Here is a 47925-nt window from a genome sequence, read left to right on the forward strand (position 1 = left end):
TGCCTAGAAAATTTTCAGTGGTGGAAGGGTGGAGAGAGGGAAATGATTTATTCCATGGCAAATATCTCTTTGACTTTGGTCATTCCCACATCAGTAAAATCTCAATATTGTTGAATTTTTCGGATAATTTATAGAGTTGCCTAGAAAATTTTCAGTGGTGGAAGGGTGGAGAGAGGGAAATGATTTATTCCATGGCAAATATCTCTTTGACTTTGGTCATTCCCACATCAGTAAAATCTCAATATTGTTGAATTTTTCGGATAATTTATAGAGTTGCCTAGAAAATTTTCAGTGGTGGAAGGGTGGAGAGATATAAATGATTTATTCCATGGCAAGTATCTCTTTGACTTTTGTTACTTCAATCAGAAAAACTAATTTCTTCATTATCGAGTTTAATTTGAAGTTTAGCTTTTACATTATCGCTAAACTTAAGATCCGATACCAGATGATTTAAGTCTTTGTAAGGATTACTTTTTCTATTATTTAGCAGCTTTTGAATAGTTTTGTTCTTAACACTTGTTCTTTTAAAAGCAATTATTAATTTTGCTTCGTTCGCTGTATTGATATTAACAGCAGTTGAGCTTGTCGAATGTGAGGATGAAGTTGATTTTGTTTCAATAATTTTCTCTATAGTTGAACTTGTTGAATTTGGTAATTTACTTGATTTTTTATCAATAACCTTATCTACTTGAATAAATTCAATATTTTGTAACTCTAGCTTTCTTTTAAGACGTTCTGGACATGAAGGAGCAATCATAAAAGCTAAGTCCGGAGGAGTATTTTCTGAAGGGTATGGATTAAATCCTAAATCATCTAACCATTGACTAAAATCATCCAAGTGTTCAATAATCAATTTATAATTTTTAGCTTCACCAAAAGTTCTAGCTATTACTCTATTATTATCAAGCAATTCTACATAACAATCTAAGGCATGCTTTTGTCCTGTTTTTTTGCCTTGAAGTTCTTTTGTAGTTTCAACTACTGATAATGTATATGCTTTTTGCTTTAAATATTTCTCCCACCTTTTTTGACATTCTGCTTTTACTAATTCACGAGCATCACCTTCAAATTTTTGCTCTTCTGCTTCGGAAAAATATCTTTCATGTATTTCTAGAACTTTTCCTGAATAATATTGACAAAATTCTCGGAAATTTGTAGCGGGTTTCCAGGGTATATTTTGAATTTCTTGCCAAGCACTATTAAAATTTTTATATCCTTTGTATGCTCCTTTAATTCTTTCATCTATCTCTTGTTTAATCATCATAAATTCTTGATTAGAACCTGAACTCAGATTGATAACCGATTCTTTGACCAAGCTTTTTAATACAGGATCTCCTTCAATTAAAGAACTTACATTATCTGATGTACCCACCAAATAAATTAGTAGAGGAATACTTCTTCCAAATTTCTGAACAGCTTGCTTTAGTAATGCTCTAAAAATCACTCTAGTTTCTTCTATATCTTGTGGAAATTTTTCTAATGAATCTAACTCATCTGTTAGATAGACAAAAGTAAATCTGGAGTCTACTTTTGTGACTTGGGATATCACATCAAAAAATAATTCGACAAAATTTACTTCACTTGTAGCGAAAAATTTACTAAATTTTGAACGGAAAGGATTTAATTTTATCTCTTCTCTAGTTCCTGTATTTAATAATGACCCGGCATCAAATTCTTCAAGAATATTTTTCGCAACTTCTTTCACCTCTGGCAATAATTTTTGATTATGTATTAACTGCCAAAAAGTATCTCCTAAAATATAACAATAAAGTTTAATACTGAAATTATGACTACTACCAACTGTCCGTAAATCAGAAAGAGGAAACTGAATAACTACAGAATGTTTTTCATAATTTGACTGAGTTGTTGTTAATTCATGCAAATAAGTTAATAGAGAAGTTTTACCACTACCAAGAAGTGCCGCTACAAATCTAAATGTAAAAAACTTGTCGTCAAAAGTATGTTTAAGATCGTCTAAAAGCAGTTCTGTTATATTTGATATTGAAGAGTTGCCAGATAAACTTTTAGCTGTAGTATAACCTTCACCTTCTTTTCCCGGTAATCTTACATCACGTTCAACCCAAATATTTTCCACATAACCTTCTCCTGGTTGAATTTGCTGTAAAAACTTTCTAATATATCTTTTTTTTCCTGCATCTTCCGGCATAATTTAGTTCACCCATTGAATTAATTCTTTATTGTTTTCTTGTACCGCAAATACTAAACCATCAGATTTCAATTGCTCAAAATATTTTTCTAGTAGCAATTCAGAAATATGATGATTTTGCCTAAACTTTTGGCAAATTTCTTTACTACGAATAGCCACAACACCTTCCAATTCTTGACGCCTCCTTTCTTCAAGGTAAAGCTTTTTAAACTTATCTACAAAAGTCTCAAAATCCATATCCTCATTTTGATAATTTATCTGATTATATTTTGCTGTTAATTTTAAACAAGCCATTAAAGCATTTAAAATTTTAGGTCCTTTGTTAGACCTAAATTTATACTCCGTTGTTTGAAGATTAAGAACTAGAGCTTTCATTCCCATCTCAGTAACTTTAATTCTCCCTCGTTTAGGAGACTCCAATAACTTCAGCTCACATAAACTCTCACAAACCTGTTTTGCATTGGGGCGGCGTTTTTTAGATAAATGATTCCTAACTGTACTTCTAGTAACAGTTCCTTCTGTTGAATAAGCAAATGTGTAAAGCAAATAAAGCAATTGTTCAGTGGAAAGCTCTGTCATTAGTTCCTCTTATAAAATTTATGGCGTTGGTGAATTAGTGTATGATATTAATCTTAATTATTTAGGAGTCAGGAGTCAGGAGGAAAGAAAGAAGAAGAAAAATTAGTAGAGGGAGCAGGAGGCTAACTGATAACTTAAATAACAACTTAGAATAGAGTATCTCTACAAAATTTAAACTACCAATATACCTAAATTTTTAATGGGAGTAGAGGCTGTTTATTACTTATTTATTAATTTTCGGATAAGTTAAATTTTGATTCAAGTATGACACAATTTATTTCACTCAAAATACCCCCGTTAAAAGTAATCCCAATAGCTATTTTATGAGGAGCATTTACTCAGAATAAAAACTCCTATTTTCATTGATTCAATAATTTACTTATTCCATAGAGTTCAGGACTACTTTTAACATTAATAATATCCTCAAAAACAACCTTTTATTTTTTCATAATTAAATTACCTTGAAGGATAAAAAAAATTAAACTCTTAATTTATGCTGTTAACCCTGACATTGATAGATTAGGTAATCTGGTAATAACTAAAGACTAATTTTTTTTCATATCTGAATCTGAATGAAATACAGTTAATTCTTGACTAAAAGACTCTCCAATTAGTTTGTAAATCTCTCTTAAATCTTCACCTTTAAACGACTTAATCAATTTTTCTGCAGCCTTTTGAGGATTTTTAGGAACTACTACCCAAAGTTCTTGATTCAACTTACCTTCTGGCTGTTGCTCTAACCAATTTTTAACCGCATTTTTTCCTGATTCAGTAATTTGATAAAAACCTCTCCCACTACTTTTTGATTGTTCTAACCATCCTAAATGTTCCCATCGTTTTCTCCATAATTGAGCAGTGCTATGAGCATAATCCAAAATCTCTCCTATTTTCGGTGCATTTAAAGCTTGATTATCCGGGCAAGCTTCCACAAGTTTAGAGAATTTATGAAAATAATTTGATGGATTTCCTAAATCTTTGACCGTGTCTTCCGGTGTCTCAACTGTTTTTATTCCAGTTGATTCTAACCTGCTAATTAATTCTTCAATTTCTTTAGCTTCACAACCTAATCCATAAGGTGGTTGAGCACGACATAATTCTTCATAGCTATTAAATGGTTTTCCTTGCTCATCAAGTAATTGTTGATAAGCAGCTGGCTGTTTCATTAATTCACGCCATGCCTTTAATTGTTCCCCATTAACAACTACATCTTTTTTCAGAACAGATTGTAGTTTTAACTTAATAGCAAGTGCCCATTGTGGTGTGCCAGGAGTTGTGCTAATTCCTCCTGCTTTTCCTAAAGTTTCATAATCCATTTTTCCCTGGATAGTAAAGGATATAGTTTTCAAAGGTTTCTTAAATAAATTTTGATTTTTTTACCATTTTATTGGTAAGCATTCAGCAGTCAGCCATCAGCTATCAGCTATCAGCTATTTGTTATTAACTCATTATCATAACTAGAAAGGAATTATCCACCAATGAGAATTAAAATTCATTAATGAAATTGGCTATAACCTAACCTCAGTTATTACTTGCATAAGTTTAAAAGCTGATTACTGTTTGCGGAGCATTCCGTAGGAAATGCTAATAACTGAATGCTTACTTTTATTGTTTATAAATTCATACCTTAATAGGCTTATTTTGGGGTAAGAATTTTTTATTATCGCCCCTGAGAGCTAAATAAAATGATATTAGTAGGTATATTTGCTTGACAATCAAATTTGTCAGCTTTTTTGTACCTCCTATTTGTATATTTTAGATTGTAGATTCACTTAGTCAACTATTGCAGAAACAATTCTATGAATAACTTCTTTGTAATATCAATTCTTTAGCCAACTTTATTGCTGCTTTCATACTCGTCGCATCAGCAATACCCTGACCCGCAATATCAAAAGCTGTACCATGGTCAGGAGAGGTACGAACAAATGGTAAACCAATGGTAGTATTCACTGCTAAATCAAAAGCCATTAGTTTAACTGGAATTAAGCCTTGGTCATGATATAACGCCAAATAAGCATCATAAGTTTTAGCTGGTAAACCTAGCCAAGCTTGACCTGGTTTTACCCACATAGTATCCGGTGGCATTGGCCCATCTAACTCTATGTCCGGTCGGCGATCGTGTTGTTTGTCCAACCAAGGGATAAGCCAATCTTGCTCTTCTGTTCCTAATTGTCCATTTTCTCCACTGTGAGGGTTTAAACCAGCAACAGCAATTTTTGGCCGAGAAATCCCAAAATCTTTTTGTAAACTTTCTATTAGTAACTCTAATTTCCAACTCAGCAACTCTGGCGTTAAAGCTTTTGGGACTTGACATAATGGTATATGTGTGGTTGCTAAAAGAGAGCGGAGTACAAAATTACTGTGGGGCGATCGCGCAAAAAATAACATCCCAAATTTTTTAACACCTGCTTTTTCTGCTAAAAGTTCAGTTTGACCAGGGTATTTATGACCAGCCATCTGCCAGCAAGTTTTGGAAATAGGAGCAGTGACAATACCTTGAAATTTTCCAGCTAAAGTCTTAGCAATGGCTGTTTCCATGAAACAAAAGCTAGCTTCCCCACTCACAGCATTACCTTTGCCGGGAAATATATTTTCTAATTTTCCATTAAACTCTACATCTAAAATTTTTAAATTTTCCCATTTGACAAGTAATTGTTGCGATTCAGTTTTTTGCGAGAGTTGAGATAGTTTTTGATAGGTTTGTTGCAAAATGCGATGACTGCCTATAATTGTCAAGTCACAATTTTCTGTAACAGTAGGGTCTGCTAAAGCCTTAAGAATTATTTCTGGTCCTATGCCCCCAGGATCTCCAATTGTCAATGCTAGACGAGGATTTGTATTTTCTATTTCTGTTCCTGGTATTTTCATATTTATTGCATTGAAGAATACTTACCGAATAATGAATAATTAATAATTAATAATTGGGGTTTGCTGAAAAAGTCTTTTAGTAGGGGCAATTCGCGTAATTACGAGCATTCCGTAGGAAATCGCCCGTACAGGAGAAATGGGAATTTAGAAGAGGTAGGAGTAAGAATTGTCCCAATATTGTTCTACCCCACATTCCGCACTTCAATTTGTAGTATCAAAATTAACATGAAAAACAGTCTACTCCCTCAAGCGGTGAAGATATGTAGCTCATAACGCGCGGAAACTACTGTATTACCAAGCGTGATAAATGTTTGTTACAAATGGTAGGGACGCCCTTATGCAACGTCCGTACGAAAGAAGGAAGAGGGAAGACCGAAGTTGGGGTAAATATTGAAAAAAAGGGAAAAAAGATAGGGATAACTATCTTAAATGAACTGGAGCAGCTATTTTTAAGCATATCCGATGAATATCTACCTTTTTGTAGCATTCTTTTTTCACGCTTGGTATATGACTTTAGTTTGGGAAGAAGTCAAAATGTCTTAAAATATATATCACAAATTACTAGGAGTATTTTAAGAATATGAGTGGCGAGATTTTCAATGCAGCTATTTTGTCTTTTTCTGTAATTCTGATTGGTTTAGCAGGAGGTTTCCTATTACTTAAATTACAAGGAGGCGAATAATTTAACTAGCTGTCAGCTATCAGCTACTAGCAGTCAGCGCAAATAGTCCACATAAAAAAGACATATAGAACCCATTTGGGGTCTATTTATCTGTTTATTTAATTTAAAAGTATAGGGGGAGTGTGCTCTGTGTGGGGAGTACAGGGTCTGGTCTGACCCTACGCTGCAAACTTCACGCCAGAGCTGCACCCTCCTTTGGGACTACAAAAGCGCCCCATACCGTCGATGATGAAAAACCGTAAGAATTTACTTTTTATAAATTTTATGGTAGATTTAACAGATTAAAAATATAAACTCAAATATATTTAACTCAAAATATTAAGTTTTGTAAAAAAATGAGAGAAGTTTGATAGAGTGATAAAGAATCTTTAATATAATTAAAAAACTGTTTATGAAACTATTAATCGTCGGGGCTACTGGTACTCTTGGTAGACAAATAGTGCGTTGTGCCCTAAACGAAGGTTATGAAGTAAGCTGCTTAATCAGAAGCTACAGTAGAGCATCTTTTTTAAAAGAGTGGGGGGCTGAACTAATAGGAGGAAATCTCTGCAAGCCTAAAACTCTACTACCAGCTTTGGAAGGAGTTGATGCAGTGATTGATGCTGCAACTGCGAGACCAACAGACTCTCTGAGTATTAAACAGGTAGACTGGGAAGGAAAAGTATCACTGATTCAAGCTCTAGTGGCTAAAGGTATAGAACGTTTCATATTTTTCTCCTTTTTAAATGCAGAGAAATATCCCCAAGTCCCTCTCCTAGAAATTAAGCGATGTACAGAACTGTTTATTGCTGAATCTGGCTTAAAATACACCATCTTAAAACCTTGTGGTTTTTTACAGGGATTGATTGGCCAGTATGCAGTGCCAATTTTAGATAAGCAAGCAGTTTGGGTTCCCGGTCAAGGAACAGCCATTGCATATATGGATACTCAAGATATTGCTAAGTTTGCTGTCCGTAGTATTTCAGTTCCCGAAACAGAAAATCAAAGCTTTCCCATAGTAGGTCCCCGTGCTTGGGATGCTAGTGAAATTATTCGGATGTGTGAAAGACTGTCTGGAGAAAAAGCAAAAGTAACTCGTACAAATATTAACCTATTGCGTATATTTCGTCAGCTTACTAGGTCATTTCAATGGGGTTGGAATGTCTCGGATAGACTAGCTTTTGCAGAAGTATTAGCCAACAGTCAACCTTTAACAGCTTCAATGGATGATGTTTATCCTGTATTTGGCATTAATCCTGAAGAAATAACCACACTAGAATCTTATTTGCAAGAATACTATAGTCGGATTATGAAAAAGTTGAAGGAAATAGAGTACGAGCAAGCAAAATTAGGAAAATCAACTTCCAAGAATAAACCTTTCTTTTTCTAAAGTTTCTAACCACCCTGAACTAGATTTTTTCGAGTGTCAAAAATAGGAATCATTTATAACGATGCCAAACCAATAGCTTGTCGCATAACTAATGAGTTAAAAGACAAGCTGACAGCTTATGGCTATGATATTCACATCAATAATGGATCGGGAGGAATCTTAGGTTATCCCAGCCTAGAACGTCCTTTATGTCATACTTCTATAGACCAATTAGTGCCCTCTGGCTTTACCAAAGACATGACTTTTGCTGTGGTCCTAGGAGGGGATGGTACAGTCTTATCTGCATTTCGTCAAGTAGCACCTTGCCATATTCCACTATTGACCGTCAATACAGGTCACATGGGTTTCTTGACTGAGACTTTTGTCAATCAGTTATATCCAGCTATTGAACAGGTATTAGCAGGAGACTATGAAGTAGAAGAAAGGACAATGCTAGAAGTACGTCTGTTCCGAGATAATGAGTTATTATGGGAAGCCCTTTGTTTAAATGAAATGGTTTTACATCGGGAACCTATGACCTGTATGTGCCATTTTGAAATCCAAATTGGTCGGCACGCTCCTATAGATATTGCGGCAGACGGTATTATTATTTCTACTCCTACTGGTTCTACTGCTTATTCTTTATCGGCAGGTGGCCCTGTTGTGACTCCGGGAGTTCCCGTTTTGGAGCTTTCACCTATTTGTCCCCATTCTCTAGCATCCCGTGCTTTGGTTTTTGCTGATACTGAACCAGTAACTGTTTTTCCTGCTAGTCCAAATCGTATGATGATGATTGTAGATGGTAATGGAGGATGTTATGTCTTGCCAGAGGACCGAGTACGAGTGAAACAATCACATTATAAAGCACGTTTCATTCGACTTAAGCCACCAGAGTTTTTCCATGTTCTGCGCGAGAAATTGGGATGGGGACTACCGCACATTGCCAAGCCAACTTCTGTTGAATTACCTTAAATTATTCTGGTGGTTATTTTTCACAATTTTCACTGCTAGTGCCGCTACGCGGAAGTTAAAAGTCATGCATTTAAAAGTCAATCATTTTTGATTTGTAATTGTTCGCGCGATTTTGTAACTGGTCAGTTATTTCCGCCATCCTGCACTAGATTAACTTCAATATGCCGGGATTATATGAGAGGGTGTTAGTATCATAAATTTTGTACAGAAATATAGCAATCACCGAATCAGATGTGAGAATTGAGGTGTTCGTTTAAAGTATAGAATATAGCAGTTATTTTATTCATATATATTCGTTTCTTCCCTCCATACCTATTCCCTATTCCCTCCATACCTAAAACAAAAGTCTCCAATATCTCACAATTAAAATCATATTGCTATGACTACCTTAACTATAGATCGAGATCGTTCAGTCTTACTAATAGAGACTGATGAAATTCTCGCCCAATATGTGAGTTTGGATCTAGAAGAGTCAGGCTATCATCCAATTGTAGCTACTAATTCTACCGCGGGTCTTCACAGGGCAATAGAAATTAAACCTGCTCTGATTGTAATTGACCGAATGTTAGCTGGTGAATCTGGACTATCATTGTGCAGTCATCTGAGAAAAATGGGTAATAATATGCCCATATTATTGTTGATGGGTCGCGACCAAATTGACGACCGAGTTGCTTGTCTGGAGTCTGGAGCTGATGACTATTTTCTCAAACCTTATCGCAGTGATGAATTCTTAAAATTAGTCCGTTTTTATTTACAACCTACTATAGCAGAAAAGGACCAATTGAGATTTGGGAGTTTAATTTTAGAGTTGGCTACTCGACGGGTCTTATGTCATGGTCGTAGTATTGAGTTGACTATGAAGGAATTTGAGTTATTAAGGTTTTTAATGGAGCATCCTCGCGAAGTATTGAGTCGCGAACAGATTTTAGAAAATGTTTGGGGTTATGATTTTTTGGGTGAGTCTAATGTAATTGAGGTATATATTAGATATCTACGTCTGAAAATTGAACGAGAAGGCGAGAAGAGATTAATTCAGACAGTCCGTGGTATTGGATATGTTTTGAGGGAAACTTAGAGTCTTTAATTCTTGGTAAGCAAGGTCTTGTTAGAAAACAATCAAAGGATTAATGAAATATTGGCTGATATTTGCAGGAATTGAGGTAAGTATTTTGCTAAAGTTGATAAAAATTATATTTCTCAAGAATGTCTTATATCATGTCTGTTTGAATAACCACTTCGGAAAAATTTAGGGAGTAGGGAGTAGGGAGTAGGGGAAATTTGTTTGCTCCGCATTCCGCACCGAAAAAATATTCTCTATCAAAAGAAGAACATTTTTATTATGGCTAATTAATGAGACTTGATATTAAATTTGGGCATATTAATCAGAAAAAACTTTCTGTTTACGCAATATTCCGCAGGAATAGAAAACATAATTGCAGTAGTTGTGGAAATCAAATAAATCGTGATATAGCTGCTGCAAAAGTAACTATAAACAGATATTTAATCGTCGTGGAGCGTAACTTAATATCATGTCCGGTTGAACAGTTATAAATAAACGACTCAGGAGTCAACCCACCCCTAACCCCTCCCAGGAAGGGGAATATCGAGTCAGGAGGAAAGAAAGAAGAAGAAAGAGAAAGTTTTTTGATCACTAATTATCCGGACATAATATAAGTTGTTTGATTTTTCGCCTAACCCTAGAATCGCAGAAGCAAGAATTTTCCATTATAATCTTTGATCTAACGGCAGGAATGTCACAATAAGTGAAATCTCAAAAAAATTACTATAAAATTATTATTTATCTTTTTCTTTTGGGTTTAATACCCCGCCGTCACTTGGGGTGTTTACAAGCTTTTTGGGGTTTGAGTCCCCATCCACTTTTTCCTTCTTGTTTCTTGTTTCTTCAAGAATAAAACATACATAGAATATCTGAGAAATAATTAATTATGGGTCGTAAAATTGGTTTACTTAAGTCTGGAATCATCTTATTTCTGTTGCTTTGCTGTTTGCTACAAATAATATTTGTTCAAGTTTTTCATACTCCAGCACAAGCTCAAAATATATCAGATTCTCAGATATCTCCACAAGGCCAAATTTTACCAATTACGGCAAAAGCTCATATATCTAATCAGATAATTAATTTAGAGGTGGCGAAAACCCCTCAAGAGAAAGCAATAGGTTTAATGTACAGGACTAAACTTGCTGATGACCGAGGAATGTTATTCTCTTTTAACCCGCCTCGGAAAGTTAGCTTTTGGATGAAAAATTGCCAAATATCTCTTGATATTATATTCATAAATTCTGGCATAGTTAAGGCGATCGCTGATAATGTCCCTCCTTGTTTAGCTGACCCTTGCCCTACTTATGGACCTGATGTGTTAGTCGATCAAGTAATTGAACTTCGGGGAAGACGTGCAAAGGAATTAGGTTTGAAAGTAGGAGACCGGATAATGATTACAAAAATTTAGGTATTTGACAGAACTGAGATTGGAGGAAATTATCATTCATGGAAGAAGGTGGTAGGTTTTAGGTTTTAGGTTGAATTGAGAAGAAGGTAGTATGTCAACAAAAATTATAGCAGTTGCCATTCCTTTATTTGAATTATGAAATAGCTGTCTACATAGTACTTCGCAGTAAAAATAACGGAATATCAATAATCAAAGTTTTTTCCTTTTCCTTCTGGTACAAAACAAACAAATTAAATCCAAAAATTGGATGATTTATTTTTTGCTATTCCCCAGACCTATAGTTTTTGTACAACAAGCTAAAATGTCGCAAAACTCTGAATTATTTTGACAAAACCTAATAAAACTTTTTATTATTTTACTTACTATATATTTACACTAAAGTTTTAATTTGCTATATTGGTAAGCTAGACATTATTTAGATGGATTCAAAGTATTGTTCACCTAAAGTTCAGAATATGTATTCTTAAGCTTTTCATGGTTTGTAATACTGCTATTCTATTCATCGGAAATAAATAAAGATAAATTAAGTTTCGCAAGCTGTAAGAGAAATATTTTGACAATATCGATAGTGCTTAACTTTTGATGAGTATTACTTTTACCAAGAAGGTGTAGAAGATATAGAAAAACTTGTCTTGCTAAGAGTCTATTTTTGCTTTGCTTAATTTAATTCTGTTGATTGGTGTGAGGATAATGAGATTTTGTGCTAAGAGTGAAAATCTAGTTGTATATTTTTGCGCATTTATGCATATAGAGATGGTTCGTATTGTGAATTAAAATACATACAAATATTCAAACCAAAGTAGTTATTTTGTCGTAGTTATTTTGCCAAAATTTGACTTGACCAAGTTTAGCCTCGTAAGTAGTAATAGTTTGAAAAAAGGCAACTACCTACTTGGAACCTCTGTCTGCGCTGTTTATATCTTTTGACTAGAGAGAGAATTCAATAGAAAGTCTTCTGTAATGTTGAGACAGATAGTGAATTTTTTTTCAACCTGAATGTATATACATTTTGAGTAACGATAATTTCACTAAATTTTTCTAGAAATTAATAGCTAGCTTTTGCGGAATAGCATAGGCAACTTATGTAGATTCAAACCAAGCTATTCTCAAAACTTAGTATAGTCCAGGAGTACTATATCTAGTTTAGTTTCACTCTCAAGTTTCTGAAAAAATGCAGAGTTTAGTAAACAGATAAAAAACTGGCATATCCTAGCAATATCCAAGAAAAATTATTGCTTGATGATAGTAAATAACTATCGATAATATCCAAAAAAAATATTAATTTTATTGACATGATAATTCTCTTAAATATGTGACTCTATATATTCTATTGTCAACAAGAGTTACAAAGAGAATGGTGTCTGAAAAATAGGAGGTAAAGAAAAATGACACCAAATAATTATGCTCGCTTTATTCATTTCTTGAAAGATGATTTATCTATTTCTTCAGCTTCTATAGCAGTTGCAGAAAGAGCTAGTATTAGTTCAACATTAGTAGATCGTAAACCAGACTTTAGTGCTTTTCCAATGATTTTATGGCAATATGGTTTAGTTACTCTAGAGCAGTTGGATAAAATATTTGATTGGCTAGAAACTACTTATGATTTTAACTAAATGCCAGAATAATTACTAGAAATATCAATTTAACTCTAGTTCACAACTAAACTTAAAATCTCTAATTAAACGTTGAAAATAACGGTTCTTCAATATGTAGCTAGTGCGTTAGATTATTGGGGTGGAGGCGGGTTCATCTAAATTGGTTAAGACTCATTAATTTAACGTAGAACCCGCCCCTACTATTGCAACATTTTAGATGCTAAATTATGACTCAGCTAAAACTCTAGAAGCAGTAGCTACACCTGCTCCTGGAGTAAAAGCTTCATATCCCAACTCTCGCAAAGCAACTTCTAATGCAGAGATAGCGGTGAGAATATTCCGTTCGCTGACAAAACCCAAATGTCCAATACGGAAAATTTTCCCTTTCAGGTGGTTTTGTCCACCAGCTAAAGCAATATCAAAACGCTTATTTACAATAGTCCGTATTTTTTCTGCGTCTACTTCTGGTGGAGGAGCAACTGCCGTAATAGCAGGACTAGCTACTGCATCTGGCCCAAATAGGGGCAATCCTAAAGCTTTGACTGCTGCACGAGTCGTACTCATTAAACGTTGATGGCGAGCAAATATATTTTCTAATCCTTCATCCTGCATCATTCTAAGTGTAGCTTGCAAGGCAAAGAATAAATTTACTGGTGGGGTAAAAGGTGTAGTATTTTTAGCTGCATCTTTACGATACTTACCCAAGTCAAGATAGTAACGTGGTAATTTGGCCGTTTCATATGCACTCCAAGCTTTAGCACCTACTGATACAAAAGCTAAACCAGGGGGTATCATATAACCTTTCTGAGAACCTGAAGCAACAACATCAAGACCCAACTCATCTATTGGTATATTGACTGCCCCAATACTGGTGACGGCATCTACTATAATTAATGCTTCGCCATGAGCTTTAACATAACTATTAATAGTTTCTAGGTCATTGAGAACACCTGTAGAAGTTTCACTATGGGTAATAATAACCGCCTTGATTTTTTTATCTTTATCTGCTTCTAGTTGTTCACGAAATTTTTCTGAGTCCAGAGATTGGCCCCATTCTGCTGTAATTTTTTCAACTTGGAGGCCATAGGCCGTAGCTACTTCTGCCCAGCGATCGCCAAATTTACCATTACATCCACATAATACGCGATCGCCTGGACTGAGAAAGTTAATGATACCTGCTTCCATGGCCCCAGTTCCACTAGATGCTAAAATTAGCACATCATTTTTTGTTTGATGTAGCCATTTGAGGTTTTCTGTCACCTCTGCCATAATTTTGGAAAAGTCACTACTTCTATGGCCGATTGGATGTTTGGCCATAGCCAGTAAGGCTGTTTCTGGTACTGGAGTAGGTCCGGGAATCATTAACATTAGTTTGTCATTCATTCTTTCTATTTCTTTATTTTGTGTTACTTGAGTTAGTTTATATGTTTATTGATTGAGAAGCATTTCATTGAAAAAAACTTATTTTTTCTTTAAGATTCCCACCTAAGAAAGTTTTAGTTATTTTGGGAGTTATTTAATTTTAATTATTTTTTTTGAAGAATTTTTTGATTTTTCTTTCTATAGAATTTACATTTAAGATATTAACGGATAATTCAATGATTAAAGCAACTATTTATTTGGTTATTTGGTAAAATTTAGAACTTAAAACTAATCACAAAGTTTTGGTTATTAAAGTAATAATTTTGAATAATTTCACAAATTATTGCCGAAATACTAACTTTATTAACTTCCCTTAATCATTACTAATGCAAGAGTTTTAATAAAAAAAGGTAAAAATAATAGACATACAGCAGATTTCAGGTAAATGAGGTACACATAAGAATGGTAAAGTGTTTGTAGTGCGGGCATCTTGCCCGCGACTTGTGTACCTTGGTAATATGAAATACGCTGTAACTATCTAAAATAAATTAGAGAAGTTCTTTTTAAGTATCTCCGATCAAAATGCACCAAATTAAGTGCATTATTCTTTCTTATTCTCTACTCCCTAATCCCTACCCCCTTCTCCCTTCTCCTGAGAGTGCTTCATAAACCACCTAATACGCTGCAATATTTATTTTTCTTCATTGAGAGACCATTGATGTTCAATTGGTAAATTTGCTTGCTTGCAACTTTCTTCAAATTGTTTTTGTAGTGCTAAAGCTTTTCTCACAGTTACAATAAGTTCCCGTGCTTTTTCGTGCTGTTTTGTATTATACTCTACTGCTAAAATTGTCTTTTTTTCTAATAACTGAAGTAGCAATTCATAATGAATACGGGAGGGAACTGGTATTGCTTCCATAGTTTTATTTCTAACGGTTTACAGATTGATTGATTATGCTATGTGGGAACTTGAACAACAAATAGAAATCAGAGAAATACTGCATTAGTAATTATTCTTGAAGAAGGAACAAAAAAAGTTATGGGAATTAAAACCCCAAATAATTGTAGACACCGTGGGTAAAGCTAGGATATTAAACCCATAAGTTAAAAGATAATTAATATGAACATAAATCACTATAGCTATCCTAGTGCTGCTACGCGGAAGTCAAAATTCAAAAGTCAATCATTTTTGATTGGTAAGGCTTTTAGGATTTTGTAACTGGTTAGTTATTTCTGCCATTCTGCACTAGATAGAATATGAACATTAGCTACATATCAAGAGAAGTAACCATCAGTATTTCGATAACTAACATTTGTTTAAAACCTATTTAGTAAAGCTATATAAATTACTTGCTGTTTGCGGAGCATTCCTTTTGGAAAATGCTGAGTGCTGAATTGCTGTTTGTGGAGGATTCCGTCAGGAAACCCTTTTTAAAACAAGAGCACTGAATAAAATATTTTTTTCTCCTTTCGAGTTTCAAGGAGAGGGTTGAAAATTTAATTATTCAGTAATTTTTTTGATAATTCTATCGTCTACAGCTTTTATCTGAAAAATTGTCAATATCTAATCTAAATCTAAAAGCCTATATTTTTAAAAGTTTGAGTTAACCTGTTATAGCAGAAGGAAGAAAGAAGGAAGAGTAAAAGAAGGAAGAGTAAAAATTTTGTGTTGTCTAAGTTTTAAGTTTTTGATATGTCCTAACTTTTGCTTCGACTACTATACTCTTTCAACAATTAACAATTAATAATGAACAATAACTTCTCCTTAAAATTATAGAATTGACTAAAATATTTTTTTTCTTTTCTCTCCTTGTAGACCGACAAACTTTTGTACAGTAAAGGAAAACTTTACCCCTTAATTATTAGGTAAATAACTGTAGCAATGCTGCACCTGGGTCTGCTTTTTTCATCAGAGACTCACCTATTAAAACAGCATCCACACCAGCATTTTTAACAATATTTACATCTTGATATCCATGTATTCCTGATTCACTTACTACCAAAATTCCAAGTTTTTCTAACTCCTTCTTCCTAGCTTCCATTAATTTACAAACAACTTGTAAATCTACTGAAAAATCTGCTAAGTTGCGATTATTTATACCGACCAACTTAACTCCTTCTATTGTCAATACCCGGTCTAACTCTGTTAAACTATGAACTTCAACTAAAGCAGTCATTCCTAAAGCATTAACTATCTTGATAAAATATTTTAAATCTTGGTCTGATAAAATTGCCGCAATTAGTAGTACAGCATCAGCTCCATATAAACGAGCAAGATATATTTGATATGGATAAATTAGAAAGTCTTTACACAGTAGTGGTAAGTCAACATTTTTCCTAATATTTGACAAATATTCAAAGCTACCTTGAAAGAATTTTTTATCCGTCAAAACTGAAATACAAGTTGCACCATTTTGTTGATACGCTTTAGCTATAGTAACTGGTTCAAAATCTTCTCTAATTATCCCTTTACTAGGAGAGGCTTTTTTAACTTCAGCAATTACAGCAGGTCGAGTTTTTCCTGTTGATAGAGTAGCTAAAAAATCCAGAGGAGCAGACATTGAGTTAATTTTCTTTTTTAACTCAATTAATGGTTGTTTATCCCGCAGAGAATCTACCTCTTTTTCTTTATACCAAACAATTTCTTCCAGAATATTTTGAGGTTTTGAATTTGGCAAAGCAACTTCATAGCGTAAACTACCCATTTCTACTGCTGAAGTTGGCGGTCGGCGACGAATTTGCATTTTTTTTTCTTGATAATTTCCTATTTTTGGTAGTGTTAAATAAGTATTGAAGAAGGCAGAAGGTCTAATTGCTTATGGATAGTCAACTACTTGCCACTTCCTGTCTGATCACCTCAAACAATTTTAAGCACCCCCATTGACGGTGTAGGGCTAATTCTTTGTCATCATAGAATACTTACAACTCTATATTTTTGGTTAGGAGCCATGTAAAAATAAGTTGTACAAATTTTATCTAGGATAAATCGTCAAATATAGCTTCCATCAAAAAAACCGTTCGGGTTATTTTTACACGAGTCCTTAACTAATTCTAGCAAAATGTACGAGATTTCAAAGGATACAATTTTTCTAAGCGTGACAATAAATTGACCCTTCGTTGACGGTGGGGTATTAAACCCGCAAAATCAAAGATAAATTTTGAAGCTTAATTCCTGAAAATTCAAGAAATATACTAACCGATATCCTTACATCTTTAGGACTACCCTATCTTTAATAATGATTCTTTTTGTAGTCTTCAGATTTTCAAGATTCGGTAGTATAGCACTTCTTAATTTGCTGAAGTTACAGTTAGTAATTTTCAAAGCAAAATTAAATTCTGAGAAACCAAAAAATGATGACTGAATACTAAATTGCTATATCAGTTATGGAGACTAAATATAACAATTTTCTTGAAATTAATAACCATAGCAAAGAACGAGTTGGTTAGGATTTATGCTGATGATAAACCGTAAGACAGGGAAATATTTTTCCTACTGTTCCCTCACAGGAGTGCCCATTCCCTCACAGGAGTCAGCATTCCCTTGGGTCTGATGCCCACGCGGGGTCTGACCGCTTGCGACTGACGCCGACGCGGGGTCGCACCACTATTTCCTGTTCCCTGTTCCCTGATCTAACTAACAGTTGCTCGTTTAAATGCCTCATCCAAAACCTCTGACAAAGTAGGATGAGTATGTACATTAAAAGATAACTGATTAACAGATTGCTTTTGAGCCATAGCATTTGCTGCTTCTTGAATTAAATCGGATGCATGAAGGCCAATAATATGTACTCCTAATAATTCTCCTGTATCTTGACGATAAATGACTTTAGCAATACCATCTGTTTCTCCTTCAGCAATTGCTTTTGAATTACCCTTAAAATAAGTTTTTACACTGCCTACTTCAAATCCTTGATCTTTACCTAAATCCTTAGCTGCTGTTTCAGTCATACCAACATAGCTAATTTCTGGATGAGTAAAAGCAGCCGCCGGAATACTAAGATAATCTACATCCCTATTACGCCCACAAATATTTTCTACCACTGTTATACCTTGAGCTGAAGCTGTATGAGCTAACATCATTTTTCCAGTAGCATCACCGATCGCCCATAAATTAGGTACTGGTTCACCACTTGACAAAACAGCCATTTTATTATCCACCGGAATAAAACCTCGGCGGTCAGTCTCTACACCGACATAATCTAGTCCCAAATTTTTTGTGTAGGGAATGCGACCTGTAGCAACTAAACAAGCATCTACTTCCAGAACCTCTTCTACTTCCTTAGTTTTAGCATCAGCTAGTTCAATAATTACCGGAGATCCAGGAGTTACCTTAATCGCCAACTTACCCACTTTAGTTTCAATATCTCTGGATTGAATTAGAACTCTTTGTGCAATTTTTGCTATATCTTCGTCGAAAGTAGGCATTAATCTATCTAATGCCTCAATCATTGTAATTTCAGAACCAAGGGCAGTATAGATATCAGAAAACTCCAGTCCAATATAACCACTACCAACAATTGCTACCCAGGGTGGTAACCAATCTAGTTTCAAAGCATCATCACTGGTAAAAACTGTTTTACCATCTAATTCTATTCCAGGAGGAACAAATGGAATAGAGCCAGGGGCAAGTATAATATCTTTAGCAGTAAAGTATTCTTCTCCCTTATCTGTCTTGACCATAACTTTTTGTTGACCTGCCATTTGCCCCCAGCCTTTAATCAAATCTATACCTAGACGTTTCAGACTGTTGGTCATGTCACCTCTAATTTTGTCAACAATGTTACTAGCATGAGAAGCTATAACTTGTCGGTCGTAAGCTACATTATCTAATTGAATACCCAGAGTTTTTAAATGGTGAGTATCCCGTAACTCTCGAACTTTACCAGATGCTGCCAGAAGCGCCTTGGATGGTATACAACCTCGGTTAACACAAGTCCCACCCATTTCCGCTGCTTCTACAATAGCTGTTTTTAGGCCACAACTTGTGGCGTGTAATGCCGCACCATGTCCACCAACACCTGCGCCGATAATTATTAAGTCGTAATCAAATTCTTGAGTCATCTGTTGTTTTTAAAACCTGTTTGTATGTTTGCAAAAACTATCATATTTGAGATTTTAGGGACGTAGCTAAATATTTGATTTGAGATTTGTTTTAACTTAATTTGCTCTAGATTACAGATTAACTTAATTCTTGACCAAAATAAACTGCAATAATTAAGTTGAAAGCACAAGGAGCGAGAAAATTAAGTACATAATCCATATTGGGAAACTATTCATTCGTGTCTGTATGAGCTAGCCTTGCATACAGACATTACTTCGCTTAGTCTTTTTTTTTGCTGCGACAAACAAAACTTTTATAGCAGGGAACAGGGAACAGTTGGAAAAACATTTTCTAGTCTAAGATTCGTTATTAGTCTACGTCCTAACCAATTCTTTCTTAGTTATATGTTTATGATATAATAAGACTAAAAAAACAAATATCATTATTGCAGATAAAATACTGAAATCTATAAGTATTCAGTTTATATTACTATTTAGATAATGATTTTATTTGATTAAAAAGAGTTTATATAAACTTACTTTAGATACATTTTGAATGATAAATGGCTAAAAATAGCTTAAAATATTCATTGATTGTAGAGCAAATTTAAAAGCTCAACAAAGGTAGTCAAAATTAATAATCTGATCGCTCTATAAAAAAAATAAAAAGCCCCAAATCATCAAAATATTAGCTATTAATTAATAATATAGAGCAGATTTAACTTTTGCTCCGGGAAGATATCTAGAAATAAAATATCTAGTGCAGGATGGTGGAAATAACTGACCAGTTACAAAATCCTAAAAGCCTTACTAAGCAATACTTTTGACTTTTAACTTTTGACTTTTAACTTCCGCGTAGCGGCACTAGACTCCTGCTGTTTGTATGCCTATAATTTATATAAAAATAAATTGAACTGTTAACAAGAAGATAACAAGGACAGAAATTAATATGGATCAAAAAGATATTCGTAGTCAGGCTGCAAAAACATTTGTTGAGAGCTTTGAGAAACAATTGGATAACTCTCTTCAGGAACCCAACCATGAAAAGTCTAATTCCCCTCTTCAAGATACTGAAGAGTCCAATCAAAAATTTAGTTTATCAGAGTTAGAGGAAGCGATCGCTGATATAGACAAATATATGGAGACAAATCATCAAAGCCAACCATTATCGGAACCTGATTCAGAGTAATACAATAACTTATCCCACTATTTTTATTTTCACAAGCTTATTTTTTCAAGTTAAATGTGTTTGAAAAGCTTAATTTTTCGTTTTTAACTATCAAAATATTTAGGGTTTTTAGCAAAAATTTTATTATTGGGATAGGTGCATAATTTAATTAATTTGATTGAGATTGACGTTGACGTTGAACTTCATACAAAATTATAGCTGTACAGACAGCAACGTTCAAAGATTCCACTTCATTATCCAAAGGAATCTTGACAGAATAATCAGCCAACTCAAGTAAATCTTGTGAAATACCAGACCCCTCATTTCCTAAGATTATTAGTGTAGGTTTTCGTAAGTCAATTTGCCAATAATTTATAGTTGAGTTTGGTACTGTTGCTACAATTTGCAAACCTTGATTTTGTAACTTTAATACCTCGGCCTTTAAATTTTCAGAAATTGCCATAGGTAACTTAAACCATACCCCTGCTGAAGCTCTAACTACTTTAGGATGATATAAGTCTACACTATCTGCACTTAACCACAAACCATCTACATTTGTTGCTGTAGCTGTCCTGATGATAGTACCAAAGTTACCAGGGTCTTGCAATTTTTCCAAAGCAATTCCCAAGCTAGCAATCTTGACAGAATTTGTTGACTTTTGCGGTGCTATAGCTATTACCCCATCAGGATTAACTGTAGTAGTAAGAGACTTCAAAACTCTTTCACTTACTAATTCTATCCTTTGAGCTTTTTGAGATAATAATTCCCACAAAAATTGATGTCTTTCTTGCCATTCAGGCGTACAACATACAGTTAAAAGAGGATAACTTTTGTAGCAAGCTTCTTCTAAGATATGAGTTCCTTCTAATAAAAATAATTGCTTCTCCTTTCTTCCTTTAGATTGATGAAGCTTACGGATTTCCTTTACTAAAGGATTTTGTACACTGGTCAGCACTACTTATAATTTATTTTTTATCTAGTATTACTTATTTTATTTGAAGGGTGAAACGTAAGCATTTCCTGCGGAATGCTGCGCAAACAGCTATTAGAGGTCAGCTCTTTCTAGGTCATACTGCGCAAACAATTTTTTAATGAATTAACCAAGTATTTGCTTAACTTCTACTACAATTTTAAACAAAGAATTGAAGCACAAGAACAACGAGCTTAAATTGTTCACTAAAGGTAATAAAGCTGATAGCTGTTAACATAGTTCCGACCATAGGAGGCTAGCTGACTACTGAATGCTTACGGTGAAACACGAGCAGGATATTGTGATTTTCCTAACCATGAGATTTTGATAACTAATCAACAAATGCTGCATATACCTAGTGCAGGATGGCAGAAATAACTAGCCACTTACAAAATTCTAAAAGCCTTACCAATCAATACTTTTGACTTTTGAATTTTGACTTTTAACTTCCCCGTAGCGACACTAGATAATGCGGAACCCGGGACTTGAACCCGGAAGTCCTTGCGAACACTAGAACCTGAATCTAGCGCGTCTACCAATTCCGCCAGTTCCGCTAAATCACAATTTTTTATTTTTGCCGATCTACTCCAATTTGTCAATCACTTTAAATGAAGTTTTTTTACTACCATACTTTTCATAACTCAAACTTATGATTTTTAAAAATTATCTTTGTAATTTTTAATCTTTTCAATTGTTACAAAAATTAATCAAATGATGATTATTGAGAATATTCTCATTTATTTTTACCTATTTACGTTGTTTGGTGAATTTGGTATAATATAAACATTAGTCTAAAATCTTGCAGAGCATTTTAACTGCACACAAATTAGGCGTGTGTAAGTCTTATTTCACCGTTAACTTTAACTGTATAAATGGTTATTTCAGTGGCAGTAAATGGTTTTTTTAGTTTATAAAGCTTAACACTTTTTCCTACACTATTTGAATAAATAAATTTTTGATGATAAGCGACATCAAATTCCATCATAAATGTTGAAAGAGGACTCCCATTATAATCGCGAGATTTAACGCTCAGAGTGTCAATTTGAATTACAGTTAGGCAACATCAAACACTTAGAGATGAAACAATCGATTATGGAACCAAAAGATAACACTACTGAAAAAGATAGCGCAATGATGGAGTCAGCCCTTTCTGAATTAGGCCATGTCAGTGAGGGAGATGCCTCCCCAGTCGAGAACCCCGCCCGCCGATTTTTTTTCCAGCAAGTCGGACTGGTAAGCTGTGGCTTCGCAGCCGAAGCGATAATGAGTAAGGTTTTTGGTGTAGCACACGCTTCTGACTTGGTGCCGACCTATTCTACTGTGCGAGGCACGCCCGAGATTAAGGATTACTCGAATATACCCCAGCGAACGCATAAATACCCCGCCTCTAACCGGGCCAAGGAGATTGTGCACTCATCCATGACCATGGAAACCCTGTTCTCCGGCATCTGGCCCGATCAATGGTCTAGTCCGGAAGCCCCTGAATTCCATGATGAGATGGACCGCTTAATAGTCGCCGGTATCAAGGTGATCGCGGCGTGCCCATCGGCGGATTCATTGGATTCATCTGTTGCAGGGATCATGAGGTCGCTGATGTTCTACCTCAACAAGATATATGAACGTCCCGACAAATACAAAATCGTGCGCACGACAAAGGACATCGACGAGGCGATCGAGGAGAAGAAGCTAGGGATCTTTTTCACTCACCAGGGCACCGCTCTTTTCAACGGTGACATTGATATGGTTGGTGTCTGGCGGCAGATGGGCTATGGTTACTGCCTGCTGGCCTACAACCAGCGCAATGCTGTAGGTGATGGTTGCTTCGAGGAGGCCAACGGTCCTCTCACCGCCTATGGTAAAAAGTTAATCGACAGCTACAATCGCTACGGAATGATCGTGGATGTCAGCCATACTGGTGAGCGCACCTCTCTTGATGCTATCGAGCGCAGCCGTCAACCTGTGGTATCTTCCCATTCAGTGGCTAAAGCCATCGCCGACTACCAACGCAGCCATTCGGACGCGGTAATCAAGGCGATCGCCCAGAGTGGCGGAGTTTGCTCCATCAACGCGGTTGGTGCCTTTGTGGACTTGTCCAATCCGGATATCGTGACCACTGATATACTATTCCGCCATATCGACTATATAGTAAACCTGGTAGGAATTGACCATGTCGGCTTCGGAACGGACTACGTTCCAAACACCAATATTTCAGCTACACTCATTCAGACCCCAGAAGGTCAGGAGATATTCCCCGATGGTGGCTACAGCGCGGCCATGGGGGCAAAGGGAGTGCCCACACCAGCACCGTATCAGATCGTAGCTGCGCTAGTAGACAAGATGCTAGAGAACGGCTACTCAGAGGTCGATTGCGGTAAGTTCCTGGGAGGCAACATGTACCGGGTGATGCAGGAAGTCTGGACATGATCCGTCTAGATAGGGTTTGCTGAATAAGTCTTTTTGCTAAGGCAGGGAGTAGGGAGTAGCTAAAACTCAAGATTTGGAGGGAGTTGTAGAGGAGGTACTCGGAAAAATTATCCCTTGCCAACTCTGCCCAACTATATGCCAAAATACTCACTTTTTGAGTCTTCTTAGGCGAAAATCAGGTACTTTTTCACGATCTAAAGCACTTACCTTTATCTATAAAGACTTTGATATTTAATCAGCAAACCATAGATAGCTCCTTCAAACGTCTCTTCTGGAAAGAGATAATTGGACATAATCCGAAGTTATCGAAACTAGACCCTATTTTGATGGGCTACCTTGCTCCTGCAAACAAAGTTGAAGGTTTTTGAAACTTGTCCGCAATGATTCTATTGTTAATAGACATCTCCTTCAAAAGAGGGAACAGCGAACAGGGAACAGGGAGAAATAATTGATAATTTATGGATAATAATTGATTTTATTTTTGATTTTTGGAGATGTCTAATGTTCAAGATGTGTGATTTTAAAACTTAATTATTACTTAGATCGGGAAATACTTCTCGGACAGCAGGATGAACCAAAAAATGGTCTTTAACATTCAAACCCTTAGCCAAGGCCGGATTTTTTTCTAAAGCTTCACTCCCATAATTAGCTAACTGTAATACATAAGGCAAAGTACTATTATTCAGAGCTTGAGTAGCTGTCCAGGGAACTGCTCCAGGCATATTAGGCACTCCATAATGCAAAACTCCCGATTCTACGTATGTAGGATTTGTATGAGAAGTTGGACGTAGAGTTTCCACACAACCACCTTGATCCACAGCTACATCAATAATCACAGAACCAGGACGCATCTGCGCTACCAAATTTTTAGTTACTAAAACTGGAGAACGACGACCAGGAACTAGAACTGCCCCTATAAGTAGATCGGAATCCACAATAGCTGCTTCTATAGCAGAAGAACTACTGTATAACAAATCAACTCTAGAACCAAATAGAGTCTCCAGATAAGCTAATCTTTCCACATTTATATCAAAAATTTGAACCCTTGCCCCCAAACCAACAGCAATTTTAGCTGCTTCTGTACCAACAACCCCACCCCCTAGAATCATCACCTTACCAGGCATAACACCAGGAACTCCCCCTAATAGTAAACCTCTACCACCCTGTTGCCTTTCCAAAAATCTCGCCCCAAACTGCACAGAAAGACGTCCAGCTATTATACTCATGGGAGTTAACAAAGGTAACTTATGGTCAGGTAGCTCCACTGTTTCGTAGGCGATCGCCACCGCCCCACTTTCAATCAACCTTTCAGTTAGCTTCCGGTCAGCAGCCAAATGTAGATAAGTAAAAAGGATTTGTCCTGATTTGAGAAATTGGTATTCTGATGATAGAGGTTCTTTTACCTTCACTATCATTTCGCAATTCCAAACATCTCCAGCATTTTGTAAAATTTTGGCCTTTGCTTGGATATAATCTTTATCAGTAAAGCCTGCACCCAACCCTGCTCCTGTTTCGATGAAAACCTGGTGACCAGCTTCAGTACATACCCTAACACTTGCAGGAGTTAGTCCTACACGAAACTCTTGATCCTTAATTTCCTTGGGAATACCTATCTCCATTCACCACCTCTATAATTCTGTAGTTGAAAATATCATCTTATTCTGACTAATTTAAATCTAACTCAAAATTGATTAGGGTTTGCTGAAAAAATCTTATGAGTCAACCCACCCCTAACCCTTCTGAGGAGGGGAAGTCAGTCGGACCGAGTCAGGATAAATGGGAATTGTAGAGGAAGTAGTTGGAAAAATTATCCCTGGATTGTTCTGCCATAATCATCCCAAAATACTTACTTTTTGTAGCTCTGAGGTACCAAAAACCAGGCACTGCAATTCGACCCTAAAAAGATTAAAACCAATATCAGTCAATGCTTTGAGATTTAATCAGCAAACCCTAATTAATCAAGAATTAATCAAGAGATTTAAAAGTGCAAGTAGAAGCATTGAAAAACTGCATGGGTTATTATTCATAATTCAGTTCATGTCACTCAAATTTACCGAAAAAGAGAAAACCTAAAACTTTGTCAAGAGAGAGGAATTCGCATAAGTGTTCCTCAATCAGGAAGATCGCCAGCAAATCTGAATAAAAACATCAATAAAAAACAAATTTTAAGTAAGTTGGTTTAATTATTCGTAAAATGGTGATGGAGATTCAAGCTACTGATTTTTTTTTATAGTGCCTTATACCAATTTGATAAATGTTTGTTACAAATGGTAGGGACGTTGCATGCAACGTCCCTACGAAAGAAGGAAGAGGGAAGAAGGAAGAAGGGGTAAATTTTAAAAAAAAGGGAAAAAAGATAGATATAACTATCTCAAATGAACTGGAGCAGCGATTTTTAAGTATATCCGATCAATATCTACCTTTTTGTAGAATTCTTTTTTCAAATTGGTATTATAGTTTCATTTCCAGATTCCTATTTTTAACATTTATTCATATAGTATTTTTATTTGAGATGTCAATCTAGATTTAGTTTTTTTCTTAAAAAAAGTGCATAACTCAAGCGCCTTATATCCCTCTTTTTGCTACTTACTATTTAATGCCGTTTTGCTTTTTTTACTATTCCCTAAAACCTCCATAAATTTTCATAGCACTTGGTTTCCACATCTCAGATAAACACACTATATCTACTCTAATTTATATGAAAAAAATTATAGCAATGTGCGCTGGCATATTTACAAATTACAAAAACTGTCCAATACCTAAAATCTTATATTATCTGTTTTTTATTCCCCTCCTGGGAGGGGTTAGGGGTGGGTTGCCTGTTGCCAGATGAGCTGTTGCCAGATGAGCTGCGCACAGCGCTATACAACTAAATTGATGGCAGATTTGGATTTAAAAAAAGAAAGTTTAGTCTCAATATAATTATGATTAATGCCAGTTTTATATGAGGTTTTATAGAATGATGAAATTCATTAAATCGCTCTATATTTATCTACGCTTATCTGCAGTCAATTATACTTGAAATATTATTCTATGCAGCTTCATTTTAACTTGATATCAACTTAATAATATTTCAGAAATTGCAATGAAAATTGCTTTTTTGAGAATGAGTCTTTCCAGCCTTTTAAAAGAGGCTTTTTCTCTCTTAATTTTACTTTTTTAACCGAAAACTCCTAGTCTAAAGCCTCCTCTTTTAACTATGCTTTATAAACATCTTTACTTAACATTAAACTTGATAAAATAGACAAGTTATGTATTAGTGTTTCAGAGGCTTTTTCCTCAAAAATAATGTATTGAAAAGTAGATTTTTTTGAGAACTTAATATAGTTTTGCCTAGCTAAATTGACTCTTTCTCCCTTCTCCCCTACTCCCTACTCCCCTTGTCTCCACAAGGTCTTCAGAAGTTCCTTATCAGGGATAGCCCTTTTAAGGGGATAAAAAAATAGAATTCCGTATTTTCTTGCCTCTAACTTCAGCTAGAGGTACTGATAACTGAAATGACCCCTAAATCTTTTTCCTGTTGTTTTTTATCAGCAAAATTTATACTTGAGTCACTAACAAGCATCAAAAAATTATCAAAATAATTGGGTCGCGCAACCCCGCCTTGTTAAGGCGAAACATTTTTGGAGCTTTGCTCAAATCACCGTTACAAAAATAACTTCCGACTACTGACTTCTAACTTCTGACTTCCTTAACATCCGCTTTGCTTGAATAATTTTGCAATACTATTCCGATTTTTTCAGCAAACCCCAATTATTCCGGAGACATCTAATTTTTTTTCGCAACCTATATTAAAACATAGGATTTGTCAACCCCTAGACATCTGCTAACTTTCCAGTAAAATCAGAAGCAAAAATTAAAATTAATAAATTAGGTAATTGAAGGAGGACAGAGCCATCAATCAACCATCAAACTCAAAAGAGAACCCAAAATCATCCCCGATCAACCAATCAATACTGAAAATTTGTGGTCCATCTAACCTTCAAGGAAACATAAATATTAGTGGTGCAAAAAATTCCGCTTTAGCTGCAATGGCAGGCACATTACTTTGTTCAGGCACTTGTCGGTTAAACCAAGTTCCCTCTCTCGCAGATATTAATAGAATGGGACAGGTTTTATCTGCATTCGGAGCAAAGTTAGAACAGAATGGTAATACTTTAGATGTAGATGCGAGTAATTTAGATACTACTGAAGCTCCTTATGAATTAGTTAGACAGTTACGTGCTAGCTTTTTTGTTATAGGTCCTATTCTGGCCAGATTAGGAGTAGCCCGCGTACCATTACCAGGTGGATGCGCTATTGGTGCTAGACCTGTGGATCTTCATGTTCGAGGTTTACAAGCTTTAGGAGCAGAAGTTCATATTGAGCATGGTATAGTCAACGCCTATATTACTGGTAGTAAAAAAAAGTTACAAGGTGCAAAAATATATCTTGACTATCCTAGTGTTGGAGCTACTGAAACATTAATGATGGCAGCAACCTTGGCTGAGGGAGAAACCATCATTGAAAATGCAGCTCAAGAACCAGAGGTAGTAGACCTAGCTAACTTGTGCATAGCTATGGGGGCTAATATTATTGGTGCTGGCACAAAGAACATAGTCATATCAGGAGTCCCAAAGCTACATTCTGTAGATTACACTATTATACCTGACAGAATAGAAGCTGGGACATTTTTAATCGCTGGTGCAATTACTAATTCAGACATAACTATTTCACCAGTTGTTCCTAAACATTTAAGTGCAGTTATTTCTAAACTTGAGTCAGTAGGAGTGAACATCAGGCAAGAAGTACCTGGAAGCTTACGCGTTATACCTAGTAAAAACCTTGTCGCTACTGACATTGAGACTCAGCCATATCCTGGTTTTCCCACAGATATGCAGGCTCCTTTTATGGCCTTGCTAAGTGTGTGTTCTGGTAGTAGTTCTGTTACAGAGACAGTATTTGAGAATCGTATGCGTCATGTTTCAGAGCTAAATAGAATGGGTGCTAATATTAGGGTCAAAGGAAATCATGCCATTGTAGAAGGTGTGTCCAAGCTTTCAGCAGCTCCAGTAATTGGTACAGATCTTAGAGCTTCTGCTGCTTTGGTATTAGCAGCATTGGCCGCAGAAGGAGAAACTACTTTTCAAGGTCTACAACACTTAGACCGAGGTTACGAAAAACTAGAAGTTAAACTTCAAAAGTTAGGAGCACAGTTGCAAAGAATAGATATAGCTACAGAACATGAAATATTGCAGACTTCTGTCTAAGTGGATTTAATTTTTCATAAATAAAAGGAATACTTTTGTACTAATAGTCTGTTTAATTAATTTTGATAGGTTAAGTAAATTATCAAATTATGAAAAATAAGTGATTGTGACAATTTATAATCTTATTGAAAGTGACAAAATGGACTATTAGATAGTTTATTTATTTTGGTCGTCCTCAAAAAATAAGGATGTTTGTAGTTGTAAATGCAGAACTAGATAGATCTAATGTTATTCTCCATTTTTAGAGTATAATTGAGTATTTTTAACAGAGCAAGATATTTTTGTATCAAGGTACATACAATAAATAGCTCTATTAAGTCTGGGTCTCACTGCGCTAGATGAAATGCAGTATCATTGCTTCAAGAAATAACCAATTTCAACTACTTTATACCAATTTAATATGAAGCGGCATAGAATAATATTTCAAACATAATTGACCGCAGTTCAATAATGAATAATTAATAATGAATAATTAATAATTACCTCTTCTTTTCAAGGAGAGGATTGACTCAAAAGAAAATTTTTATTTATTATCCCCTTAAAAGGGGAGGCTTTAAACCACAATTTTTCGGTAAGCGTAGATAAAGATAGATCTATGTTAATGAATTTTATCATTAGACTTCTTGCAGAAGTCAGGCAATAGGCAATAGGAAAATAAAATAGTTTATTTCAGATATTGAATTGATTTAATAAAAACTTTTGCAAGAGCTCTATTCTATGCAACCTTATCTCAAACTGATATGAGGACTATCAATTTTTGTTAGAAATGTAAAAATCTGTATAATTTTTTCAATAGTTACCGAGTACTGGCAAACTTCATCACTCAATATTAATACTTCTGATAACTTAACTTATTCTAGATATAATCATCTGCTCGAGTTTATCTTTTGATAAAGTACATTATAATTACTGTTTTAATAGATATCTACAAGAATCAAAAAAAAATTAATTATCGCACAGAAATTATCAATTATTTCTCCCTACTCCTTACTACCTTTGTTTTGGAGATGTCTAATGGTGTTGCACAGTGAGGAATTATTTGAGATTTTTGATGAACAAGATTTTGAATTTTAAAATTGTTGTAATGATTAATCTTAGTTTTTTTTAGTCAAAGTATCAACTAATTTTTGGCAATATAATTCCATAATTTACCACCCCTTTTTAATAGTGCCTCATACTAATTTGAAAAAATAATGTTAAAAATAATAAGGTTAGTAAGGACGAATAGTCATTCATTTTATAGGAGATGTTCCTTTGACTAATAAGATAAGTTATGGCCTCATAAATGGTATCAAAGCTATTCATTATGACTCCTAAAAAATACCCTAGCTATTTGTCGCAAACATTTATCAAGTTGGTATAACTCTAGAATATCTAGTGATTTGCTTTACCTTTCTGTTGATGAAATTTACTTACTAAAAAAACAAGCGTTTTTAAATGATTTGCCGTAGCGATGAATACATATATTTAATAATGTAGACATTTTTTTCTCTAGATTTTAATCATCAAGTTATTAACTTCTATGAACATTAAATTTATCTACTTGATAGTGAAAGTAGTTAATTTTAATAGACATAGGCGTGGTCATCAAAAATAAAATCAATTATCGCATATAAATTATCAATTATTTTCCCCTACTCCCTACTCCCTACTCCCTCTTTTCCGGAGATAACTAATATGCATACAGAATATTAGGTGGTATATGATGTACAAAGATTAACGATAAAGTACGGGTATATTTCCCGCCACAGATGTACCTCATTGATTATGAAAGATGCTGTATATATTTAAGTTTTCAAAGTTTTTAATATCCTGTTTGAATAAATGAACTACACCAAATTATTTGAAGTAGAACATGGTAAATTTTGGGCGCTATGTATCAAATTATAAATTAGCTTAAAAGTTGATATTCATTGCCTTGAGTATTTTTTTTGATGAAAAATGTAACCTCTTTTTTTAGCTTGCTCTACTTAATATTAAACTTAAACTAAATTTAGTTGATTTTTTGGGCTACATAACAATAACTAACTAAAAAATCAAACTTTCCTTAACATTGAAACAGAAATTATTTTTCTCAAATTGTGCTAAAATCACAGTAACTATAGTTACTATTAACAAAATATGTCTTTGGCAACAATACCCTTAATTGGCTTGAAAGCAGATAATTTTCGGCATCCATTAGACTTAGAAGCAACGAATACTATCAAACAACTGCCTGGCATAGATTTATTAGTTAGGCAATTATTAGGACCATTAGGAGAGCAATTTTTCTACATGGAAAATATTGCATCTAGTGTATTAGTAGGTAAGGATCAATTACCACATTTATACAAAATACTTTTAGATGCTTGTCAGACACTTGATTTAGAACCACCACAATTATATGTTCGTCAACATCCTGTTCCCAATGCTTATACATTTGCCATGCGAGGTAAGCAACCTTTCATTGTTGTTCATACATCTTTGATAGAATTACTGAACTTAGAAGAAATTCAAGCAGTATTAGGTCACGAACTAGGACATCTTAAATGCGAACATGGAGTATACCTTACTTTAGGTAATTTAATTGTACTGGCTGCTGGACAAATTTCGACATGGGGTGCTATTATAGCTCAAAGTATACAAAATCAAATACTAGAATGGGTCAGGTGTGCAGAATTTACTTGCGACCGCGCAGCTCTATTAGCAACACAAAACCCAAAAGTAGTAGCATCAGTTCTGATGAAGTTGGCAGGTGGTTCTCCGAGTATATCTGCTCAACTTAATGTTGATGCTTTTTTAGCCCAGGCAAGAGCTTACAAAGAATTTAGTCATACGGAACTGGGTGAAGTTTTAAGGCAACTTCAAACAGCTCAACTAACTCATCCATTACCTGTATTGCGTGCTAGAGAAATTGATAAATGGTCAAGTAGTCAAAAATATCAGGATCTCTTGCAAAATTTGACAAGAAGTGATTATAATAGTCAAAGTAAGGGCGGGTGGCGAAATTGGTAGACGCACCACACTCAAAATGTGGCGACTTCGGTCGTGAGAGTTCGAGTCTCTCTCTGCCCAGTTATACTAAAATGAGTTGATATTTGAAGATATGGTACAAAGGTTGAAAAGATGGGAGTCTCCTCGTTACCAGGGAAGAAATATTAAAGGCAGAGGAGGAAATGCTAGGTTAAGGCAAGTCAAAAAGCAACAACAGCAACTAAGAAAAAATCTCAAAAATCAAGAAAGTGGGAACCAAGGTTCCCATTTTTTATTTTTTTATAAAACTTTGATCGAACTTGATACATGATTAGTACTTATAATCATTCCAGAGACTAAAACTTTTTTCTCAACTTCTAACTATCCTTACTTCTTCTTGAATTGTAGAAAAATGTCTTACCTCATGCTGTAGCTTTAGACTGTCCACATATATTTTTTAGGATTAATGGCTTAATATAAAATCCGGTTATAGAGTATATGTTTATCATTATATCTACGCTTCAATCTTCCCATCTCTAATTAAGGGATAGCCCCAATCAAGAAAGCTGCTTAATATATTAGGAACTTGACTAATTTTTATCAGAGCTTGGGGGTATGGCTGATTATTTAATTTAAGGAAGATGCTTTTTATTTCTACTTAGAATTGGTAGTTGTGGACGAGAAGAATTAGGAGGCAAATAATATTCTGGAACAGGAGTAGCTCGATCTATCTGAGAACGCTTTAATAACCAGAAACGTAATATAATTGCCACTCCTACTGTACCTATGCCAAAACTAAATAAAGACCAACTTGTCCCTAAACCACCAATAACAGCATCAACCGATCCTACTGTCACAAAAAAGCTTGCTACAGGATCTTTTCGATAAGCAGTTTTCAAGAGTTTTGGCCATAAAACGTCGATCATAAGCTTAATTTGATACAACTTAAATTTACTCGTAAGTTTCTTGAATTTCAAGGAATTTAGCTAATTATTTAATAAATTCCCTTTATCCTCTTATAGATATGTATAACTAACTATACTGCCGTATTAAACTTTAAATCAGTAAATTAGTTTTGATTTTTTCTTAAATGTTCAAGATTGAGCAATTAATACAAAATTATAATAACCTGGTATTTCGCCAAAATTACAATTCATATATTGAGATTGCCAAGGTGAATAGTGGATTAATTGCTACAGAAAACTAATTCTCACTCTAGGAATAGTCTAGGAATAGTCTAGATTAATGCAGTATAATTGCAAACTAGATAGAGATTGTTGGTAAGTTGTTGACAATATTAGGCTTACCAACAACATGACTTTACCATATCTTTATTTTGACACTCTCACCGTTAAATAAGTGCGATTATAACGTGAGATTCTTGTATCTTAGATTCTTAACTAGGTAACAAATCAAATAAACTGAGTTTTACCCCCACTACTACCATCTCCAGAAGCTTTTTTGCTCCGTCTTTACCCTGAGATTACCTGAGCGCAGGCGGTGCGCTTTGAGCGAGCTATATGTCCCATGGCTATTGATAGGATTATAACGCCAAAAATGTGCGCGCGTATTGCTCAATTATTTTTCTGGTTGAAATTTATGAGGGGCTGTCTGCGTAAGTTTCCCGCGCAGTTTATAGACCCCGTATCACCGTTAAATAACTGCGATTATAACGGCTCGATCTCTTTCAACATTTATTATGATACATAGACTTTTGTATTGGTTTAACCTCTATCCCTATTATATATAGTAGCTCTCTATAATTTAGGTATAGCTAAAACTTTAATTGATACCTAACCAAGATAGTAAACCTTCTCCAGTCAAGTATTCAATTGCCAGAGTTAATACAAAGCCAATCATAGCTGCTCTACCATTCAGACGTTCTGAATATTGGTTAAAACCGAATTTTGGTTCATCCAGATTCGGTTTCGTAGTAGGTTGTGGTTGTGTCATAATCAGTAGGTCTCAAATTTAATAACGTTTACAAATAGAGTTGTTTGTTTACAATTCTTAAATATATTTTAAAAGGAGTTGACCTAGAGTCAACCATATTGCCAAAATTTGATCGAATATCCACAGAAAGCCCCCGCTGTAATCCTTAATTCAGAATCTTACTGGGAATATCAGTCCAAATCTTTCATGTTGCTCAAATGTCGGCATAAATGCTACAGTCTTAAATATATTTAGGCCACTGGTCTAGATAGTGTCAGCGCCAGTCTATCATTGGGGAAACTCTAAGAATGTTGTGGCAAGTCTTTAGGAGCGCACCTTTAGACCAGACAAGATGAATCTGGTCCGGTCAGTGCACGAGAAACAAAAACCACCTATAGCGTTTTCTCTCAAGGGCAACGTCGTGAGTATATCAAAGTATTGACAATACATAAGCATAAATATGTCAAACTTATCAGACCTACCAACTGCTGTTAAACAAGTAGCCAATGCACTCCGGTTGGGTGGATGGACTTGTTTCTGGTCCCAACTTGCATTGGGGGTAATTTCAGGCTTCATGTTTTTATTTGCTGTGTTCATCTTACCCGATCAAATGAATGAAGGAGGTGCGGGAGGTAGCCTCTTTTTTCCAATTTGTGGGCTTGTGGTACTAGGATTCAGCATCTTCTTGTCATTTCGTTACACTCGCTTGGCAAGGCAATTACGATCACCTACAGATTCTTCAAGGCCAACCAGGGCAGATACAACTCAACAAGTGAAAAGGACTTTAATTACGAACTTGGTTGGGATTACTTTAACTTTATTAGGAGCAGAAGCAATTGGAGGTATTTTATTAGGCGAATCTTTAGTTATGGGAGCGTCTATGTTTAACTCTACAGAACTAGAAAAATTTACACCGGATATTATTATACTATTGGGTAATACTCACATTATTTTGGCTCATTTTATCGGAATTGTCGTAGGACTATTTTTACTAGATCGGGTTTATAAGTAGTCAGTAAAATTGCGTTTTTACAGCGCAATTCATTTAAGTAGACTACAAAATTATTTTGGGGCATGGGAGTAGCGATGCGACCCCGCATCGCCGTTAGCTTTAGCTGATCCATAAGAGGCATTTAACACTGGAAGAAGTAGAGGTAAGGGAATGCTTACCAAGAGAGAAACCAGGGAGTAGGCAGTAGGAGAATGCTTTGGCTACTGTAGCCTATCTATTTGAAAACTCCTATAAACTATATTCAAGAATTATTTGAGAAAAAAAATTGTATATTCAGTTATGGTTTTGTAGAATTGCACTTTCTATTGATACTTTAACTGGATTATTAATTTGTAGGTAATTAATCTATTTATAAAATTTACATAAAATTAATGACCTTATTAAATTTAAATTGCAAAAACTATTTCGCAATAGATAAACTAAAGGTTACTCGTTAGAAAAATTTCCCAGTAAAAAAACTGAAATATTTGGAAACTTGTATAAAAAACAAAAATTAAATCTTGGCACTTTTTATATCCGGAATCAACACTAACTTCCAGAATAAATTACTTAGAATACTCCGATTAAGTATAAATAAAACTAAAACCCTAACTATGGAATTAAAACCTATATCTGGCTATAGTTTTTCTGGGCATATTCCTATAGAAATTGGTCAAGATAATTGGCGATCGCTACTGAGTAATATCGAAGCTGAAACTTATACTAGCCAAGTATATAGTCTAATGTTGACTGACATAAAAACTTCTCTCGAAGAAGCAGTAGCTCAAACCGAAGCTCAAATCAAAGTCTTAGGACTAGAAGCAATAAAACTTAGCCTAAAAAACTTGACTAGAACATTAATACCAGAAAAAAAAACATATTCAGCAGACCCAATTTACTCTCATTTTCACAATATGAATGAGCAGAAAAAAAGTATTAATTACCAACAAATAAATCAGGAACAGTTAATCCAGAATCATCAAAATCAACCTCAAACACACATGAGTACTAACCTAACTACTACTGTAGAATCAGAAATTACTACTGAATCAGCCTTAGTATCCATAGATTCCAACAATACCGAAACCCATCTCCCAGAAAATAACCAAAACTCCTCACAAGAGTTACAACCACAAAATAATCGACGAAAACGGCGAAAAAAACTCACAAAAGCAGAAAAAGCAGCCTTATTAGTTCAAGAAAGAAATACATATTTACAGCAACTAGGGGAAAAACTACAAAAAGCACGAAAAATGCGTTGTTTGTCTATGAAACAAATTCATAAACAAACCTTTGTACCTCTTCATTATCTAGAAGCTATAGAAAAAGGCCAAACAGATGAACTACCAGAAGATATATATCTTCGAGGATTCATCTTTCGTATAGGTAACGCTTTAGGATTTGATGGAGTAGCTTTAGCAGAAGCTTTACCTATGTCCGATCCACTTCAAAGCTTAATACCATCTTGGTCTAACTCCAATAAGGACATTGGATTAGGTATAGGTCCGATTCATCTATATATAGGTTATACAGCTTTAATGGCCGGCGCAGTAGGTGGACTAAGTTGGATGTCTCAACAACCAAGTCCAGGAGCAAATCTCACTCCAGATAAATTAGACACTCCTGATTCAGTTGCTCACTCAGATAAACATTTAGAAACTACTCAAACACCAGGATTAAAATCTACTAAAGGTAGTGTAGTTGTTGGTTCTGATGTTGCTCCACCAGAAACAATGATTTGAAGAAGGAGTCAGGAGACAGAAGACAGGAGTTCAATAATTAGGGTTTGCTGAAAAAGTCTTTTTTCAGGAGTAGGGGAGCGGAGGAGTAGGGGAGTAGGGGAGTAGGGGAGAATTTTTTTGCCCAACTCTCGAACTCTCGCCCAAAATACGCTCCTTTTTGAGCATGAAGAGCTGAAAACCAGGTACTTTTTCAAGACCTAAAAAATCTAAAACCTTTACCTGTAAATGCTTTGAGATTTATTCAGCCAGCCCTAATTAATAATTAATAATTAATTATTAATTATTATTGAAAACCGATAGGATTGACTCAAAGGAAAATTTTTTCTCTTTTGGTCGATTGGATATGGCGAGGAGATCGCCATCCCACCCTTCGGGAAGCTCCGCTAACGACCGCTTGTTTCTCCTTTAAAGGAGAGGATTTTTACCTTAATTATTCCGTTAAGAGGGAAGATGTGGGGAGAAATAATACAAAAAATTCAACACTCCTTCTTCAGATTTTTCCTCAAAATTATTGATGTGCGAAAATACTTGACTACCATAATTATATAGCTATCAAATGGTTTCTATACCCCATAAGGCTTCCATCCGATGAGCAAAGCCAAAAAATTCTACTGACTCGGTCCTCTTGAGGACTGACTTCCAGTCGTTCGCGCAGCGTCTCCGTCAGGAGAAGGCTGTTAACATTTAATGACAAGGCTGTTAACATTTAATTACAAGGTTATCTCTATGTACTACTGTGTCAGATCCTGTATAGCCCAAAATATCAGGTATATCTTCTGAACGATAACCCAGAATTTGTTGCAATTCAGTACTGCTGTAGTTCACAAGTCCCCTAGCTATTTCCCCACCTTCTTGATTGCATAGTTCTACAGCATCCGATGGATAAAACTCTCCTTCTACTTGAGTAATACCAGCAGCTAGTAGAGATTTACCAGATTCAGAAATTGCTTGAACTGCACCCATGTCCAGATACAGCTTGCCCGAAGGTACTAAAATATTGGCAATCCAATGTTTGCGGGCATTTACTGGTTGTGGTTGAGGTTCAAACTGAGTCCCAATAGATTCTCCATTTAGGATTTTTTGTATATTGGCAGGAATTTGGCCATCAGTAATGACAGTTCGCACTCCCGCTGCTGTGGCAATTTTGGCAGCTTCAATTTTCGTAATCATTCCACCAGTTCCCCGTCCACTAACAGAATCTCCAGTTTGAACTTGAAATTCTTCGAGTTGTTCTATTCGCTCTACTAAGGTAATGGGTAAAGCATCTGGATTATTTCTAGGGTCGGCAGAATATAACTTGTCAACGTCGGTTAATATAAATAACCAATCAGCTTCTACTAGACCAGCAACTAAAGCTGATAGAGTATCGTTGTCCCCGAATTTCAGTTCTTCCACAGCAGTAGTGTCATTTTCATTCACAATTGGGACTACATCCATTCGTAACAATTGTTGAAATGTATTGTAAGCATTGACATAACTACTACGTCGTGCAAGCTCGCTCCTAGTCAATAATATTTGGGCCATTGTTTGTCGCAAAGATGTAAACAAATCTTCGTAAACTCGCATTAGTCTTCCTTGACCCACTGCTGCTACTGCTTGCTTGATGGAAATATTACGAGGTTTTTCACTTAGTCCTAAGCGATCGCAACCTACACCAACTGCTCCAGAAGAAACTAAAACTACTCGATGTCCCTGAGAACGTAGATTGGCAATAGTCTCGATCAAGCTAGCAATTGTGGATAAGGCCAAATTTCCCGATTCAGAACGAGTCAGACTGGAAGTACCTATTTTAATTACTATTGTTGTCATCGAAAAATATTGAACTAATTTTTGATTGCTTCGATTCTTAGAAATTACCTCAAAATTAGAAAACACCAAACCCTTAATAAACAAGAGATTGGTGTTTTCAGAATTTTATATTTAAGGCCTTTATATTTGCTGGCCTCAATTTAATGTTTATTAGGTTCAATTATTTCATACAGCTTTAGTAAATTTGGAAAATCGTAATATTTTCTTTATATTTTGGTATACTTTTCAAGTATAGTAATAGTTATACTAATAACATACTAATTTTTATACCAATTGCTTGAACAAGGCAGAAGGCAGCGGGAGCTGCGGGAGCTGAGTGCCGCTACGCGGAAGTCAAAAGTCAAAAGTCAAAAGTATTGATTGGTAAGGCTTTTAGAATTTTGTAACTGGTTAGTTATTTCTGCCATCTTGCACTGAGGGGAGGCGTTGCACAGCGACGAATGATTTGAGATTTTTGATTGAATTGGATTATGGATTAATCAATTGCTAGAATGATTAATTAATGGTTATTTTTAGTCAAAGTCTAAACTAATTTTTGGCAATATCATTCCAGAATGTGCAACCCCTGAGGGGAAAATTGCTGATGGATAGTCAACGACAAGCCACTTCGTGTCTTATAACCCCAAGCAATTTTAAGCACCGCAACTGACGGTGGGGTATTAAACCCGCAAAATCAAAGATAAAATATTGCTACAGTCACGATACAGGGAACAGCGGTGCGACCCCGCGGAGTGTTACAGACGCACCTGGTAGCAAAGTCCTTTAGAGGATATATCTGCAAGGGAACCCGTGACAAAAACAACTTCTGTGCGGGTGATTTGGTGTTTGTCTTGCTCCTAATTACGCGTTTAGGTTCTGCTTTGCATTTGCGAACTGAAAGTATTCCGGAACAGAAACCACCCCTACTGACTTGGTGATTTGGTGTTTGTCTTGCTCCTAATTACTCGTTTAGGTTCTGCTTTGCATTTGCGGACTGAAAGTATTCCGGAACAGAAACCACCCCTACTGACTTGGTGATTTGGTGTTTGTCTTGCTCCTAATTACTCGTTTAGGTTCTGCTTTGCATTTGCGAACTGAAAGTATTCCGGAACAGAAACCACCCCTACTGACTTGGTGATTTGGTGTTTGTCTTGCTCCTAATTACGCGTTTAGGTTCTGCTTTGCATTTGCGAACTGAAAGTATTCCGGAACAGAAACCACCACTACTGACTTGGTGATTTGGTGTTTGTCTTGCTCCTAATTACTCGTTTAGGTTCTGCTTTGCATTTGCGGACTGAAAGTATTCCGGAACAGAAACCACCCCTACTGACTTGGTGACTTTGTTAACTACCTCAGAAAATTTACCAACTCAAATAAATAACAAAGCCCTTCCCTTCTGGAATCTGTCCTCTTACCGAATAATTAATAATTAACTGGAGAGTACAAAGTTCTGCTAAAAAACAGTTGGCTCTCAAGATTGAAAGTGTTACTGGGAAAGGTTTACAGCACCTACTGTTGTGAATGGAGAATTTTTAACCTTGAGTCCGTGAAACCCTTGACTAGCAATAGTTATTCCCAGAACTTTGCACTGTATAGTAATTAATAATTATTAATTAAATAATTCAGCTTACTCTGCCTCCCCTTTCAAGGGGAAAAAAGCGGTTGAGGGATGGCGAGGTCCCCTCGCCATATCCAATCAACCAAGACAGCGGTCGTTCGCGACAGCGGAACGGAGTTCTATCTTCGGAGCTTCCCGTAGGGTGGGATGGCGTACTTCGGAGCGGGTCTGCAAGAACGGGTCTCCTCGCCATATCCAATCGACCAAGAGAAGAAATAATATTTCCTTATATTCAATCAAGGACGGTTTTAACCAGAGGTAATTATCCATTATCAATTGATGAACGTCGTCAATAGGACAGATTCCCTACCTACTTTTTCATCACAATAATTTTTAACGCCACCTACTTAGAATGTTATAGCACTAGCCCCAGTGAGCAAATATAAGATAAATTTGCAAAGACTGAACAAAAAACCTATTACCTTACTCTAAATTAGGTGTGGTGGAGGAGAATCTAGGAGTGCTAAATAGAATGTCTAAAGTATATTCATCCGTTTTTACTAAACATAGTCAACCAGAATCTCTTCGTGTAGGAGTTATTGGGGTTGGTAATATGGGACAGCATCATACCCGTGTCCTAAATTTGCTCAAAGATACAGAATTAGTCGGTGTTGCAGATATTAATGTGGAAAGAGGACTCGACACTGCTAGTAAATATCAAGTTCGTTTTTTTGAGGATTATAAAGACCTTTTACCTCATGTTGATGCTGTATGTGTAGCAGTTCCCACTCTTCAGCATTACGCTGTAGGAATGACTTGCTTAGAAGCAGGAGTCCATGTCTTAATGGAAAAGCCTATTGCTGCTAGTATCGCCGAGGCCGAATTTTTGGTAAATACTGCTGCTGAAGCTAACCGAATTTTACAAGTGGGTCACATAGAAAGATTTAATCCTGCTTTTCAAGAACTTAGTAAAGTCCTAAAAACTGAAGATTTATTGGCCTTAGAAGCTCATCGGATGAGTCCTTATTCTCATCGAGCTAATGATGTGTCTGTAGTTTTGGACTTAATGATCCATGATATTGACTTGTTACTAGATTTAGTTGCTTCTCCAGTTGTCAAACTAACTGCTAGTGGAAGTAGTGTTTCTAGTTCTGGAAATTTAGATTATGTAACAGCTACTCTTGGTTTTGCCAATGGTATTGTGGCGACTTTAACTGCTAGTAAGGTGACACATAAAAAATTACGTTCTATTGTTGCTCACTGTAAAAATTCTTTGACAGAAGCAGATTTTCTTAACAATGAAATTCTGATTCATCGTCAAACAACAGCAGATTATGTGACTGATTATGGTCAGGTACTTTATCGTCAGGATGGTTTAATTGAAAAGGTTTATACTAGCAATATTGAACCTCTTCATGCAGAGTTAGAGCATTTTATTCATTGTGTGGGTGGAGGAAATCAACCTTCAGTTGGAGGAGAACAAGCTCTTAAAGCATTACGGTTAGCTAGTTTGATTGAGAAAATTGCCTTTGATGGTTTAGCTTGGCATTCAGAAGATTCAGAATGTAATTTATTGAATACTTCCATGTTAAAAGTAAGTTAAAGTATTTCCATAAATTCCTAGAGGAATTATTCAATATAAGTATTATTTCTTGAATTAATTACTCCGCCTTGTTGATTGATTTAGGCGGATTTTTACACTGAAATAAATTCAAGATATAGCTATAAGCATTCAGCTATAAGCATTCAGCTATAAGCATTCAGTTATCATACCAAATCCGGTTATCAAAAGTCCGTTTTTCGCTCTTAATCTCTAACCCTTCTGCATTCTGCCCTCACCATAACTGCCTTACCTTCATAATATAGCAATGTGCGCTGGCATATTTACAAATTGCAGGAAGTGTCCAATAGCTAAAATCTTATATTATCAGCTTTTTATTCCCCCAAATGAGTTCCAAATGAGCTGTTGCCTGCGCGCAGCGCTATAACGGTTCTTTCTAAACCGGATTTAGTATCAGCTATTGGGACTTACACAAAATAAAGCCAGAAAATAGGATCAAATATAGTATAGATGGGCAGAGGCTTTTACGTCAAAAAGGCATAAATCCTGAATAAGCAGGGGTTCCAGCCATTTTTAAGGCATCGACGTAATTCCCTTGTCTAGACTGAATTTGACGCATTTTTCCTACGATCAAATGTCTAAGTACCACTATCAGCTAGAGCAAAAATTTTTAACTGTAATGTTTTGAAGTTTCTTAACTGTCCTAATCTTAATGGGTAGTGCTATAGATATTTTTTTGATTTTGGCGAAGCTTTACAATCCTATTTTGTCAAAGTAATACTATGTTGTAGTCCTATTGAGTTGATTTCAAAAATCTCTTGACATTAATACCATCGATAAAAAAATAATGTTAGGCAGAATTTGAGTTATAGTCATTTCAGTTTTAGATTGAGACAAGGGTTTCTTCCATTGAAAAACTTTTAGCTGAAAAAGTATTTCATTCTTATTTAAAATTACTATATTTCTAGACTTTACCCATAATGTCTCTTTGACTAAAAATCAAGCTTCAACTCAATAATATTATGTGTGGTTAAATACTTATCAATAAGGGAGCACCGGAGCAGGGAGTATGGAGAGATTTACCGTTGAAGTCAGAAGATGATGTTTTTGATTACTAACAAATGCAGACATAATATAAATAAATGCTGAAAAACTATTCTTCCTGACTCCTGATAACAAATCCGGTTTTCAAGACCCCATTATACTTAGGTGAAGTTTAGCCAGTGATAATTAGTTAAATTTTTAATTTCTGTTTTCATTTCACTCAGCATATTACATCTTTTCACTCTTTCCTCTTCTGACTTATCAATAGTGTCAAAACACTGATTTACTCATGGCTCATCCACCAATTTCCATCAGGGTTCTGCTGGTTGTAATTCTGGAGAATATGGTGGTAGAAATTCTATTTCTATACCTTGCTGGAATTTGACATTTTTGACTCCGATGCCATCCAGCATTATCCTCAATTAATCAGATTTTTTTGTAGTAAAAATTTATCAAAAAAGTATAACCGGATTTTTAATATTTTGACAAAGGCAGTTTTAACAATAGTTATTAATAATTTAGTCACTCTAAATTATTAGTTAAAACTACCCTATATAATTCTCTGAAAAAAGGTAGAAAACTCAACCAAATGTGGAACTATTCCAGCCCCACATCGAACCTTTAGCATCAGAAAATTCTATATAAATTCGATTTTTTGGTACGCCTAAAGCCTGATTAATTTGTTGACAAAAATCTTGACTTATCCCCTTTGTTTGCTGAGGGTTCATACTACCAATACTCTTAATCTCCATGTAGCAGACAGGTTCATCACTACTACCACCAAAAGTCATGGGAATATCTGATTCAAAAGTAGTCATTACATAAGATTCTGGTTTGCCAAAATGCTTCGCCATGCCAGAGGAAAGGTTTTTTAAGAGGCTGTCAATTTTATCTTTTTCTGGTTGAGAAACAGAAGTTTGAACTTTAATTAGTGGCATAAATCAATCAATAATTAGGGTTTGCTGAAAAAGTCTTTTAGTAGGGGTTAGGAGACAGGAGACAGGAGACAGGAGACAGGAGAATTTAGAGGAGGTAGGAGTAAGAATTGTAAGAATGATTTTTCGGCCCAACTATGCGCCTAAAATATCAAATTTTTGAGCATGAAGAGCTGAAACTTTTGCACTTTTGAAATACCCCAAAAAGGCACTTGTCTTTATATGTCAATGCTTTTAGATTTAATCGGCAAAGCAATAATTAACAAAAAAAAATGGTTATAGCTTAATCTAGTAGATATGAGCTAAAGAGCTATTCATCAAAACTATATCTATATAGCACTCATAAACATCAAAAAGCCGATCGCTGAGTGCTAATTAATATATCAGGACTTACGCACGGACAATAAATTGAGAAGGCCAATGCCATTCGCCCCTACATATGGCGTTTTCAAGGTAAACTTGCGTAAGTCCTGATATATGACAATTAACCACCATAATTCCAACCTGTACTTTCTAACAATAGAGGGTCTCCCTCACGATGTACACCTGCAGCAATTACTTCTCCTACATATACAGTATGGTCACCTTCTTCCACAGCACCAACAACTTTACATTCCACATAACCAAGAGTATCTGAAATAATTGGACATCCAGTTTCTCCCAGATAAAATTCTATATCCTCAAATTTATTTCCCACACGACGTTGAGGTTTGAAAAATTGTTGAGCTAAATCTTTTTGTTCTGCTGCTAAAAAGCTCAGAGAAAATACCCCACTAGCCTTAATCATGGCATGGGATTTAGAATCTTTATTTACACAATTAACAACTAGGGGAGGCGTAAAAGATGCTTGCATTACCCAACTAGCTGTAAAACCATTAACTTCCTCACCATCTTTAACACCACAGATGTATAATCCGTGAGGAATCTTACGCAATATTGTTTTCTTCGCCTGTTCGTCTAACAAAGTTTTACCTAATATTATTAATGAAGTTTACATTCTATACTTTAACAAAACTTAACCCATTGTATAACAGGGAACAGGGAACAGTTCATTAATGGATAATGGATATGGATAATGGATAATGGATAATGGATAATGGATAATGGATAATTACCTCTGGTTAAAACCGTTACGGAATGGAATATCAGGAAATATTATTTCTTCTCTTGGTCGATTGGAGGACAGCGAGGAGACCCGTTCTTACAGACCTGCTCCGCTGTTAGCGTTTGCGGTAGCATTCCGGAACGGAAAGCTTTGCGGTAGCAAACGCCATCCCACCCTTCGGGAAGCTACGAAGATAGAACTCCGTTCCGCTGTCGCGAACGACCGCTGTCTTGGTTGATTGGATATGGCGAGGGGACCTCGCCATCCCTCAACCGCTTTTTTCCCCTTGAAAGGGGAGGCAGAGTAAGCTGAATTATTTAATTAATAATTATTAATTATTAATTTTTCGGTAACAGGCAATAGAAAAGAATTTCTCTGTCTAAGATTCATCATCAACATAAGTCAAATGCCAACTCGTTCCTTGCTATAGTCAAGTCTAAAAGTTTAACTAAAAATCGAAAAATATACAGCACATTTTGTGATGTGATTATAAATTTTGCTCGCTAAATTAAAAGAAAATTAATATTCTAATAATGTTTTCCCTAAACAATTTTTTCAAGAAACTAACTCATCAAAAAATTTGGCGTTTCATAGCAGTAGCATCAATAGTTGCCACCTTAGCGATCGCCTGCAACAACAACCAAAGCACCAAAACAACCTCAGAAACACCAACCATCCCCGAACCAGGTACCCTCGTTTGGGCACGCTACAGTGACTCCGACACCCTCGACCCCCACAAATCAACATCACCATTATCCAGACAAATAATCGATCAAATCTACGACACACTTTTGGCCTTCGATGACCAAGGTAAAATCCAACCAAACCTAGCCAAAGAATGGTCAGTCAGCAATAATGGCCAAGAATATACCTTTAAACTCAACGAAAATATCAAATGCCATGACGGCACAATCTTTGATGCTAAAGCGGTCAAATTTACTATTGACAGAGCGATCGACCCTGAGACAGAAAACTACACCAAAGACAGTTGGGGACCAATAGAAACCGTCGAAGTTGTAGACGACCTCACAGTTACAGTCAAAATGTCTGAAGCTTTTAGCCCCTTTCTCCGCTTTCTCGCCGATCCTTACTCCAGCATGATATGTCCTTCTGCCATTCAAACCTATAACAACAAATTTGGCATAGAAGGAGCAATAGGTACAGGTCCATTCAAATTTACTGAGTGGACTCAAGGAGAACAACTTGTACTGGAGTCTAACCCAGAATACAAAAATTATGGGCGACAAGTAGAAAATTCTGGTACACCTTACATCAAAAAATTGATAATTAAAACTATGCCAGAAAGGGAAGCACGTTTAGCAGCACTCAAGTCTGGAGAAATTCATTTAACTGAACCTCCACTAGAAGAAATTTCTGCTCTCAAGGAAGACTCAAAATTCAAACTTCATACTGCTGAAAATACTGGTCAAATAGTATTTTTAGAGTTCGTTACTTCTCGACCTCCCTTTGATGATGATAGAGCAAGACAAGCAGTAACTTATGCCATAGATCCCAAAAAAGCAACGGAGGAAGTATTTGCAGGTTTAGTTAAACCTTCCGAATGCGCGATCGCAGATGTGATGTTTCCCAGTGATGAAAAACTTTGTTCCGAGTTTAGTATTAAACCAGACCCAGAAGAAGCAAAATTTTTATTAGAGGAACTTGGTTATAGTGAGAATCAACCATTAGAAATAACTCTTTTAACCTGGAAAGGAGGTAACCGTCAAAAAGTAATAGAAAACTTTCAAACTCAACTAGAAGAAGTGGGAATCAAAACTAAGTTAGAAACAATGGATATTGGTACTCTTAATGCCAGAATAAAACAGGAAAATAGTCAAACAGAAGGTAATGGTGTTATTGATATGATGGGGTGGTCTTGGTATGACCCAGATTTTCTTTATACATTGTGGCATTCTCCTGGTTGGATGGGGGGTTATCACAGTGATGAACTGGATACATTACTAACAGAAATGCGAACTACAACTAATTTAGAAGAACGACAAGAAAAAGTTATAGAAGTTCAGAAATATTTGTTGAAAAATGCAGTGATGATGCCACTTTATAGTCCTGGTTGGATGTGGAGTTATGTTAGTAGTTCAGATGTTGAAGGTTTTAAGATAGGTGCTTTTAATCGACCTTTATTTAATGATGTAAAATTGTCTAATATTATAGAAGAGAAAGAAGCAGTTGAGTCTCCTGTAAGTTCGGAAAAAGAAGAATCAGAACAGCCAGTTATGACAGAAGAAAGTCAACAGGATCAAGAGTCTATTTCTTCACCAATAAATGAGCAAGAAGTAGAAGTTTCTCCATCACCTGAGAATGAGTAATTAGGGCTTGCTGATTAAATATCAAAGCATTTATAGATCAAGGTTTTAGCCTTTTTAGCTCTGGAAAAAGTACCTAGTTTTTAGCTCTTTATGCTCAAAAAGTCAGCATTTTGGGCAGGATAGTAGCCCAAAAATTACTCCCCTACTCCCCTACTCCCCCACTCCCCTACTCCTTAAAAAAGACTTTTTCAGCAAACCCTAATTAAGTCTTGAAGAAGGAAGAAAAAAGGAAGAAGGAAGAAGGAAGAAGTGGATGGGGATAGTCTTCGACAAGCCACTTCTTGTCTACAAACCTCAACTAATTGTCAACACCGTCTAGACCGGAATTAATATACCATTTCTCAAAAATTTTTCTACATTTTATTGAGTAGGGGAGTAGGGGTGAACGGCCGTTCACCCGTACATATATTTAACACTGAATAACACCGATGCTATCGGATTTGATATTAAACCCAAAAGAAAAAGTACAAAATAATATCAAATAATTGGATGCCAATTAAGAGGGGAAAATAATACTTAAAATCTGCCCTTTTAGTTGTGCAAATTAATTATCTTGTTTATAAAATGGAGGCAAAATTTTGCTTTATTTGCAATTTAGATGAAGGTATCCAAAAAATAATTAAAAAGTATGCTTCTGCTTTGACTAACATAGGTGTATATTTTTAAAATTCAGAAGTAGAAGAAGCAATTTATTACTGTTCTCAAGATTTGGAAGATGCTTTGAGGACTACGATCTCTTATTGGTATTGGAAACAAAATAATGGAGAAGATTTTGATGCACAAATAATTTTTTAATTAAAGCACTTAAAAAGCGTTTCCTGACAGAATGCTGCGCAAACAGCTGATTGGCATTTAGTAGTCAGCTTTTTAGAAGGGGCAACCCCTATTAAAATTAAACGACTTTAGAAGTCGGGGATTTACAGCACTTTTGAGGATGGTGAGGTACAATTGAAAACTAAATCTATCTTCCCTATTATAGCAATGAGCGCTGGTATATTTACAAATTGTAGTAGGGGCAAAAGAGCTAGAAGTCTTATATGATTCCTACGGAATGCTTGCGCAAACGGCAATTTATTCCCCCTGTTCCCTGTTCCCTGTTGC

General features: G+C 35.6%; 33 protein-coding genes, 2 tRNA genes and 1 pseudogene. 19 read left to right on the forward strand and 17 right to left on the reverse strand.

Annotated features, from left to right (window positions below; all coding sequences use genetic code 11):
- Positions 1 to 358: 358 nt before the first annotated feature.
- Together F6K18_RS19025 and F6K18_RS19030 are read right to left on the reverse strand one after the other, a co-directional pair.
- Complete coding sequence (locus tag F6K18_RS19025; protein ID WP_287522885.1) at positions 359 to 2167, reverse strand: hypothetical protein; 1809 nt, start codon at positions 2165 to 2167, stop codon at positions 359 to 361.
- A 3-nt stretch (positions 2168 to 2170) separates the two neighbouring features.
- Positions 2171 to 2746: a hypothetical protein gene (locus F6K18_RS19030; RefSeq protein WP_287522888.1), complete on the reverse strand. Its 576-nt coding sequence runs from the start codon at positions 2744 to 2746 to the stop codon at positions 2171 to 2173.
- Here F6K18_RS19030 and F6K18_RS19035 point away from each other — a divergent pair.
- Positions 2730 to 2852 (forward strand): hypothetical protein, encoded by a 123-nt coding sequence (locus F6K18_RS19035; RefSeq protein WP_275670303.1) that lies wholly within the window; start codon positions 2730 to 2732, stop codon positions 2850 to 2852. The two genes, F6K18_RS19030 and F6K18_RS19035, sit on opposite strands and share 17 nt — an antisense overlap.
- Positions 2853 to 3291: 439 nt before the next feature.
- Here the strand turns inward: F6K18_RS19035 and F6K18_RS19040 are convergent, their stop codons facing one another.
- Together F6K18_RS19040 and pdxA are read right to left on the reverse strand one after the other, a co-directional pair.
- A complete protein-coding gene (locus F6K18_RS19040) occupies positions 3292 to 4092 on the reverse strand; it encodes a hypothetical protein (protein ID WP_287522890.1) in 801 nt (266 codons plus the stop codon).
- Positions 4093 to 4540: 448 nt separating this feature from the next.
- A complete protein-coding gene (pdxA, locus tag F6K18_RS19045) occupies positions 4541 to 5611 on the reverse strand; it encodes a 4-hydroxythreonine-4-phosphate dehydrogenase PdxA (RefSeq protein WP_287522893.1) in 1071 nt (356 codons plus the stop codon).
- A gap of 580 nt (positions 5612 to 6191) precedes the next feature.
- On the opposite strand from pdxA, the gene petM reads away from it, so the two are divergent.
- The 6 genes from petM (at position 6192) to F6K18_RS19075 (ending at position 12694) form a co-directional block, all read left to right on the forward strand.
- On the forward strand, positions 6192 to 6293 hold the full coding sequence (gene petM / locus F6K18_RS19050) for a cytochrome b6-f complex subunit PetM (RefSeq protein ID WP_063823346.1): 102 nt from the start codon (positions 6192 to 6194) through the stop codon (positions 6291 to 6293).
- Positions 6294 to 6684: 391 nt separating this feature from the next.
- The gene (locus F6K18_RS19055) at positions 6685 to 7662 is read left to right on the forward strand and encodes an SDR family oxidoreductase (RefSeq protein ID WP_287522894.1); all 978 of its coding nucleotides are present in this window, start codon (positions 6685 to 6687) and stop codon (positions 7660 to 7662) included.
- Between the two features lie 33 nt (positions 7663 to 7695).
- Positions 7696 to 8613, forward strand: coding sequence for an NAD(+) kinase (locus F6K18_RS19060; protein ID WP_287274789.1), 918 nt, complete (start codon positions 7696 to 7698; stop codon positions 8611 to 8613).
- Positions 8614 to 8992: 379 nt separating this feature from the next.
- The gene (nblR, locus tag F6K18_RS19065; RefSeq protein WP_124146144.1) at positions 8993 to 9688 is read left to right on the forward strand and encodes a response regulator transcription factor NblR; all 696 of its coding nucleotides are present in this window, start codon (positions 8993 to 8995) and stop codon (positions 9686 to 9688) included.
- Positions 9689 to 10559: 871 nt separating this feature from the next.
- Positions 10560 to 11081, forward strand: coding sequence for a DUF192 domain-containing protein (locus F6K18_RS19070; RefSeq protein ID WP_287240729.1), 522 nt, complete (start codon positions 10560 to 10562; stop codon positions 11079 to 11081).
- A 1385-nt stretch (positions 11082 to 12466) separates the two neighbouring features.
- Positions 12467 to 12694 (forward strand): DUF2949 domain-containing protein, encoded by a 228-nt coding sequence (locus F6K18_RS19075; protein WP_124146146.1) that lies wholly within the window; start codon positions 12467 to 12469, stop codon positions 12692 to 12694.
- Between the two features lie 207 nt (positions 12695 to 12901).
- Here F6K18_RS19075 and F6K18_RS19080 read toward each other — a convergent pair whose 3' ends face one another.
- The 4 genes from F6K18_RS19080 to lpdA form a co-directional block, all read right to left on the reverse strand.
- Positions 12902 to 14059, reverse strand: a complete 1158-nt coding sequence (locus F6K18_RS19080) for an alanine--glyoxylate aminotransferase family protein (protein ID WP_287522898.1) — start codon at positions 14057 to 14059, stop codon at positions 12902 to 12904.
- Positions 14060 to 14729: 670 nt separating this feature from the next.
- On the reverse strand, positions 14730 to 14957 hold the full coding sequence (locus tag F6K18_RS19085) for a DUF5340 domain-containing protein (protein ID WP_287522901.1): 228 nt from the start codon (positions 14955 to 14957) through the stop codon (positions 14730 to 14732).
- 943 nt (positions 14958 to 15900) lie between these two features.
- Positions 15901 to 16782, reverse strand: a complete 882-nt coding sequence (gene trpC / locus F6K18_RS19090; RefSeq protein WP_287522904.1) for an indole-3-glycerol phosphate synthase TrpC — start codon at positions 16780 to 16782, stop codon at positions 15901 to 15903.
- A gap of 886 nt (positions 16783 to 17668) precedes the next feature.
- A complete protein-coding gene (lpdA, locus tag F6K18_RS19095) occupies positions 17669 to 19099 on the reverse strand; it encodes a dihydrolipoyl dehydrogenase (RefSeq protein WP_287522906.1) in 1431 nt (476 codons plus the stop codon).
- Between the two features lie 928 nt (positions 19100 to 20027).
- Between lpdA and F6K18_RS19100 the strand changes: the two genes are divergently transcribed.
- Entirely contained in the window at positions 20028 to 20267 is a 240-nt protein-coding gene (locus F6K18_RS19100) for a hypothetical protein (RefSeq protein WP_287522907.1), read from the forward strand.
- Positions 20268 to 20415: 148 nt separating this feature from the next.
- On the opposite strand, the gene F6K18_RS19105 is transcribed toward F6K18_RS19100, so the two are convergent.
- On the reverse strand, positions 20416 to 21201 hold the full coding sequence (locus tag F6K18_RS19105) for an RNA methyltransferase (RefSeq protein ID WP_287522909.1): 786 nt from the start codon (positions 21199 to 21201) through the stop codon (positions 20416 to 20418).
- 485 nt (positions 21202 to 21686) lie between these two features.
- Positions 21687 to 21770 (reverse strand) — tRNA-Leu (locus F6K18_RS19110).
- Between the two features lie 523 nt (positions 21771 to 22293).
- Between F6K18_RS19110 and F6K18_RS19115 the strand changes: the two genes are divergently transcribed.
- Positions 22294 to 23640: a dipeptidase gene (locus F6K18_RS19115; RefSeq protein ID WP_287522910.1), complete on the forward strand. Its 1347-nt coding sequence runs from the start codon at positions 22294 to 22296 to the stop codon at positions 23638 to 23640.
- 527 nt (positions 23641 to 24167) lie between these two features.
- On the opposite strand, the gene ald is transcribed toward F6K18_RS19115, so the two are convergent.
- Positions 24168 to 25259 (reverse strand): alanine dehydrogenase, encoded by a 1092-nt coding sequence (ald, locus tag F6K18_RS19120; RefSeq protein WP_287522913.1) that lies wholly within the window; start codon positions 25257 to 25259, stop codon positions 24168 to 24170.
- 402 nt (positions 25260 to 25661) lie between these two features.
- Here ald and F6K18_RS36705 point away from each other — a divergent pair, with 402 nt between their 5' ends.
- The 5 genes from F6K18_RS36705 (at position 25662) to F6K18_RS19140 (ending at position 32172) form a co-directional block, all read left to right on the forward strand.
- The gene (locus tag F6K18_RS36705; RefSeq protein WP_353735113.1) at positions 25662 to 25823 is read left to right on the forward strand and encodes a transposase; all 162 of its coding nucleotides are present in this window, start codon (positions 25662 to 25664) and stop codon (positions 25821 to 25823) included.
- A 1695-nt stretch (positions 25824 to 27518) separates the two neighbouring features.
- On the forward strand, positions 27519 to 28889 hold the full coding sequence (gene murA, locus F6K18_RS19125; protein WP_375341330.1) for a UDP-N-acetylglucosamine 1-carboxyvinyltransferase: 1371 nt from the start codon (positions 27519 to 27521) through the stop codon (positions 28887 to 28889).
- Between the two features lie 2121 nt (positions 28890 to 31010).
- Positions 31011 to 31883: a M48 family metallopeptidase gene (locus F6K18_RS19130; RefSeq protein WP_287522915.1), complete on the forward strand. Its 873-nt coding sequence runs from the start codon at positions 31011 to 31013 to the stop codon at positions 31881 to 31883.
- A tRNA-Leu gene (locus F6K18_RS19135) sits at positions 31862 to 31943 on the forward strand. The genes F6K18_RS19130 and F6K18_RS19135 overlap by 22 nt, the downstream gene beginning before the upstream one ends.
- Positions 31944 to 31959: 16 nt before the next feature.
- A complete protein-coding gene (locus F6K18_RS19140; RefSeq protein ID WP_287522917.1) occupies positions 31960 to 32172 on the forward strand; it encodes a hypothetical protein in 213 nt (70 codons plus the stop codon).
- A 301-nt stretch (positions 32173 to 32473) separates the two neighbouring features.
- On the opposite strand, the gene F6K18_RS19145 is transcribed toward F6K18_RS19140, so the two are convergent.
- Both F6K18_RS19145 and F6K18_RS19150 read right to left on the reverse strand, forming a co-directional pair.
- Positions 32474 to 32767 (reverse strand): hypothetical protein, encoded by a 294-nt coding sequence (locus tag F6K18_RS19145; protein WP_375341331.1) that lies wholly within the window; start codon positions 32765 to 32767, stop codon positions 32474 to 32476.
- 856 nt (positions 32768 to 33623) lie between these two features.
- The gene (locus F6K18_RS19150) at positions 33624 to 33794 is read right to left on the reverse strand and encodes a hypothetical protein (RefSeq protein WP_287522918.1); all 171 of its coding nucleotides are present in this window, start codon (positions 33792 to 33794) and stop codon (positions 33624 to 33626) included.
- A 439-nt stretch (positions 33795 to 34233) separates the two neighbouring features.
- On the opposite strand from F6K18_RS19150, the gene F6K18_RS19155 reads away from it, so the two are divergent.
- Both F6K18_RS19155 and F6K18_RS19160 read left to right on the forward strand, forming a co-directional pair.
- Complete coding sequence (locus tag F6K18_RS19155; protein WP_287522921.1) at positions 34234 to 34785, forward strand: DUF3611 family protein; 552 nt, start codon at positions 34234 to 34236, stop codon at positions 34783 to 34785.
- A gap of 593 nt (positions 34786 to 35378) precedes the next feature.
- The gene (locus F6K18_RS19160) at positions 35379 to 36506 is read left to right on the forward strand and encodes a helix-turn-helix transcriptional regulator (RefSeq protein ID WP_287522924.1); all 1128 of its coding nucleotides are present in this window, start codon (positions 35379 to 35381) and stop codon (positions 36504 to 36506) included.
- Between the two features lie 699 nt (positions 36507 to 37205).
- Here F6K18_RS19160 and proB read toward each other — a convergent pair.
- Positions 37206 to 38315 carry a glutamate 5-kinase gene (gene proB, locus F6K18_RS19165; RefSeq protein WP_287522927.1) on the reverse strand — a complete coding sequence of 370 codons (1110 nt, stop codon included), beginning with the start codon at positions 38313 to 38315 and terminating at the stop codon, positions 37206 to 37208.
- Between the two features lie 1641 nt (positions 38316 to 39956).
- Here proB and F6K18_RS19170 point away from each other — a divergent pair.
- Positions 39957 to 40208 (forward strand): hypothetical protein, encoded by a 252-nt coding sequence (locus tag F6K18_RS19170; RefSeq protein WP_287522930.1) that lies wholly within the window; start codon positions 39957 to 39959, stop codon positions 40206 to 40208.
- A 176-nt stretch (positions 40209 to 40384) separates the two neighbouring features.
- Entirely contained in the window at positions 40385 to 41455 is a 1071-nt protein-coding gene (locus F6K18_RS19175; RefSeq protein WP_287522933.1) for a Gfo/Idh/MocA family oxidoreductase, read from the forward strand.
- A gap of 1319 nt (positions 41456 to 42774) precedes the next feature.
- Here the strand turns inward: F6K18_RS19175 and F6K18_RS37330 are convergent.
- From F6K18_RS37330 to F6K18_RS19185, 3 genes and pseudogenes are all read right to left on the reverse strand, one after another.
- Positions 42775 to 42883 (reverse strand): annotated as a pseudogene (locus F6K18_RS37330) (transposase); the annotation flags it as partial.
- Positions 42884 to 43038: 155 nt separating this feature from the next.
- Positions 43039 to 43395, reverse strand: coding sequence for a phenylpyruvate tautomerase MIF-related protein (locus F6K18_RS19180; protein ID WP_287522936.1), 357 nt, complete (start codon positions 43393 to 43395; stop codon positions 43039 to 43041).
- 481 nt (positions 43396 to 43876) lie between these two features.
- Positions 43877 to 44356: a flavin reductase family protein gene (locus F6K18_RS19185; protein WP_287522938.1), complete on the reverse strand. Its 480-nt coding sequence runs from the start codon at positions 44354 to 44356 to the stop codon at positions 43877 to 43879.
- 674 nt (positions 44357 to 45030) lie between these two features.
- Between F6K18_RS19185 and F6K18_RS19190 the strand changes: the two genes are divergently transcribed.
- Positions 45031 to 46824, forward strand: a complete 1794-nt coding sequence (locus F6K18_RS19190; RefSeq protein WP_287522940.1) for an ABC transporter substrate-binding protein — start codon at positions 45031 to 45033, stop codon at positions 46822 to 46824.
- The last annotated feature ends 1101 nt before the right edge of the window (positions 46825 to 47925 follow it).

It is taken from the genome of Okeania sp. SIO2C2 (genome assembly GCF_010692625.1).
Classification (GTDB): domain Bacteria; phylum Cyanobacteriota; class Cyanobacteriia; order Cyanobacteriales; family Microcoleaceae; genus Okeania; species Okeania hirsuta.

Excerpts from the sequence above, each read along its gene's own strand:
- F6K18_RS19025 (WP_287522885.1), bottom strand. The coding sequence starts at position 2,167 with ATGCCGGAAGATGCAGGAAAAAAAAGATATATTAGAAAGTTTTTACAG.
- F6K18_RS19030 (WP_287522888.1), bottom strand. The coding sequence starts at position 2,746 with ATGACAGAGCTTTCCACTGAACAATTGCTTTATTTGCTTTACACATTT.
- pdxA (WP_287522893.1), bottom strand. The coding sequence starts at position 5,611 with ATGAAAATACCAGGAACAGAAATAGAAAATACAAATCCTCGTCTAGCA.
- petM (WP_063823346.1), top strand. The coding sequence starts at position 6,192 with ATGAGTGGCGAGATTTTCAATGCAGCTATTTTGTCTTTTTCTGTAATT.
- F6K18_RS19055 (WP_287522894.1), top strand. The coding sequence starts at position 6,685 with ATGAAACTATTAATCGTCGGGGCTACTGGTACTCTTGGTAGACAAATA.
- nblR (WP_124146144.1), top strand. The coding sequence starts at position 8,993 with ATGACTACCTTAACTATAGATCGAGATCGTTCAGTCTTACTAATAGAG.
- F6K18_RS19070 (WP_287240729.1), top strand. The coding sequence starts at position 10,560 with ATGGGTCGTAAAATTGGTTTACTTAAGTCTGGAATCATCTTATTTCTG.
- F6K18_RS19075 (WP_124146146.1), top strand. The coding sequence starts at position 12,467 with ATGACACCAAATAATTATGCTCGCTTTATTCATTTCTTGAAAGATGAT.
- F6K18_RS19080 (WP_287522898.1), bottom strand. The coding sequence starts at position 14,059 with ATGAATGACAAACTAATGTTAATGATTCCCGGACCTACTCCAGTACCA.
- F6K18_RS19085 (WP_287522901.1), bottom strand. The coding sequence starts at position 14,957 with ATGGAAGCAATACCAGTTCCCTCCCGTATTCATTATGAATTGCTACTT.
- trpC (WP_287522904.1), bottom strand. The coding sequence starts at position 16,782 with ATGCAAATTCGTCGCCGACCGCCAACTTCAGCAGTAGAAATGGGTAGT.
- lpdA (WP_287522906.1), bottom strand. The coding sequence starts at position 19,099 with ATGACTCAAGAATTTGATTACGACTTAATAATTATCGGCGCAGGTGTT.
- F6K18_RS19100 (WP_287522907.1), top strand. The coding sequence starts at position 20,028 with ATGGATCAAAAAGATATTCGTAGTCAGGCTGCAAAAACATTTGTTGAG.
- F6K18_RS19115 (WP_287522910.1), top strand. The coding sequence starts at position 22,294 with ATGAAACAATCGATTATGGAACCAAAAGATAACACTACTGAAAAAGAT.
- ald (WP_287522913.1), bottom strand. The coding sequence starts at position 25,259 with ATGGAGATAGGTATTCCCAAGGAAATTAAGGATCAAGAGTTTCGTGTA.
- F6K18_RS19130 (WP_287522915.1), top strand. The coding sequence starts at position 31,011 with ATGTCTTTGGCAACAATACCCTTAATTGGCTTGAAAGCAGATAATTTT.
- F6K18_RS19145 (WP_375341331.1), bottom strand. The coding sequence starts at position 32,767 with ATGATCGACGTTTTATGGCCAAAACTCTTGAAAACTGCTTATCGAAAA.
- F6K18_RS19150 (WP_287522918.1), bottom strand. The coding sequence starts at position 33,794 with ATGACACAACCACAACCTACTACGAAACCGAATCTGGATGAACCAAAA.
- F6K18_RS19155 (WP_287522921.1), top strand. The coding sequence starts at position 34,234 with ATGTCAAACTTATCAGACCTACCAACTGCTGTTAAACAAGTAGCCAAT.
- F6K18_RS19160 (WP_287522924.1), top strand. The coding sequence starts at position 35,379 with ATGGAATTAAAACCTATATCTGGCTATAGTTTTTCTGGGCATATTCCT.
- proB (WP_287522927.1), bottom strand. The coding sequence starts at position 38,315 with ATGACAACAATAGTAATTAAAATAGGTACTTCCAGTCTGACTCGTTCT.
- F6K18_RS19175 (WP_287522933.1), top strand. The coding sequence starts at position 40,385 with ATGTCTAAAGTATATTCATCCGTTTTTACTAAACATAGTCAACCAGAA.
- F6K18_RS19180 (WP_287522936.1), bottom strand. The coding sequence starts at position 43,395 with ATGCCACTAATTAAAGTTCAAACTTCTGTTTCTCAACCAGAAAAAGAT.
- F6K18_RS19190 (WP_287522940.1), top strand. The coding sequence starts at position 45,031 with ATGTTTTCCCTAAACAATTTTTTCAAGAAACTAACTCATCAAAAAATT.